Genomic DNA, 53,792 nt, shown 5'->3' with positions numbered 1-53,792 from the left:
AAGCTGCCGATTGCGGCCGACAACACGGCCGCCATCAATGCCACGCACGGCACCTATAATCGCGACGGCAACACGCTCAGCCTGACCAGCGACGTGACCGTGTCGACCACGGATGGTGTGGTCGCAAAATTCAAATCAGTCTATCTCGATATGGGCGAAGGCACTATGAAGACAAGCGAGCCCGTCGATGTCAGCCGCGGCGGGTCGCGGATCAGGGCGGATTCGATGTCGGTCCGGGACAATGGCAAGGTCCTGGTTTTCGAGAACAAGGTGCGCGTCGACATCGATCCCGCCAGTTTGAAGGCGGCAGAGGCAAAGAGCGGAGAGACCAATGCGGTTCAGTAGTTCGGCACGGCGCCTCGCCGCGATTTCGGCGTTGACGTTTGGGTTGCCTTTGGGGTTGCCCTTGGGGCTGACCTTCGGGGCGGCGCCGTCGCTGGCGCAATCCAGTGCCACCAGCCAAATGTCCGGCCTCAGGCTGTCGGGCGACAAGCCGATCCAGATCGAAAGCGACAGGCTCGAGGTGCGCCAGGCGGAAAGCGTCGCCGTCTTCACCGGCAACGTCAATGTCGTCCAGGGTCCAACCGTGCTCAAGGCCGGCAAAATGACGGTCTATTACGTCAGGGATGCAGGCGCCGCCAAAGGCGCCCAGCCCGCGGGTGCCGCGGCAATGACCGGATCCGCCAACATCGACCATCTCGAGGTCGACGATAAGGTCTACATCAAATCGGACAATCAGGTTGCCACCGGCGACCGCGGTACCTTCGACATGAAGACCGAAGTGCTGGTGCTTTCGGGCAGCAAGGTCGTTCTCTCGCAAGGCGACAACGTGCTTGTCGGCTGCAAGCTTACCGTGCAGATGAAGAGCGGCCTTGCCCAGGTCGACGCTTGCGGCGGCCGCGTCATGATGTCGATCACGCCGCCGGCGAAGTCCGGAGCAGCGAAACCCTGATGACCGGCATATCGTCGCTGCTGGCGCGTCTTCCAGGGCGCGCCGCCAGCAAACTTGCGGCACCGGCCAAGGTCACCGTCGAAGCGGCAAAGTTCAAGGGAACTTTGATCGCCAAGGGGCTGACCAAAAGCTACAAGGGCCGCAAAGTCGTCAGCGGCGTGACGCTGGGCGTGCGCGCCGGCGAGGCGGTGGGGCTGCTCGGCCCCAACGGCGCCGGCAAGACGACGTGTTTCTACATGGTAACCGGCCTGGTGCCGGTCGATGAAGGCACCATCGAAATCGACGGTTTCGACGTCACGTCGATGCCGATGTATCGCCGCGCCCGTCTCGGCATCGGCTATCTGCCGCAGGAAGCCTCGATTTTTCGCGGCCTGAATGTGGAGCAAAACATCCGGGCCGTGCTCGAAGTGGTCGAAAAGAGCCGCAAGGAGCGTGAGCGCCTACTCGACGAATTGCTCGAGGAATTCCACATCAGCCATCTGCGCAAGGCTCCGTCGCTGTCGCTCTCCGGCGGTGAGCGGCGACGCCTCGAAATTGCCCGCGCCTTGGCAACCCGCCCCGCCTACATGCTGCTCGACGAACCTTTCGCCGGCATCGATCCGATCGCCGTCGCCGACATCCAGCAGCTCGTGCGGCACTTGACGGCACGTGGCATCGGCGTGCTGATCACCGACCATAATGTGCGCGAGACACTTGGCCTGATCGACCGCGCCTACATCATCCATGCCGGACAGGTGCTCACCCATGGCCGAGCCGACGAAGTGGTCGCAAATGCCGATGTGCGGCGGCTTTATCTCGGCGAGGGATTTACGCTCTAAATGCGAAATTGCGGTTCGAACGGGATTTCCGGCGTAGTCCAGCGGCGTTTTCTTCAATTTTGTGCCTGAAAACGCGCCGGCAGGCGAGTTTTACCGCTCCTCGCCTTGACAAGCAAAAGCCGGGCCAGTTTCTATGCTGACCTGGAAAATTCCTTCCGGCAGTGCGGGTGCGTAGACGGGGCATTTGAAACCGAACCATGGCGTTGGCGGCAAAACTACAGCTACGACAGTCGCAGTCGCTGGTGATGACGCCGCAGCTGATGCAGTCGATCCGCCTGCTGCAGTTCACCCACCTCGAGCTGGAACGCTTCATCGACGACGAGATCGAACGCAATCCCCTGCTGGAACGCGCCGAACCGCAGGAGGACGCCGCCAGCGACCAGGCGCAGAAGGGCGACGCGGCACCGGAACCTGCCGCCGACGGCGACTGGTTCGAAGCGGAGACGGCGTGGAGCGCCGAGGCGATCTCGGAAAAGCTCGATACGTCGCTGGAAAACCTGTTTCCCGATGATCCTGGTGCGAGCGAGCGGCTCGGCCCCGACCTGACGGCGCAATGGAAATCGGCATCCGGCAACGGTTCCACCTCTATCTCCGACGGCTTCGACGTCGCGGATATGGCGGCGGCTGCCATCACGCTGCGCGACCATGTTGGCGAGCAAGTGGCGCTCGCCTTTGCCGACCCGGCGGCGCGCCTGATCGCCGGCGAGCTTGCCGACGGCCTCGATGAGGCCGGCTACATGCGTGCCGACATGGCCGAGATCGCGGCCCGCCTCGGCACGGATGCCACGGCGGTGGCAAGGGTCCTTGCGGTCTGCCAGACATTCGAACCCGCCGGCATCTTCGCCCGCGACCTCGCCGAATGCCTGTTGCTGCAGCTTGCCGTGCGCGACCGACTCGATCCGGCGATGAAGGCGCTGATCGCCAATCTCGAACTCCTGGCACGGCGCGATTTCCAGACGCTGAAGCGGATTTGCGGCGTCGACGAGGAGGATCTGCTCGACATGCTGGCCGAGATCCGGGCGCTCGACCCGCGGCCGGGAATGGTGTTTTCGCGCGGTGCCAGCGATGCGATCGTGGCCGACGTCGAGGTGCGCGCAGCCAATGACGGCAGCTGGACGGTCGAGCTCAATGCCGAGACGCTGCCGCGCGTGCTGGTCGACCACATCTATTTCGCCCAAGTCACGCCGCATGCGAAAAACCAGGCGGAAAAGGATTTTCTGGCCGAATGCCTGCAGAATGCCAACTGGCTCACGCGCAGCCTCGACCAGCGGGCGAAGACCATTCTCAAGGTGGCCTCTGAGATCGTGCGCCAGCAGGACGCTTTTCTCGTCCACGGCGTGCGGCACCTGAAGCCGCTCAACCTGCGCACGGTGGCGGACGCCATCGGCATGCACGAATCAACGGTCAGCCGGGTCACGGCAAACAAATACATGCTGACGCCGCGCGGTGTGTTCGAGCTGCGCTATTTCTTCACCGCCTCGATCGCTTCGTCAGGTGGCGGCGATGCGCATTCGTCGGAAGCGGTGCGTGACCGCATAAAGCAGCTGATCGACGAGGAGAAAGCCGTCGATGTGCTTTCCGACGATGCCATCGTGGACATGCTGCGGGAAAGCGGCGTCGACATCGCCAGGCGCACGGTGGCCAAATACCGGGAAGGTATGAACATACCCTCTTCGGTGCAGCGGCGGCGCGAAAAACGCGCTTTGGCCAGCGCCGGCCGTTGAGCTCCGGCGGAATTTCCACAGCTTTCGCCCTTCATTGACAAGCGGCAACGAAGTGGCTAGAAGCCCGCCCGCATGAGACGGGCTGGCGAGTGGATTTGAGTTCGCTGATGCCCGCACGAGAGATGGTCCGTCACGACGTAGGCCACGGGACGGCCAAGAAGGCGGCTTGTGATCAACCGGAAAGTTCGGATCTAAAATCGGCGCAAGTGACGCCGCAAAAGCTTGTGCGCGCGGACCACGAGTATAAACTCGGGACAGTTTGAAGCCTGAGCAAGGAAGGTCAGTTTTCAGATGACACTGCGCATATCGGGAAAACACATGGATATCGGCGATGCATTCCGTACGCGCATCAACGACCGTGTCGGGGAAGTGATCGGGAAATATTTCGATCGGGGCTTTTCAGGGCAAATCGTCGTCGTCAAATCGGGGTCGCGCTACACAGCCGATTGCACGATCCGGCTGGACTCCGGTGCTTCGCTGCAGGCGACCGGCGATGCCCAGGACCCAACGCTTGCCTTCGATACCGCGGCAGACCGCCTGGAAACGCGCCTCAGGCGCTACAAGCGCCGGCTGAAGTCGCACAATTCAGGCAATAGCAACGGCGAGCTCACCGACGTCGCCTATACGGTGATGGCGCCGCTTACCGACGACGAGGAGGACATACCGGAGAATTTCGCGCCGGCCATCGTCGCCGAATCGACCATGACGCTGCGGACCATGTCGGTGGCGTCAGCGGTGATCGAACTCGACACCAAGGACACCCCGGTCCTGGTCTTCCGCAATGCCGGAAACGACCATCTCAACATCGTCTATCGCCGGCCGGACGGGAATATCGGCTGGATCGACCCGTCCACGGCCAAGGTCGCGCAGGGGTAAAAACCAGCCGCACGCGAGCGTGGGGACTGGCGACGGCAGGCGAACAAGGGATTTCAATCATGGATCTGAGCGATCTCGTCAGCGTTCCGGCAATCATGCCGGCGTTGAAGGCGAACTCCAAAAAGCAGCTGCTGCAACTGCTGTCTGAAAGGGCGGCGGCGATTTCCGGCATTCCGGAGCGAGAGGTGTTCGACACCATCCTGCAACGCGAGCGGCTCGGCTCGACCGGCGTCGGCAACGGCATCGCCATTCCGCATGGCAAGCTGGCCGGGGTGAAGCGGATCGCCGGCGTTTTTGCCCGGCTGGAGACACCGGTCGACTTCGAGGCTCTCGATGATCAGCCGGTAGACCTGGTGTTTCTGCTTTTGGCCCCCGAAGGTGCCGGCGCCGACCACCTCAAGGCGCTGTCGCGCATCGCGCGGGTGCTGCGCGACGCCGACACGGTTGCCAAGATCAGGGGCACGCGGGACGCCGTGGCCATCCACGCGCTGCTGTCGGACACGCAGGCCTCGCACGCCGCCTGAGGTTAATTAAATCCTTTGAAGGGCCGCCGTGAGCGGCCCCGTCCGTTTCCAACCAGATCGCTGCGCCGCATTTGTCACTGGATGGCGCTGTTGTTGTTAGTGGATAGCGACCGGGGTCAAATCGTTTTCCAGCGCGCCAGCCAGTGCCCGGTCGCGAGCGTCCGAAAGCAGGATCGGCTGGCCATTGGCGGCAAACAGGGCCCACAGTTCCAGCCCGGGCGCGATTTCGCCGAGGCCCGGGAAACGGCCGCGCAGATCGTCGCTCGACACTTTCCTGAGATAGGCGACCGAACCTTCGCCGAGGTGGGCGAATTCGCCGCTGGACATGATGATATTTTCGTTAGTTCTGGTCATTTCAAGCCTCCTTGCCGCGAGACGCCGCTCAAGGCCATCCCGCATGAGAGCTACCGGCAAAAATCAGTCTTTCACCGATATGTTTATTTTTCGTACCAGCCGTTCAGACTCCGGCCGATCGAGATCGATCGACAGAAGGCCGTTCTTCAATTCCGCCGCAATCACCCGCATGCCGTCGGCTAGCACGAAACAGCGCTGGAACTGGCGCGCGGCGATGCCGCGGTGGAGAAATTCGCGCTCGGTATCGTCGTTCTGACGGCCACGCACGACCAACTGGTTCTCCTCCGTTGTGACATCGAGATCGCCTTCCGCGAAACCGGCGACGGCGAGCGTGATCCGCAGCCTTTCGGTTCTGCCGTCGGCACCGCTGAGGCGCTCGATGTTGTAGGGAGGATAGCTGTCACCGGACTTTGCCAAGCGCTCCAGCGTCTTTTCCATGGAATCGAAACCGAGGAGAAGCGGGCTGGAAAAAGGCGTCATTCGGCTCATGTTACAGTGTCCTCTCAAGAGCGACATAAAGTGGAAAAACCCGGATGGCATTTTTCCCGATGGTCTTGATATGGTCCGCCGCCCGGCAGACTTCAAGCCGTCACACGCCCCGCCCAAAAAGACTTGCCAAAACAAGGAATTGAAATGCCCCAATCGCGCAGGATCATCATCGACACTGACCCCGGACAGGACGATGCCGTCGCCATATTGCTGGCACTCGGCAGCGCCGAACTGGAGATCGTCGGCATCACTGCGGTGGCCGGCAACGTGCCGTTGAAACTTACCGAAAAAAACGCCCGCAAGATCTGCGAGCTGGCCGGCCGGCCGGACGTCAAGGTCTATGCAGGCGCCATCCGGCCGCTGGCGCGTGAACTGGTCACGGCCGAGGAAGTGCATGGCAAGACCGGCCTCAACGGGCCGCAATTGCCCGAACCAAAGATGAAGCTGCAGGACGAGTATGCGGTCGATTTCATAGTCGAGACGCTGATGAGGGAGGACAGAGGCACAATCACGCTGTGCGCGCTCGGGCCGCTCACCAATGTTGCGCTGGCGCTGATCCGCGAGCCGAAAATCGCGCCGCGCATCAAGGAAATCGTGCTGATGGGCGGCGGCTTCTTCGAGGGCGGCAATGTCACGCCGACCGCCGAGTTCAACATCTATGTTGACCCGCATGCCGCCGATGTTGTGTTCAAATCCGGCATTCCGATCGTGATGATGCCGCTCGACGTCACCCACAAGGCGCTGACCACCGCCAAGCGCACGAAGGCCTTCCGCAAGCTAGGCACCAGGGTCGGCACGGCCACGGCGGACATGCTGGAATTCTTCGAACGTTTCGACGAGGAGAAATACGGCACCGATGGCGGCCCGCTGCACGATCCTTGCGTCATCGCCTATCTGTTGAAACCGAAGCTGTTCAAGGGCCGCAACTGCAATGTCAGCGTGGAAACCGCCTCGGAGCTCACCATGGGGATGACGGTTATCGACTGGTGGGGAGTGACCAAGCGGCCGAAGAACGCCATGGTGATGCGTGACATCGACCATGATGCGTTTTTCGAGCTTTTGCTGGAAAGGCTGGGGCGGCTTTAAGAGGAGCGCCCCTTCCTTCCCCGTTCTCCCGCAGGAGGAGAAGGGGAGGCGCGTTACTTCGCCTTGGAAAACGCCAGCCACAGGCCGCCGCCGACCAGGAAGCTGCCGCTGATCCGCGACAGCAGCTTGACGCGGCCGGCCGACAGCAGGCGTCCGGCGCGGCCGGCGGCCAGCGCGTAGGTCGAATCCGACACTGCGGCGAAGATCATCGCGGTGAGACCCATGACGCCGATCTGTAATGCGTAATTGCCTTCAGGCGCGATGAATTGCGGAAAGAAGGCGCCGAAGAACACCAGCGTCTTTGGATTGCTGATCGCCACCAGCAGCCCCTGCAGGAAGAAGCCGCCACGCGGCTTTTTTGCCGATCCGTCGGCGTTAAGCTTGCCTTTCGAGCGGAACATCTGCACGCCCATCCAGATCAGGTACGCGGCGCCGATCAGCCGGACCAATTCGAACCAGTGGCCCATGCCGGCGATCAGCGAGGTCAGTCCGATGCCGACAATGGCGATCATGATGGCTAGCCCGGCCTGGGTGCCGGCGACATTGGCGAGACCGGCGCGCGAGCCGTGGCGGATGCTGTTGGCAATGATCAGCGTCACCGTCGGTCCCGGCACCAGGACGATGACGATGCAGGCGACGACGTAGGTGGCATAGAGTTCCAGCGACATTTTTCCCTCCGCAGAAGCCGCTCATGCGGCGCGCTGTCGCGATCAATGCATGGCGATGAGTTGCGTGCAAGTCGGCGAGGCGCCGACAATGCGGAGCTGATGTCAGCAGGCGCCGGCCTGCCATGGCAGCGTTGCCTTATAAGCGGCAGCCGCCCTCAGCACGGAGAGGTCACCGCGCGGCCGCCCGATCAATTGCATGCCCATCGGCCTGCCCCTGTCGTCGAAGCCCGCCGGTACGTTAACCGCCGGGCAGCCGCCCAGAGTGGCGAGCGCTGAGACCTGCATCCAGCGGTGATAGCTGTCCATGGCACGCCCGGCCACTTCCCTTGGCCAGTGGGTGACGATATCGAAGGGAAAGACCTGTGCGGCTGGCAGTGCAATCAGGTCGAAACGCTCGAAGAGCGACAGCAGCATTCGATGCCAGGACGAGCGCCTCACCGTTGCAGCATGGATCTGCGGCGCTGTGAGCCGCAGCGCATGTTCCACCTCCCACACGGCCTCCGGCTTCAGCAGACTGCGTTTAAAGGGATCGTCGTAATGCGCCTTGAGCGCACAACCGCTGCTCGCCTGGCGAAGCGTTACAAAGGCCTGCCATAGCGCTTCGAAGTCGAATTCCGGCATCAGCGGCTCGGCCTCGAAGGATACATCCGCGAACCGGCCGAGTGCTGCCTCGCAAAGCTGTAGAATGCCTGCTTCAACCGGCAGATGGCCGTCGAGATCGCCGAGCCAGGCGATACGCCCGCCGGCCGCCGGCGTTTCCAGCCTTTCGAGGAACGAGCCTGGCTTATCATGGGACAGCGGCGCGCGAGGATGATAGCCGGCCTGAACATCGAGCAGCAGCGCCATGTCGCGCACGTTACGCCCCATCGGCCCTTCGACGCCCATTTGTGCATGAAACACATCAAGGTCAGGGCCAGCCGGCACCAATCCCTGCGATGGGCGCAAGCCATAAACATTGTTGTAGGCAGCGGGATTGCGCAGCGAGCCGCCAAAATCGCTGCCATCGGCAACGGGAACCATATCGAGCGCCAGCGCGACCGCCGCGCCGCCGCTCGAGCCGCCGGCGGTCAGCGCCGGGTCGAACGCATTGAGCGTCTGTCCGAACACGGTGTTGTAGGTGTTGGAGCCAAGCCCGAATTCGGGAACGTTGGTCTTGCCGATGATGATGGCGCCGGCTTCGCGGACGCGCTCGACGAAGAAGTCGTCTTCCTCAGGCACGAAATCGGCGAAGATCGGCGAGCCGAAGGTGGTTCTCAGGCCTTTTGTCAGCGCAAGATCCTTAATCGCGATCGGCAGGCCGAACAGCGATCCGGTATCTACTCCTCGCGCCAGACGGGCGTCAGCGCTGTCGGCCTCGCGCAGGATGTCAGCATGCTCACGCAATGAAACGATAGCGCTGACCAGCGGGTTCACCGCCTCGGTCCGGTCGAGGAATGCCGCGATCACTTCGCGCACCGAAAGTTGCCGGCGCCTGATCTTCTCGGCAAGCTCCACGGCAGACAGGCGGCAGATGTCGCCGGCGGGCGGCACCGCATGCTTCGTGGTCGGGCGCGCGGTTGTCATCCGGCTTTAGCCCGCAGATTTCTGCAGGGCGGCATCCACGTCCCTGGCCAGCGGGATGGCCGGCTGTGCACCGGCTTTCAGGCAGGCCAGCGAACCGGCGGCGGCAGCGCGGGCAAGCGCCTGGTCGAGCGGCAGGCCGGCTGCCAGCCCGGCGGCGAAATAGCCGCAGAACGTATCGCCGGCACCGACCGTGTCGAGCGGAGTGATCTGCAGCGCCGGAACCATCAGGAGATCGTCCGGCGTTGCCGCCAGAACGCCGTCCGGGCCAAGCGTGACGACGATGGTGCGGCCGGTTCTCGCGGCATAGTCGCGCATCCGTGCCGGGCGGTCGCGGCCACTCAACGACAGCGCCTCGCCATAGAGGTCGAACTCGGTTTCGTTGGCGACGAGGTAGTCGGCCTTGCCGAGGAGGCCGGCCGCGTCGCTATGGAAAGGGGCGGTGTTGAGCACGGTGACCGCCCCGGCCGTCCTCGCCGCGTCAAGCGCCGTCTCGACCGTTTGCAGCGGGACTTCCAACTGCAACAACACGACATCGCCGTTCTTCAGGAAAGCTTTGGAAAGATCACCCGGCACGACCGAATCATTGGCGCCCGCCACGACGGCGATCACGTTCTCGCCGTCGACGCCGACCATGATCAACGCGGTGCCGGTCGAGGCAAAGGTCTCGCCGACGCCGGACAAGTCGATCTTGCCGTCGCGCAGCAGCGCCAGAGCCTCGTTGGCGAAGCTGTCCTTGCCGACTGCGCCGACCATCCGCACCTTGACGCCGGCGCGGGCGGCGGCCAGCGCCTGGTTAGCGCCCTTGCCGCCGGGGGCAGTAGCGAAACCGGAGCCGCGCACCGTCTCGCCGGGACCGGGCAAGCGGTCGACAGTGGCGATGAGGTCGAGATTGATGGAGCCGATGACAACGATCAAGAAGTGCCTCCCGCTAGCGCATGTCACGCTAATTGCGCGGGAAGCTACTCCGTAAGATCGCTGCTTGTCACCCTAGTGCTCCTTCCATCGCTCCTATCGTTCCATTCGTTGGCTATCAAGATGAGACTTTTCCAGCCTCCCAGCCGAGGATCGCGCGTTTGCGGGTCAGGCCCCAATGGTAGCCGGTGAGCGCGCCGGACTTGCCGAGAGCCCGGTGGCACGGCACGACGAAGGACATCGGATTGGCGCCGACCGCGGCACCCACGGCCCGGCTGGCGCTCGGTGCGCCGATGCGCGCGGCGATCGAGGAATAGGTGCAGGCCTTGCCCATCGGAATACGCAGCAAGGCTTCCCAGACACGGACCTGGAAGTCGGTGCCGATCATGACGACGCGCAGCGGCTGGTCGGCGCGCCACAGCGTCGGATCGAAGATGCGCGCGGCATAGGGCGCTGTCGCCGCCATATCCTCGACATAGGTCGCGTTCGGCCAGCGGCTGGACATGTCGGCAAAGGCAGCGCGCTCGCCGCCGGGGTCGTTGAAGGCAAGGCCGGCGAGGCCGCGCTCAGTCACCATGATCAGCGCGATGCCGAAAGGCGAGATATGATAGCCGTAGCGGATGGTGAGCCCAGCGCCGCGGGTCTTGTAATCGCCCGGCGACATCGCTTCGTGGGTGACGAACAGATCGTGCAGCCGGCCTGGGCCGGACATGCCGAGTTCGAACGAGGTTTCAAGCAGCGGCATGCCGGCATCGAGCAGTTTGCGCGCATGATCGAGGGTAACGGCCTGCAGAAAGGCCTTGGGCGACAGGCCGGCCCAGCGGGTGAACAGCTTCTGCAGCCCGGTCGGCGTCTCGCCGACCTCCTCGGCCAGCACTTCCAACGAAGGCTGGTCGCGATAGTCGAGGCTGATCTTTTCGATGGCACGACGGACGATTTCGTAGTCGCCGCCTTCAGGCGTGATGTCTTTCTGAAGGATTGCTGTCGTTTTGAGAGGCATTTGGGCGTTCATGGCAGTATCTCCTTGAGTGCGAATATCGTCTTTCGCGGCGCCGATCACCACCCGAAACTTGCTTTCCCACGGTATGTACCCAGATAGAGCTGGCTTTGAATGGGGAGGACAATGATGGCCGGCGAGAAGGTGCATCTGACCAAGGAAAAAGAAACGCTGCTGATCACTGTCTACGGCAAGGCGCTGGAAAGCCGGCTTCCCAACTCGCTGCTGAAAGACCGTTTCGCGGACGAGGCGGTTCGCCGCATCGACTACGACTTCTCGCGGCTCAAGGTCGACGACAATCTCGGCGTTGGTCTAGCGATCCGGGCCAAGACGCTGGACGACTGGGTTTCGGCTTTTCTGGTGAACAACCCGAACGCCATTGTCCTGCATCTCGGCTGCGGGCTAGACACGCGAATATTCCGCATCGATCCGCCGCCCGGCGTGGACTGGTTCGACGTCGATTATGCCGAAGTCATCGAGCTCAGGCGCAAGCTCTATCCGATGCGCGAGCATTATCACCTGATCGGATCATCCGTCACCGAGCCTGGCTGGCTGGACGAAGTGCCCGGCGATCGCCCGGCGATGGTCGTGGCGGAGGGCCTGACACCCTACCTTGCCGCTGACGAGGGCCCAAGGCTGGTTTCGCGGCTTGTGTCGCATCTGGCCAGCGGCGAACTTGTCTGCGATGCCTACAGCGACCTTGGTCTAAAGCTCGTGCGCCTCAACCCGTCGTTCCGCGCCACTGGAGCCGAACTCCGCTGGGCGATCAACGATCCGCGCGACTTGGAACGGTCAGTACCCGGCCTGCGGTTGGTCGAGGAAACCATGGCTTACAAACCCGAACATGCCGCCCGTGTGAGCTGGTTCGCCGGACTGGTCTTTCGCCTCTGGAGCCACATTCCGGCTCTTCGGAGGGTCGGCAGGCTATTGAGATTTCGGTTTTGATCGTCAGCGCGCTTTGGCGGTCGCCAGAGCGCGTGAAAATGCGGTGGCAAAACTCTCGCGGTCGTCGGGGTTGAGAAAGCCGCCGATCGAGACGGTTCTTCCTTGCGCCTCGACCGCCATCCTGGTGATGCCGATCTCGGTGTGGCGGGCGATCGAAAAGCGCGCCCAGAACGGATTGAAGCGGTGTGATTCCGATTTGCCTGACGGGGCGGTTTTGCGGATGTCGAGGCTGGTGCGTGACACCGATACCTCCTCGCGAGCCCGGGCGGCACGATAATTGGCGCGGAAGGCGATGTAGACGGCGATCACGTCGAGGCCGAAGAAGCCGAACACCGGCCAGGCGCCGCGCGACAGAAAAAACGCTCCGGTCGCCAGCCACCCGAACAGCAGTGCGCCCATCAGTATGGCAAAGCCGGTCTTGCCCAGCGACCGGTGCGGTGTCAGCAGCGCCTGGAAGAATGGCTCGTCGGCCTGAAACGAGGCGTTTGTGTCGCTCATCAGGCAATATTATAGGAAGGCAATGACAAGCCCCAAGCCCAAAACCTTTTCCGCGCTAAAAAAAGACCTGTTGCCCGGCCGCCGCGACGGCTCGAACGCCAAGCCGCGTCCGCGGCCCGAAAAATCCCGCGCGCTTTACAGCGCGGCCGAGGTGCATGAGATTTTCCGGCGTTTTTCCGTTCAGCGGCCGGAACCGAGGGGCGAACTCGAACATATCAACGCCTTCACGCTACTGGTGGCGGTGGTGCTTTCGGCGCAGGCGACGGACGCCGGCGTCAACAAGGCGACGCGGGCGCTGTTCAAAATTGCCGACGCGCCGCAAAAGATGCTGGCGCTGGGCGAGGCCAAGCTCGGCGACCATATCCGCACCGTCGGACTATGGCGCAACAAGGCCAAGAACGTCATCGCGCTGTCGGAGGCGCTGATCCGCGACCATGGCGGCGAAGTACCTGAGGATCGCGATCAGCTGGTCGAGCTGCCGGGTGTCGGGCGCAAGACCGCCAACGTCGTGCTCAACGTCGCCTTCGGCCAGCATACGATGGCGGTCGACACGCATATCTTCCGCATCGGCAACAGGCTCGGGCTGGCGCCGGGCAAGACGCCGGAACAGGTCGAGCAAGGGTTTTTGAAGATCATTCCGGATGAATACATGCGGCATGCGCATCATTGGCTGATCCTGCACGGCCGCTATGTCTGCAAGGCGCGCAAGCCGGATTGCCCGGCCTGCGTCATCGCCGATATCTGCAAGGCCAAGGAAAAGACGACCAGCGTGCCTGCACCACTGGTCGAAATCGCGCCGCTCGGGCCAATAGAAGCAGCTGCTGAATCAATGCCAGCCACTTGACGGTGAAGTTCCTCCTATGTGGTTCCGTCCAGATTCAGGAACTCTCCTCGACGAACACCTCCTCGCGCTTCTTCTTGACCGCGGGGAGAAACACGATGACGAGCACGGCAAGCGCGATGAGGAGCAGACTGGCGCTGATCGGCCGCGTCACGAAGGTGCTCGGATCTCCGCGCGAGATGATCATGGCGCGGCGCAGGTTTTCCTCGAGCAGCGGGCCGAGCACGAAGCCGAGCAGCAGCGGCGCAGGTTCGCAGCGCAGCTTGGTCAGGAGGTAGCCAAGTAAGCCGAAAAAGGCGACGGCATAGAGGTCGTAGACGTTGGTGTTGACGCTATAAACGCCGATCGAGCAGAACGCCATGATGATCGGGAAGAGCACATAGTAGGGGATGGTAAGAAGTTTCACCCAAAGTCCGATCAGCGGCAGGTTCAAGACAATCAACATCAGATTGCCGATCCACATCGAGGTGATGATACCCCAAAACAGCGCAGGCTGTTCGATGGCGACATTGGGGCCTGGCACGATGCCCTGGATGATCATCGCACCGATCATCAGCGCCATTACCGGGTTGGCCGGAATGCCGAGCGTCAGCATCGGGATGAAGGAGGTCTGAGCGCCGGCATTGTTGGCCGATTCCGGCCCGGCGACGCCTTCGATGGCGCCCTTGCCGAATTCCCCCGGATTGTTCGAGACACGTTTTTCGACGGTGTATGAGGCAAAGGCGGCAAGGATCGCACCGCCTCCCGGTAAAATGCCGAGCGCCGAACCGATGATCGTTCCGCGCACGATGGGAGCCGCCATGCGCCGAAGATCTTCGCGGGTCGGCATAAGGCCGGAGATCTTTCGGATCAGCACGGATCGCTCATGCTCGTTTTCGAGGTTGCGCAGTATCTCGGCGACGCCGAAGACGCCGACCGCCACTGCAACGAAATTCAGCCCGTCGGCATATTCGCGGATGCCGAGCGTGAAGCGGGGCGTGCCGGTGTAGATATCGGTGCCGACAAGGCCGAGCAGCAGGCCGAGCACGACCATGGCCAATGCCTTGACGATTGAGCCGTGGGCGAGCGCGACGGACGAGACCAGGCCGACGATCATTAGCGAAAAATACTCGGGCGCGCCGAATCTCAGCGCTATCGCCGTCAGCGGTGGGGCGAAGATGGCGATGAGGAAGGTCGACACCGTGCCGGCAAAGAACGAGCCTATCGCCGCGGTCGCCAGGGCTGCTCCGGCGCGGCCGTTCCTGGCCATCTGATAGCCGTCGATTGCGGTGACGGCCGACGAGGATTCGCCGGGCATGTTGATGAGAATGGCGGTGGTCGAGCCGCCATACTGCGCGCCGTAATAGATACCGGCGAGCATGATGAGAGAGGAAACCGGGTCGCCGATCTGGAAGGTGATCGGCAACAGCATGGCGATGGTTGCGGTGGCGCCGATGCCGGGCAGGACGCCAATCAGCGTGCCGAGAAGGACGCCGATCAGGCAGAAACCGAGATTTATCAAAGATGTGGCTGTCGAAAAGCCGAGTGCGAGGTTGTTGAGGAGTTCCATTTCATCTCCTCACAACGATAGTGGCAGCCATGGGCCGAAACGCCGGAACGGCAGGCCGAGTGCGTAGCTGAAGACGACGAATGCGAACAGCGTCAGGCCGGCTGACAGCGCGAGTGCGGTCAGCGGCTTCATACGGCCACTACCGAACGATGCGATCAGCGCCGTCAGGAAGATCGACGGGATGAAGCCGAGGCCGCGCACCGTCAGGCCGAAGAAGATTGGGGCAGGCAGGATGAACAGCATGCCGCGCCACGCAATGTAACCGATCGGCTCGCTCTCGAAACGCACTGCTTGGACGAGGATGGCGGCGCCAAGCAGGATCAGCACGATCGCCAGCACCAGCGGGAAATAGCCCGGCCCCATGCGAAAGGCGGTGCCGATTTCGAGCCCCAGCGACTGCAGCGCGAAAAAGGCGCCAACAAAGATCAACAGCGCCGCGCATATGCCGTTGGTTCTGTCGATTGCGAAAGGTTTCATGGCGTCCTCCCGGCCCGCCTCACGGGCGTGCCGATGCCGGTGTAAAAACGGGGCGCTGGCAGCGCCCCGTTAAAAGCTTTAGTCGGCGTACTGGCCGGCCGCTTCGATGATCGGCTTCCAGCGCGCGATCTCACTTTCCAGCTTGGCCTTGAGCGCGGCCGGCGTGGCGTCGGCCGCGGGCGACGGCTTGGTGCCGAGTTCGGCAAATCGGGCGACGACGTTCTGGTCCTTCAGAGCCACCTGCAGAGATTTCGACAGGCGTTCGGTGATCTCGGCCGGCGTGCCCTTTGGTGCATAGATGCCGTGCCAGATACCGACCTGCACCTGGGGTAGGCCGGCTTCTATCGTCGTCGGCACGTCCGGCAGCACGTCGAGGCGTTGTGGCGAGGTTACGGCATAGGCTTTGATCGTGCCGCCCTGAATCTGCTTGGTGGTATTGGTCGTCTGGTCGCACATGATATCGACCTGGCCGCCGAGAAGATCGGTCATGGCCGGGCCGGTGCCCTTATAGGGTACGGTGACCAGCGGCGTGCCGATGGCGCTCATGAACAGCATGCCGCACAGATGCGAGGCGGCACCGATCCCGGCATTGGCAACGGTGATACTGTCCTTGTTGGCCTTGGCATAGTCGACCAGCCCCTTCAGATCGGCCGGCTCGAGGTCCTTGCGGCCGACGATGGTCATCGGCACCTCGGTGACGAGGCCGACATATTCGAACGCGTTCAGCGTGTCGTAGGCGAGCTTTCTGTAGAGCGTAGCACTTGTCGCCATGCCGATGTGGTGGAGGAGCAGCGTATAGCCGTCAGGCTCGGCATTTGCCACGCGGCCAGCGCCCAGTGTGCCGCCGGCGCCGCCGACATTCTCGACGATGACCTGCTGGCCGAGGTCTTTCGACATAGCTTCCGCGACAAGACGCGTGACGGTGTCGGTCGGGCCGCCGGCCGAAAACGGCACGACAATGGTGATGGTGCGTTCAGGGTAGGTCTGCGCGCCAGCGGCTAACGAGTAAAGCATGGCGCCCGCAGCGACAGCCAGCGCGGGGATGAATTTTCGCATCGTATTTTTCCTCCCAGGATATGATTGCCAACCGCTGCGCGGGTTCCTCCAGCACCGACTGTAGATGGAGCAATAACTAGCGCAACCCGGCAAATGACAATCGGCTTTAAACGGCAAATTCTAATAGCCGTAGCCGCGCACCATCGCCGCCGCGAACACCGGGATCAGCAGGAAGGTGAAGGCCTCGGTGCGGACATAGGTGCGAACTGACGCTAGCTCCGCCGCAGGCACCTGGAAGCCGGGACTGACGCTCGCCTGCCTGGCCCAGGACAGGAAACGGATGGTCGGGACAATCGACAACAGGCCGACAATGGCGAACGCGGCCATCTTTGCCCAGAAAACCCAGTGGTATACGTAGAATTCCCAGCCTTTCAGACCATAGACGACGCGGCCGATGCCAACGACGATGATCAGCATGGCAATGATGCCGTAGTGACGGTCGATGCCGACAAGCCGCTTCAGCGTCGCGGCGGACAAGTCGCTGCGGATCAGGACGAATTCGGCGCCGATGATGCCTGCCAGTGAAAACACCAGCAGATGATGGAAGATGGCAAGTACAAGGTCGGTGGTGTCCATGCGGTTTCCCCTCTGTCGGACGGCAGCGCCGAAACCCAACGCGCCTGACCAGATACTGGTGAAAAGCTAACACCGCTTGGCAGGATTCACATCAGCTGGAAGATGATCTACACAGCCTTGGCTCTTGTTTTGCGCAACGGATTTGGAGTTCCCGTCTCGTGCATGTCGCCGTCCCGATTTTTGCACGACCGGCATTAGGCACCAGCAACGCAACCGAGGCATGACCATGGCCAGTCCGCAAACAATTGTCGCTCCAGTGATTGAGACCTCGCGCACGGTCCTGCGGCCGCACCGGCTTGACGATTTCGACGCCTATGTCGCTATGTGGACCGATCCCGTCGTCACCCGCTTTATTGGCGGCAAGCCGCGCACGCGCGAAGAAAGCTGGATGCGTTTCCTGCGCCATGCCGGCCTGTGGTCGCTTCTGGGTTACGGCTTCTGGGCGGTCGAGGAAAGGGCGACCGGCCGCTTCATCGGCGAGGCCGGCTTTCACGATCTGAAACGCGACATGACGCCCTCGATCGAGGGCATTCCGGAGGCCGGATGGGCCTTGGTTTCGGCCGTGCATGGCCAGGGTTTGGCCAGCGAAGTCGTCGCACGGGTGCTTGCCTGGGGCGATGAGGCGCTTGCAGCTGCGAAGACCGTCTGCATCATCGATCCGGAAAACACCGGCTCGCTGAACGTCGCGGCAAAATGCGGTTATGGCGAAGTGCTGCGAACCGTCTATCAAAACAAGCCGACCATTCTGCTCGAGCGGCAGCGCTGACGGCGTCTGGCCTCTGCCTGCGACGTCGTCGTCGGGCATCGAGTTCGCCTGCCTGAACATCGCACAGGCCGATTGTACCGCATGCGGAGAGTTCTGTCTTTGACAGGATGACGCAAACTCTGCATGAATTTCATCGAGCGGGTCTGAATTCAGGCTACGTTTTGGCAGGCACCGGAGGAGGTGTCGCGATTTTGGAGGAATCCCATGCTGAACAGACGCAGATTCTTGATGAGCACCGCGGCAGCAGGTGCTGCCGGGCTCGCGGCATCGCATTTTGCCGCCGCCTTCGCACAGGACGCACCGCAGCTGCAGATTTTCGTGCCGGCGGCGCCGGGCGGCGGCTGGGACCAGACGGCGCGCGCCATGGACCAGGTACTGCGGAGCGAAAAGCTGATTTCCGGCTCGCAGATCACCAATGTCGGCGGCGCCGGCGGCACCGTCGGCCTGCCGCAGTTCGTCAATCAATGGAAGGGCAAGGGCAATGCGCTGATGGTGGCCGGCATGGTCATGGTCGGCGCCATCATCGCCAATAAGGCGGCCAATAACCTGACAGAGGTCACGCCGATCGCTCGCCTCACCGGCGAGTTCGAGGCGCTGGTGGTGCCGGCCGCCTCGCCGTTCAAGACTGCGGCCGACTTCGTCGCCGCTCTCAAGGCTGACCCGACAAAGGTTCCGGTCGCCGGCGGTTCGGCCGGCGGTTCGGACCATATACTGTTCGGTCTCATCGCCAAGACCGTCGGTGTTCCTGCAACCAATCTGTCCTATGTGCCTTTTGCCGGCGGCGGCGAGGCGCTGTCGGCGCTGCTCGGCAACCAGGTCGCGGCCGGCATCTCCGGCTATGGCGAGTTCGCCGAACAGGTCAAGGCGGGCGCGCTGCGGCTGCTTGCCATCTCCGCCGACAAGCGCCAGGAGGGCATCGACGCGCCGACGATGAAGGAAGCCGGCATCGATGTCGAGCTGTTCAACTGGCGCGGCGTCTTCGCACCGCCCGGCGTTTCGGACGACGACAAGGCAGCAATGATCAAGCTGATCGAGACCATGGCCAAGAGCGACGCCTGGGCCACCGAATGCAAGAACCGCAACTGGACGCAGATACTGCTCACCGGCGACGACTATGCGAAATTCGTCGCCGAAGACACGGCCCGCATCGGGACGATCCTCAAGGACCTCGGCCTGGCGTGATGCTCTCGGCAAGGGCGGCCTGCGCCAACCCTTGCCGACTTTCGCCAGCCGCATGGACATAAGCTCCGCCGGAGGTGAAACTACACCGAGATCGACCGCGGGAACCGGCCCGAGGAGGCCGGCCCTAGGGAGACCGACATTGGGAGGACGATGATGAGCACCAGCGACCAGCAGGCGCCGCCGCGCCTTGCAGTGCCCGAACTGCTGATCGGCGTTGGGCTCCTCGCCTGTGCGGGTGCGGTTGCCTGGCAGACGCTGGCAATCCCGGTCTCGCCGCTCTATTCAAAGGTCGGTCCGACCGTCTTCCCCTACATCACCATGGCCGGGATGGTGATCCTGTCGCTGCTGCTCATCATTGCCGCCTTGCGGGGCGGCTGGCAGCCGGAGGACGAAAAGGAGACGCCGACCGACTGGAAGGCGATGGGCATCGTCGCCCTCGGACTGATCGCCAACCTCGTGCTGATCCAGCCGCTCGGCTTTACCGCCGCATCTGTCGTCATGTTCGTCCTCATCTGCCACGGTTTCGGCAGCCGGCGTCCGCTGCGTGACGTGCTGCTCGGTCTGATCCTGGCGCTGGCCGCCTATTTCGGCTTTGCCAGGGCGCTCGGCGTCAATATCGGCGCCGGCTTCATCGAAAACCAGCTGAACGCGACTATCGATTCGGTCATTGCCATGCTGAGGGGCTGACGCCATGGAAACGCTCGGCCATCTCGCGCACGGATTTTCGGTCGCCTTCTCGCCGATCAATCTCATATGGTGCCTGGTTGGCACCACGCTGGGGACTGCGATCGGCGTGCTGCCCGGCCTCGGACCGGCACTGACCATCGCGCTGCTGTTGCCGATAACCTATCAGGTGGCGCCGGAAGCATCATTCATCCTGTTTGCCGGCATCTACTACGGCGCCATGTATGGCGGCTCGACGACATCGATCCTGCTCAACACGCCTGGCGAAAGCGCCACCATCGTCACCGCGCTGGAGGGCAACCGGATGGCCCGCTCCGGCCGAGGCGGTGCGGCCCTGGCGACCTCGGCGATCGGCTCCTTCGTCGCCGGCACGCTGGGCACGATCGGCGTTGCCTTCCTGGCGCCGATCGTCGTCAAATTCGCGCTGGCTTTCGGCCCGGCCGAATATTTCTCGCTGATGGTGCTGGCCTTCATCACGGTCTCGGCGGTGCTCGGCTCGTCGTCCGTGCGCGGCCTGACCAGCCTTTTCGTCGGCTTCGTCGTCGGCATGATAGGCGTCGACCTGCAGACGGGGCAGCCGCGCTTCACCTTCGGCATGAGCGAATTGTTGGACGGCGTCGATGTCATCGTCGTCGCCGTTGGCCTGTTCGCCGTTGGCGAGACGCTCTACATGGCCTCGCGCCGCTACGCCGGCAAGGACGAGATCGTGCCGTTGAAAGGCTCGCTCTACATGACCGCGGCCGAATGGTCGCGATCGTGGAGGCCATGGCTGCGCGGCGCCCTGATCGGCTTCCCGATCGGCGCCATGCCAGCCGGCGGCGCCGAAATCCCGACCTTCCTCTCCTATGCCATCGAGAAGAAACTCTCCAGACACAAGGAGGAGTTCGGCACGGTCGGCGCCATCGAGGGCGTTGCCGGACCGGAAGCGGCCAACAATGCATCCGCGGCCGGCGTGCTGGTGCCGATGCTGACGCTCGGCCTGCCGACCTCGGCGACGGCCGCGATCATGCTGTCGGCTTTCCAGAGCTACGGCATCAATCCGGGGCCGCTGCTGCTGACGACGCAGGCCGACCTGGTGTGGGGGCTGATCGCCAGCCTGTTCATCGCCAACGTCATTCTCGTCGTCCTCAACCTGCCGCTGATCGGGCTCTGGGTGCGATTGCTGAAGATTCCGGCGCCGCAGCTCTATGCCGGCATCCTGGTGTTCGCCACGGTCGGCACCTACGGCATCTCGCAATCGCCGATCGACCTCGTCATCCTCTATCTGCTCGGTGCCGCCGGCTTCCTGATGCGGCGTTTCGATTTCCCGACCGCGCCGGTCATCATCGGCATGATTCTCGGGCCGCTTGCCGAAACGCAGTTCCGCCGCGCGATGACCATCTCGAACGGCGACTGGACGGTGTTCTACAAGCATCCGCTGTCGCTGACGCTGCTGACGCTGGCCTTCATCGGGCTGGTTGGACCGCATATCTGGGCCTACATAGAGCACAGGCGCATGCGTGGACCGGAGCATGTGCCGGGCGATGCCTAAGCTGTTCGTGGCGTCATGACAGACCTGCTTTCCGGCGTCCGGATCCTTGATCTGACCAATGTGCTGGCCGGCCCCTATTGCGCCTACCAGCTGGCGTTGCTCGGGGCCGACGTCATCAAGATCGAGACGCCGCAGGGCGGCGATCTGGCGCGTCAGCTCGGCGCCTCTCCGCAGCTCAACCGGGCGGGTATGGGCGCTTCGTTCCTGGCGCAGAATGCCGGCAAACGCTCTGTGGCGCTCGATCTCAAGCAGCAGGCCGACCGCGAACGCTTCCTCGATCTGGTCGCTTCGGCCGACGCGCTGGTCGAGAATTTCCGCCCCGGCGTAATGGACCGGCTGGAGCTTGGCCATGCCAGGCTGAAAGAGGTCCGGCCAAGCCTTGTCTATTGTGCGATATCGGGCTTTGGCCAGACAGGGCCGATGCGCGATAATCCAGCCTACGATCAGATCATCCAGGGTCTTTCCGGCATTATGAGCATCACCGGTACACCGGAAACGGCGCCGCTGCGTGTCGGCTATCCGGTCGCCGATACGCTTGGCGGGCTGGTCGGGGCGTTCGCCATCACTGCCGCGCTGGTCAAGCAGAAGACGACAGGCGAGGGCGCGTTCCTCGACGTCTCGATGCTCGAATGCACGCTTTCTGCGCTCGGCTGGCCGGTGTCGAACTATCTGACGGCGGACGTCGAGCCGCAGCCGATGGGCAATGAAAACATGACGGCCGCACCGTCCGGCGCGTTTCGCACCGGCGACGGCTTGCTCAACATCGCAGCCAACAAGCAGGAGCAGTTCGTCACACTGTGCCGGTTGATCGGCCGGCCGGAACTTGCGTCGGACGTCCGCTTTGCGGAGCGAGAAACGCGCAAGCAGAACCGAATTGCATTGAAAGCGCTGATCGAGGATGCCTTGGCGAGCGGCTCTGCCGCCGGCTGGGAGGAGACGTTCAATCGCGCCGGCGTGCCGGCGGGCCGGGTGCTGACAATCCCGCAGGTACTGCAAGAGCAACAGGTGATCGAGCGCGGCATGACGGCGCGCTTCCAGGCTGTGCCCGGGATGGAGCGGCCGCTGACCGTGGTGCGCGGCGGCTTCATGGTCGATGGCGAGGCACCTCTGCCGAGCAGGCCGCCGCCGGGGCTCGGCCAGCATATGGACGAGGTTTTTGCCGGCCTGCCGCCACGCGACAAGAAAAGAGTGAAGCCATGAGCGGCACGGAAAGCAAGACTGGCCGCGCGCGCGGCGAGGAATGGTGGCGGACCGGCATCATCGAGATGCGGCCTGGCGTTATCCGGCTGCGCGGCTATGAGATCCAGGATCTGATCGGCCGTGTCAGCTTTCCGGCAATGATCTGGCTGATGCTGCGCGGCGAACTGCCGAGCGAGGAGCAGGCGGCTCTGCTTGGTATTGCGCTGGGGGCCGCCGTCGACCATGGGCCGCAGGCGCCGTCGATCGCCATCGCCCGCATGGCGATCACGTGCGGCGTCGGCATCAACAGCGCCATGGCGTCTGCCATCAACGTGCTTGGCGACGTGCATGGCGGCGCCGGCGAACAGGCGCTTTCCATCTACGGAGACATCGCCGCCCAACTGGACGCCGGTGTGCCCCTCACGGACGCCGTGTCGCTGCGGGTCGATCGTTTCCTTGCTGGGGAAGACGGTTATGTGCCCGGGCTCGGCCATCGCTTCCACCCGGTGGACCCGCGGGCGCCCCGCCTCATCGAGCTGACCCGCGAGTTTGCCGCGCACGGCGTCGTCAGCGGGCGCTTCGCCGATATCGCCGAAATGGTCGAGGCGGAAGTTGCGCGGCGCAAGAACAAAAAAATCCCGCTCAATATAGACGGCGCCACGGCCGTCATCTACGGCGAGCTCGGTTTCCCGCCGCCGCTGACGCGCGGCCTTTTCGTGCTGTCGCGCTCGGTCGGCATCCTGGCCCATGCATGGGAACAGTCGCAGGAAAGCGACCGCAACAAAGGGCCGCTGCCGCGCGAATGGCTGTGGGCCTATACCGGCACGCCGGTGCGGCCTCTGCCCGAGGAAGACGACGGCAGTCAGTGAGGCATCGGTTCAAGCGACGGCGGCGGACGCTGGAGCCAATTCCACCCCGATACAGTCGGGACAGGCCTCCATCCTTTATTGAGCGTGATCTTTTCCGGAAGCCGGATTCAGCTTTTTGGGATTGTGCTCCAGCTCGGCAATCCCGATGTTCCTCACCAGCGTCGAAAGATCGGGCTCGTCGATCAGCAACGCCGCGTCGGCAGGCGTCAGCCATGCCCGCTGCCGCCGCTTGGCTTCCTGCCAATTGGCAAGTTCCTCGGTTACTTCCAGCAAATAGACGACGACATCGACGCGAACGAAGCGGTTCGCCAGCCGCTTCCAGTAGTGATAGGTGCCGGCCGGCTGTTTCAGCGTCTTGCCGAGAACTCCGGCTTCTTCCTGTGCTTCGATGGTGGCCGCCTTGCGGCCGCTCTTGCCCTTCATCGGCCAGCCCTTCGGCACGATGAAGCGCCTCGTCGTTCGCGATGTGACCAGCATCACCTCGAAATCGCCATGCCCGTTCAGCCGAAACGGGATCGCCGCGACCTGGCGAATCCGGTCGCCCTTCCTTGCCTTGCGTACGACCTTCTTTCTGCTGGCTGCCATTCAAAAATCCAGTCGAAGCGGCCCGAAGCAAGAAGGGCAGCAATTGCTAAGTCCAAACCACCCTCGATGTCCTCTCAGGTGCGGCGGCATCCAAGCATAATAAGTCGGCTAAATAACTGAAACGTTAGCGGCAAGTGCTGACAAAGCCGCCGCTCCCCGACGGCAGCAACTGGCAAGTTGGCCTCATCTGCGGCACCTCCTGCCGTTGCGGTATTGGGATTTGGCGATCCTGGGCACGGTACTGCTGTTGCTCCTGCTGGTATTGCTGCCGCCGCAGCCTGTTCTCCAACATCTGCAACTGGTTTTTCTGGATCAACACGTCGCGGTCGGCGGAACTGGCGACCTGTGCCGACGAAGCAGGATTTACGCCCCACAGCATCGCCGCTGTCAGCATTGCCGACCCAAAAAACTGCAATAGGCGAAGCCGTGGCATCCGTTCATTCCCGCACAAAACCGTTCTTCTCTTAATATAGGGCTTTTGTCCGACGACGCCATGGCTGCCGCTGATTTGAAGCGGATTGGAAGAGGCGTTTCGGCTTGGGATGCTCGTTGCTCAATCGACTTCGCGCAGCCGGTATCCGACGCCGGTTTCGGTGGTGATATAGCGGGGTTGGTCGGGCGTTTTTTCGATCTTTTGCCTGAGCTGCCGCACGTAGACTCTGAGATATTGAACGTCGGTGGAATCGCCCCAGACCTGCTTCAGCAGGAATTGGTGGGTGAGAACCTTCCCGGCGTGCTGCACCAAGGTGCGAAGAATGTCGTATTCCTTCGGCGAGAGCTTTATCTCCTTGTCCTCGATCTTGACGATGCGCTTCACCAGATCGACGGAGAGGTCGCCGGTTTGGAACACCGGTCTCTCACCCTGCTGCTGGAACTTGTGGCGAAGCGCCACGCGGATGCGCGCGACAAGCTCGTTCATACCGAATGGCTTGGTGACATAGTCGTCGGCGCCGAGTTCGAGGGCCGAGACGACGCCGACCTCATCGGTGCGGCTGGAAAGAATAACCACGGGAATGTCCAGGCCATCATCCCGCCATTTGCGGAGCAGCTCATGCCCGCTCATGCCGGGCAGGCCGAGATCGAGCAGGACAAGGTCCGGCTTTTCCGTCTCGATGAGTTCCATCGCCGCCCTGGCGTTCGGCGCCTCGCTGATCGCATAGCCCTGGCTTCCAAGCCCCACGCGAAGCAGTTTCCGGATCGGCGGTTCATCGTCGACCACCAATATCCTGACGTCCAGGCTCGTCATGGCAGATGGTCCATGTTTTGATCGTCCGCATCGGGTTCACCGAGGTCGGGCGGTTCTGCCGGCGCCGGCATCGCGATGGTGAAAACCGCGCCCGGACGGTCGGTCCTGTTTGCCGCCGAGATCGTTCCGCCCATCGCTTCGATGAAGCCGCGGCAAATCGACAGGCCGAGCCCTGTGCCGGCACGCACCTGGTCGCCCTTGCGCACCCGATAGAATGTATCGAAAACGCGCTCCAGATCGGCTGGCGGAATGCCTGGTCCCTCATCCATGATCTGCAGGATGACGAAGCCATTGTCTAGCCAGCCCTGCAAGCGGATCGTCGAACCGGGCGGCGCATATTTTGCGGCATTGTCGACGAGGTTGAACAGCACCTGCTCGAACAGAACCGGATCAGCCTTCAGCATCGGCAGGTTCTGTGGGATGTCGATTTCGGTCTTATGCTCGCCGATGATTTTCTTCGCCCGCTGTAATGCCGACCCGACAATGTCTCCGACATAATGGAAAGCGTAATTAGGCTCCATTGCGCCAGACTCGATCTTGGTCATGTCGAGCAGATTGGCGATGAAGCGGTTCAGCCTTTCCGATTGATCAAGCACGGTCGACAGCAGTTCCGCCCGGTCCTGCTCGGGAAGTGCGGCCTCGAAGTCCCTGAGTGTTCCGGCCGCGCCCATGATGGCGGCAAGCGGCGTTTTCAAATCGTGGGAAATGGACGTGAGCAAGGCCGAGCGCAGACGGTCTGCCTCGGCCGCAAGCTTGGCCCGGTCAACATCGGCGACGAGCTGGATGCGCTCGATGGCGACCGCCGCCTGATCGGCGAGCGCATCGAGCAGACGCTGCCGCTCGGGCGTCAGCAGCGGACCTTGCTTGTCGTTGTCGAGGCCAACGACGCCCACCGCCATGCGTCCGGTCCGCAAGGGCAGATATAGGCGTTTTGCTCCGGGCAGCGTGTCGGCGCCGCGTCCGGCGGCGCGGTTATGCTCCCACGCCCAACGGGCTGCTGCGATGTCGGCCTCGGCCAACGTATCGTCGGGTGGGTAGCCGGCCTTGACCGCAATCGTGCCGTTCTCCGGCAGAAGCAGCACCACCCTCAGCTTCAGCATCGAGGCGATCTGGAAGGCAGTCGCCCAGAGGACGTCATCAAGCGTGCCAGCGCCGGCGAGCTTCTTTGAGAAGAGATAAATGTCTTCCGTTGCGCGTGCCCGCGAGCGGGCAGCGACCGCCTGACGCTGCACGCGCGCTGTCAGATTGCTGGCAATGACCGCGACAACCAGGAAGACGGCAAGCGCAACGATGCTCTCCGGATCGTCGATCGTCAGCGTGTAGCGTGGTTCCAGGAAGAAATAGTTGAAGGCAACGGCGCTGATGAGGCAGGCATATAAAGCCGGCCAGAGACCGCCGGTCACCGCCGACGTCAGGACCCCAATGAGAAAGATGATCGCCAGATTGCGGACGTCGAGAAACTGGTCGAGAAGAACGGCGAAGGCGAGCGAGCCAACAATATAGGCCGTGGCCTTGAGATAGGGCCAGATCTCGAACTGCCACTGCTCGTCCGCCGCCTTGACGGTCCTTGATGTCGCCTCGGCGTTGCGTTCGTTTCCCGAAATGATATGGACACTGATGTCGCCGGCATTGCGGATGAGATCGTAAGTGAGGGAGCCTTCGATCAATTCGCGCCAGCGCGATCGGGTCGGCCTGCCGATCACGATATGGGTGAAGTTGTTCGCCGTCGCATGGCGAACGATGTCTTGCGCGACGTTCTGACCCGGAATGGTCGTGACCTCGGCACCGAGCTGCTCGGCAAGGCGCAGCTGCGTCGCCAGTCGATCCTTGTCCTCCTCGGGCATGGCGGCTGAACGAGGGGTATCGACATGAAGCGCCGTCCAGGGGGCGCGGAGTCGGTCGGCCAACCTCCGCGCATAGCGTACACGGGCCGCCCCGCCCGGACGCGCGTCGACGCAGACGAGAACCCTTTCCCCCGCCGCCCACGGCCCGGGTATCGCGTGGGCCTGCATATGGGTCAGCAACTGCTCGTCGACCCGCTGGGCAGTGCGGCGGAGCGCCAATTCCCGGAGCGCCGTCAGGTTGCCCGGCGAGAAGTAGTTCTCGATGGCGCGCTGGGCGGTGCTGGGGATATAGACCTTGCCTTCCCCAAGCCGCCTGATCAGGTCGTCGGGGGTGAGATCGATGATCTCGATGTCGTCGGCCTGGTCGATGATGGAGTCGGGGACAGTTTCCCGCACCCTGACGCGGGTGATCTGAGCCACGACATCGTTCAGGCTCTCGACGTGCTGGATGTTCAGCGTCGTGTAGACATCGATGCCGTGCGTCAGGATTTCCTGGACGTCGAGGTAGCGCTTGGGGTGACGGCTGCCTGGCGCGTTGGTATGGGCAAGTTCGTCGACCAGAACCAGCGCCGGTTGACGGGCGAGGATGGCGTCGAGGTTCATCTCCTCGAGGATCCGCCCCTTGTAGTCGATCTCAAGGCGAGGAATGACCTCGTAGCCCTCGACCAGCGTCTGGGTTTCCTTGCGGCCGTGCGTCTCGACGATGCCGATCACCACGTCGACCCCGTCGGCCAGCCTGGCGCGGCCCGACATCAGCATCTCGTAGGTCTTGCCGACACCGGGGGCGGCGCCGAGAAATATCCTCAGGCGACCGCGCTCCTCCCGCTCGGCATGCTCGAGCAGCGCGTCGGGAGAGGGCCTGGTTTCGGCGGTGCGGCTGTCGTCCGGCATTAGGATCAATCATGAACGGTGCCGGCTTCGGTGTCGATCCCGGCGCCGGTCCTTCACTGTTTCATCGCATCGTCCAACGCAAGGTTGAGGGCCATCACATTGACCACCTGCTCGCCGATGAAGCCCAATTCGCGATCCTCGACATGGCTGTCGACAAGCGATTTGATCCTGGATTCATCGACGCCCCTGGCCTTCGCCACCCTGGCGACCTGGAAATAGGCGCCCTCTGGGCTGATATGCGGATCGAGGCCGCTGCCGGACGTGGTGACCAGATCCATCGGCACCGGCTGGTTCGGGTTTTCTGCTCTCAGCTTTTCGGCGTCACTCTTGATCCTGTCGATGAGCTTCGGGTTGGTTGGGCCGAGATTCGAGCCGCCCGAGGCGGCGCCATTGTAGCCGTCGCCGGCAGCCGACGGACGGCCATGGAAATAGCGGTCGCTGGTGAAGGCCTGGCCGATCAGCTCGGAACCGACGACCTTGCCGTCCCTTTCCATCAGGCTGCCATTGGCCTGGCGCGGAAATAGCGCGTGGGCAATGCCGGTCATGCCGATCGGATAGGCCAAACCTGTCAGAACCGTGAAGAAGACGATCATGACGATTGCGGGCCTGATTTGATTAAGCATCGACGTGGTTCCTTATGCGAGACCGAGGGCAGTGATGGCCATGTCGATCACCTTGATGCCGACGAAGGGGACGACGACCCCGCCGAGGCCATAGACGATGAGATTGCGGCTGAGCAGGGCACCGGCGCCGACCGCGCGGTATTTGACGCCCCTCAGCGACAGCGGGATCAGCGCGATGATGATCAGTGCGTTGAAGATGATGGCCGAGAGGATAGCGCTCTGCGGCGTTGCCAGATGCATGACGTTGAGCGCCTGCAGCGGCCCGGCGGTCTGGCCCGGGGCAATGTAGAAGACGGCGAATATTGCCGGGATGATGGCAAAATACTTGGCCACGTCGTTGGCGATCGAGAAGGTGGTCAGCGAACCACGCGTCATCAGCAGCGCCTTGCCGATTTCGACGATCTCGATCAGCTTGGTCGGATCGCTGTCGAGATCGACCATGTTGCCGGCCTCGCGCGCCGCGACCGTGCCGGTGTTCATGGCGACGCCGACATCGGCCTGCGCAAGGGCCGGCGCATCGTTGGTGCCATCGCCGCACATCGCCACCAGCTTGCCTTTGGCCTGCTCGTCGCGGATCAGTTTCAGCTTGTCCTCGGGCGTCGCCTGCGCAAGGAAGTCGTCGACGCCGGCTTCCGCCGCGATCGCAGCCGCGGTCATCGGATTATCGCCGGTGATCATCACCGTGCGGATACCCATGCGGCGCAACTCGGCAAAACGTTCTGCGATGCCGCCCTTGACGATGTCCTTCAGATGGACGACGCCGAGCAGGCGCTCGTCGCGCTCGACCGCCAGTGGGGTGCCACCCGATTTGGCGATCTCGTCGGCAATAGCCTGGAGGTCGCGGACGGTGTCGCTGCCGGGGCGCGTACTGCCGATGGCAACCGTCGAGAGGTTGACATGGGCAAGCACCGCATCGACTGCGCCCTTGCGGACCGAGGAGCCCTCCAGATCGACGCCGCTCATGCGGGTTTGTGCGGTGAAGGGCACGAACGTCGCATGCAGGCTTGCCATGTCGCGGGCGCGGATGGCGTATTTCTCCTTCGCCAGCACGACGATCGAGCGGCCTTCCGGCGTTTCGTCTGCAAGCGAGGCAAGCTGGGCGGCGTCGGCCAGTTCCTGTTCGGTAACGCCCTTGACCGGACGGAATGCCGTCGCCTGGCGGTTGCCCAGCGTGATGGTCCCGGTTTTGTCGAGCAGCAGCGTGTCGACATCGCCGGCTGCCTCGACGGCGCGGCCCGACATGGCGAGCACGTTGAAGCGCACCAGGCGGTCCATGCCGGCAATGCCGATCGCCGACAGCAGGGCGCCGATCGTTGTCGGGATCAGGGTGACGAACAGGGCGACCAGCACGGTCACCGAGATATAGCCGCCCGAATACCAGGCGAAGCTCGGGATCGTCGCCGTTGCTAGTACGAAGATCAGCGTCATGCCGACGAGCAAGATGTTGAGCGCGATCTCGTTAGGTGTCTTCTGGCGCTCGGCGCCCTCGACCAACGAGATCATGCGGTCGAGGAACGTATGGCCGGCAGCCGCGGTGATGCGCACGCGGATCCAGTCGGACAAGACCTGCGTGCCGCCAGTCACCGCCGAACGATCGCCTCCGGATTCGCGGATGACCGGTGCGGATTCGCCGGTGATGGCCGCCTCGTTGACCGATGCCACGCCTTCGACCACCTCGCCGTCCGAGGGGATGATGTCGCCGGCTTCGACCAGCACGATGTCGCCGACCTTCAGGCTGGTGCCGGGCACCAGTTTGAACTTGCTGCGGTCGCCACCGTTCAACAGCTTGGCCTGCGTCTCGGTGCGCGCCCGGCGCAGCGAGTCTGCCTGCGCCTTGCCGCGGCCTTCGGCCACGGCTTCGGCGAAATTGGCGAAGAGCACGGTGAACCACAGCCAGATGATGATCTGCAGCGTGAAGCCAAGATCGCCGTCGCCGGTAACGAGATCCTTGACGAACAGCACGGTGGTGAGCGCCGAGACGACGGCGACGACGAACATCACCGGGTTCCGCATCAAGGTGCGCGGGTTCAATTTTCTGAAGGAACCGCCGATAGCGGGCCACAGAATGCGGGTATCCATGATGCTCACGGATTTCGACGGGCTCATTTGGTGGCTCCAGTATCGGTGATGTTGGACGGCGCCGGGTGCTCGCTCTTCGGGAACAGGCGCGGAAGGCTGGAGGCCAGCAGCCACAGCACGAACAGCACGGCTGCCATGCCGAGGAAGGTGGAGAGGGTCGGGAAAGGACGAGGCGTCTCGTCCCTCCCGTCATCCGGCCTTCCGTCATCGGGTCGGTGACGGTCGTGCCGACGTATGAGGTTGAACCAGGGCATGACGTTCAGAATGTCTGACCGTGAATCATTGCCAGGTGCTCGACGATCGGTCCGACCGCCAGGGCCGGAAAGAAGGTCAGGCCTCCGACGATCAGGATGACACCGACCAGCAGCCCGACGAAAAGCGGACCGTCGGTCGGGAACGTGCCAGCGGAGGCAGGGACGGTCTTTTTCGCAACCAGCGATCCAGCAATCGCCAACGCCGGGATGATTACCAGGAAGCGGCCCATCAGCATGCCGATGCCGAGCGTTATGTTGAACCAGGGCGTGTTTCCGCTGAGACCGCCAAAGGCGGAGCCATTGTTCGCTGCGGCCGAGGTGTAGGCATAGAGAACCTCGGAGAAGCCGTGCGGGCCGGCGTTGGCGATGGAAGCAACGCCGGTCGGCAGCACCACCGCGATAGCGGTGAAGATCAGCATTGCCAGCGGCAGGCAGAGCACGGCCAGCATAGCCATCTTGACCTCCTTGGCCTCCATCTTCTTGCCGAGATATTCGGGCGTGCGTCCGACCATCAGCCCGGCGACGAAGACGGCGATCACGATGAACATCAGGATACCGTAGAAGCCGGCGCCGACGCCGCCGACAATGACTTCGCCGAGCTGCATGTTGATGATCGGGATCATGCCGCCAAGTGCGGTGAAGCTGTCATGCATGGCATTGACCGCGCCGCAGGACGCGGCGGTGGTGATGACGGCAAACAGTGCCGATAGGGCGATGCCGAAGCGGCTCTCCTTGCCCTCCATGTTGCCGCCATCGATGCCCAGCGCATGGACGAGCGGATTGCCGGCGGCCTCGGCCCAGTAGCAGACGGCAACGCCGGCGATGAACAGCACGCCCATCGCCGACAGAATTGCCCAGCCCTGGCGCTGGTTGCCGACCATGCGGCCGAAGACATTGGTCAGCGCCGCGCCGAGGGCAAAGATCGTCACCATCTGGATCAGGTTCGAGATCGCGTCGGGATTTTCGAACGGGTGCGCGGCATTGGCGTTGAAGAAACCGCCGCCGTTGGTGCCGAGCATCTTGATGGCAACCTGGGAAGCGACCGGCCCGACCGCGATGGTCTGCTGCGCGCCTTCGAGCGTCGTCGCGTTGACATAGGCAGCGAGCGTCTGCGGCGTGCCGAGATAGACATAGACCAGCGTCAGGACGGTGCAGAACGGCAAAAGCAGATAGAGCGTGCAGCGGGTCATATCGACCCAGAAATTGCCGATCGATTTGCTTGAGGCCCTGGCAAAGCCGCGGATCAGTGCGACCGCAATGGCGATGCCGGTCGCCGCCGACAGAAAATTCTGCACGGTCAAGCCGGCCATCTGCACGAGGTAGGACATCGTGCTTTCGCCGCCGTAGTTCTGCCAGTTGGTGTTGGTCATGAAGCTGGCGGCGGTGTTGAAGGCCAGCCCAGGTTCGACGGCCGTCATGCCGGCCGGATTGTAGGGCAGGTCACCTTGCAGCCGTTGCAGCAAATAGAGCACCAGGAAGCCGGCCAGGTTAAAGAGCAGCAGGGCCGCCGCATAGGAGGTCCAGTGCTGCTCCTCGCGCTCGCTGGTCCCTGATATGCGGTAGAGCCCGCGCTCGAGCGGGGCCAGAATTGGCGACAGGAATGTGCGCTCGCCGCTGAAAACGCGATGCATGTAGCCGCCGAGCGGCTTCGCCAGCAAAACGACAATCCCGCAATAGACGAGGATCTGCAGCCATCCGTTGATTGTCATGGGGTTGGCTCCTTGCCAGCGGAGATCAGAACCGTTCCGGGCGAACGAGGGCGTATGTCAGGTAGGCGAGAAGAAACAGGGTCACGGCACCGCCGAGGATATAGTCGAAAAGCATGGTGCGATCCCCCAGACCTACAGCTTGTCGCAGGCTTTGATGTAGCCGAAGCATAGAGCAAAGAACGCGATGCCAATCCCGACAACAACGATGTCCATCGTGCATTTTCCTTATGGTGTGTTTGTTCTTTTCAACTTGGACAAAACTATCCGAGCCTGTCGCCGCATCACATCGGCGGGCGGATACATCGCTTCGGCGAATATGGATCGAAGTGCCATAAAAGTTCGAGACGGGACGCGGAGCAAAGAAATCAAAATCCCATAAGGATTTCGCCGCCTCGGCGCTGGCCACAGCTTCAGGAGAGGACTGCGCACCGGCTCGCGAAGCTGCCGAGATCAGTCCGCGCGGGTATAGATCACTGCGTAATCGTCCGCGTAGGCCCGCTTCCAGCCCAGTTCGTCGAAGAACGGAATGCGGCTGTCGTCGGCGGTCAACAACGTCCAGCCTACCGTATATTTGTCGAGTAGGGCTGTCAGGATCGGCTTGCCCCGACTGTGCCCCGTCTGCTCATCCGTTTCCGTAAAGCCATTCAGGAAGAGCTGATCCGTGCGGCCGTCGATAAATGTCTTGATGCCGTGGAAAATCAGCGTGCCGCCGAAATTGTAAGAGTTCAGCAGATTGCCCGACAGATTATGTGCTTGGGCGAAGGCCAGTGCGTCCCTCGCCGAGGTCTTCTGGCTCGGCGCGACCGGATAGGTCGTGAAGGCGGCAGCCGCCAAGACCAGCAAAACGGCAACTCCAGCGCAAATCCTGGAAAATTGGTGTGCGAAAAATTGTTCAAGTCCGTCGCGCTTTTCAGTCGCCCATTTCTCGGCCGAGAGCGCTGGATATTGTTGCGCGACTTCCACTGCAAGGACTACTGGGACAAGAAGAAAGAACAGGTACATGAACCGTATGTGGGTGAGATAAACGTGCAGCGTGAAGACAAGGAACAGCGCCTTGGCCCAGCCAATGCGCAATCTCGACACGAGCAGCCCGAAAAACGCCACCAGTAGGGCCACCTCCTGGAAGGTATGCCGCGAGGCGTCGAACGGCTGCCACTCCGCAATGTAAGGCACCGCCTCATTGCCATAGGCCACGGTGAATGTGGCGAGTATGGCCTTGACGCCATACGGATTGAGCAGGCTGACCAGCGGGCAAAGCAGCCCGAAAGCGATCCACTTGGCCAGCAGCCGCGGGTTCGACAAGCGCGTGTGCATGACGAGATCGAGGCCTGCGAAGGCGGCGATGACGAAACCGAAGGTGAAGGTGGCGTGGAGATTGGCCCACAGGCAAAGCAGCGCCAGCAGCCACAAAGGCGGCGCTTTCTCGTTGCGTGCGGCCTGGAAAAGACCGGCAGTCCAGACAACGATGATCGGCAAGGTAAAGATGTGGGGCCGGGCGATATAGATCGGCCCGATCAGGAGCGCGAGCACCAGCGTCAGTCCTGTCGCCAGCGTCGGCTTCAACCACGCGCTGAGATAGCACGACGTCAAGAAGATCGTCAGCGCGATTACGGCAGTCGCCAGCAGCACCACTCCATTCCAGCCGCCGGCTTGAAAGGCAATTGCAAGGAGAACCTGGCCAAGCCATTCCTTGGCGATCCATGGCTGTCCGGCAAAGGTGTAGGAATAGATGTCGACGGTAGGGAATGTGCGGCTTGCCAGCATATCCATGCCGACCTTGATGTGCCACCAGCTATCGGGATCCTGCAGGAGGGAGGTGGCAAAGGCGAGAAGCGCCGCCGCTGTCACGATGGCCGCCAGCAGGCAAAACGTCAGCCTCACATGCCGTATGTCGTCTATCGACGGCCTCGCCTCACCAGATATCCCGCGCATATGGCATCCCTGAGCCGCGATAGCGGAAGGGATAGGCCGAATTTGTTAGAAAACCGATAAGCTGCGGGATTGCGGCCCGTGTGCGGCGCGTCCAACCGGCTCGGCGCGGTCAGCCCTCGGCCTTGAAGTTCTTGGCTTCCTTCTCGACTTTCGGGCTGTTCTTGCCGTGCTTGCGCATCAGGTCCTTCGCCTGCTTCGGCGAAACGTCGGTGGTTTCGGCCAGACGCAGAGCCTCCTTTTCGTTCGGATCGCGCTTCTTGCGGTCGGCCATTGCGGTTTTCTTGTCAGCCATTACGACGCTCTTATGCTCTCGGCGATTTCGTTCAGCACCTTGCGGTCGGTGCCGTGGCGTTTGATCAGCGTTCGTGCCTGATCCGGGGTAATGCCCGCCTCCTCGGCGAAATGACGTACCTCATAGTCTTCGCCGCCCGCCACTCGTGAGTGGTCGCGACTGTCGGTCTTGGTTTTGTCGTCGGCCATGGCAGTTCTCCTCATCTCGACGAGAGCATAACGGGCAAGATTTCAGCGAGTTCCTTCGAGCGTGTCGCCCAGCACTGCCAACCGCCCAACACTGCTCCTGGGCGCAGCCTGGTATTCGTTCCCGATCGCTAATGGGAGCGATGGTCGAACACGACACCCATGGTCCTACCAACGGCCGTCATGACGATAAGCTCGACCAGATCGTCGTCACTGTTGCCGCAGGCCGGGGCCGTCCTGCGAACTATGTCCAGCATCGCCCTCGTCGAGATGGTGTCGCCGGCGCCGAACCGTGAAAGCGCAGATGAAACAAGCTCTTGGGCCGTCAAGTCGGCGACCATCACCCTCTGCATCACGTTCATCGGCTTCCTCCGACCATGAACCCTCTCCCGGGAAAATGATACGACGAACGTCGCGTTTCGCCAGCAAAATGGTGGTCCTACCAGCGCGAGGGTCGCGAGCCAAAATCGTCGGTTTGCGGAAGGCAGTCCCGGCCCGAGATGGCAGCGCTTTCGTGCATGGTCGCTTCGCCAGAGACCCATCCCCATGGCCGGGATCGGTGCCACGATGCGCTCCGGCAACGGCGCGATAGCAATATCTCGGCGCACACTTTGCCTGTTTGAGAAGTTGAGAAATTAGCGAGCGGAAGGCGCCCTCGCAGGGCATGGTCAGTTCCTGATGTGAATTGAAAGAAAACCTCGCATTAACCAGAATAATGCGCGCATCAAACGCGATACCCCATGGAGACGCGGAAACCAGCTAGGGTTGGTTTCCGCAATCGCTGGAGAGGAACGAAACCATGATTCCAGTTGTCGCATCCGACAGGCTTGAACGCTCGCCGGTTTGGGCGGAGGACGACCCGTCGGTCAAGTGGGCCGGCGCCTTCGCGGTCTATGGTGGGCACGGCACGACCCAGTCCTCGGTCATTGTCTACGAGATCGAACCCGGCAAGCGGCTCGGCTGGCACACCGACGCCACCGAGGAGACGCAGTACATCATCGCCGGCACCGGCGAGCTGCACATGGAGGACGGCACCACCCACCCGGTCGGGCCCGGCAGCGTCCTGGTACTTCCGACGCCGATCCGGCACGACCTCGTCAACACCGGCACCGAAACCCTGCGCGCCGTCGCTTTCTTTGCGGCGGCGATGTTCACGCAGACCTTCGATGACGTCATGCTGCCGCCGAAATCCCATGTCCTCGGCACGCCCAATCGTGCGGGCTGAATGCAGGCCGGCGAGAATCATCGGGCCTGCGGATGGCGGTCTCGGAGCTGAGATGAGCGCGCGCGCGGCCGGCAAGCGGTTCGGCGTCGTTACGCGCCTGCGTCACGGGCGCACTGGCTGATGGCGCCGGTCAAGGTCGACCCCGCCAAGGTGCGCGAGTTCAAGGATGCCGAAAGCTTCCATGCCTGGCTTGGCGAGCATCACGACAGCGAGGACGAAGTCTGGATCAAGATCCATAAGCTCGATTCGGGGCTGCCGTCGATCACGCCGAAGCAAGCCATCGACGTGGCGTTGTGCTGGGGCTGGATCGACGCGGTGCGCAAAGCCTTGGACGGCAAAAGCTACCTGCAGCGCTACACCCCGCGCGGCAAGAAGAGCACCTGGAGCCGGATCAATGTCGATAATGTCGCCCGGCTGATCGAGGAGGGCCGGATGACAGAGCACGGGCTGAGGCAGGTCGAGGCAGCCAAGGCCGACGGCCGCTGGGCGCGCGCTTACAAGAGCGGCAAGGAGATGAAGATCCCCGACGACCTCCAGGCGGCAATAGACGCCGAGCCCAAAGCGAAAGAGATGCTGGCAAAGCTCAGCGGGCAAAACCGCTTCGCACTAGCCTTCCGCACCCACAACATGAAAACCGAAGCCGGACGCAAGAAGAAGATCGCGGCGTTCGTGGAGATGCTGAAGCGCGGCGAGACCATCCATCCGCAACGAAATCGCGGTTCCGGGTGAACATTTGGCCGCTTGTCTCCTGCGTCTTGTGCTTGCTCCTGTCGGAGAGCCCCGAATCCGGCTGGATCGCTGCTCAGGCCCACCTTCGCTCCTAGCGATGTCGCGGACGATTGTTTTCGACGAGCGTCGCCTGCCATTTCGACACCATCTCTCATTCGTTTAATCGATGCAGGAACAAAGCCCCGTCCTCACAGTCGGCATACGCATATTAGCAGGCGCTGTTATGAGGTTTTTGCCCATTCAGGAGCCGACTGGCACGTGGGCCGTGTTTGATGCGACCGTGGACGTACCTGCGGACTTCGCTGGCAGTTGCCTTATCGGCTTGCCGCGGGAGCGGGCAGAGTGGCTTGCAGCAAGAGCCAATCGAGATGCTGCAAAAGGCACTTCGATTTGCCGGTTGTCTGCCGGACCGGCACAGACCGCGTTCCTTAGACTTAGACCGTTAGGAGAGATTTCGATGATGCACGAACAGGTAATGGAAGCTGCGTTGGCAGCCAGGAATCAGGAAGCGGACATTCGTGGTGTCTTCGACATCACCAACAAAACCGATGCGGCAATCGGCTCCCGCCGGTTGGGTGAGGCCATCCACTTTGTCGCCAATGCACCTATCGTTGGCTATGATGTTCACGCCGCCGTCATCAGGTATGGCCCACTCGGAACCCCCAGCCTCAGAGCAACAGATTGCGAACAGCTGTGGGAGAAGTTTGGCGAGGCCCTGCTGCAACACTGACGGGCAGACCTTTGGCGCGTATGGCACCGCCATGGTGCAGGACACTTCCCGGCGAGAACGAACATGGAAGCTTGGGGGCGATGTTGCAATCAAATTAGCGTGAGCGCATATTTTTTGCCGGCTGGCCTCGCAACCGGCCAGGCCCGACGGCCGGCCGCCAACGGGCCGTCAGGCCGCCAACAAATGGTTCGGCAGGCCCGACGGTCCCCTTGGCAAGGTCGCCGGAACCACAGCATGATGCGGCGGCAAAACGGGTTTGGGAGAATGACATGCCTAAGGTTTCGGAGCTCTTTTTCAAGACAGCCATCGTGTTTCTTATTCTGGGAATTGCAGCCGGGCTGCAGATGGCAATTTCAGGCGATCACGGCGCATTTCCGGCTCACGCGCACATCAACCTGCTGGGGTGGGTCACCAGTGCAATATTCGGCGGCTACTATGCGCTGAACCCGGCGAAGGCTGCCCGCAGGAGCGCGATGATCCACTACGGCGTCTACAATCTCGGCCTGGTCGTGATGCTGCCGGCTCTTTACCTGATGCTGCAGGGAAATAGGGCGCTCGAGCCGATCGTCGCCACCGGCTCAATGATTGTCGCTGTCGCGGTGCTGATCTTTGCCTTCGTGGTTTTCTCCGGCGAAACAGAACGCTCAGTCTCGGGAATACAAGCGGTTCGGCGCTGAACAGCGTCGGACATTGTCGGCCAACCAAAAGCCCGCGCCTCTGGCGGAGGACGCGGGCCGATCGGTTTGCAGTCCGATCTGCAGCAGGAACCGAAAGCCCCACTGCTCAGGATAACAATTAGAAATTGCTAATGTCCGCAGGCGAAGATGCCGGGCGACAGGGTATCGTCAGTTCTGGATGGCCCATAGTCGATCGGCCAAAAGCGCCCTCTGTCCAGACAATTGTCTCGGCGTCATAGCTCAGGCCCGCCGCTATTGCCTTTGGCCGGTCGCAAGTTTTCGCTAGACGAACCTATGAAGATGAACGGCTTGCTCACTTGTTTTCCCGCCTGTCCCGCTCAAGCGCCTCTGTCGCGCGTGACGCCAAAAGACCGATGCCACGGCTTCTGCGGACCGGGAACCCGTATGCCAACCGCAATTCTTCAGCCAGTTTCATGGCAGCGCCAGCGTGACTGACAATAAAGTCATCGGTCCTCACGTCATCCAAGTACCCGGCGCCGATGACATCCCTGCTAATGCTTTGGCGGACTGAAACCTCCCTCCTATAATTCATTGATTGTTCTGCGAGAGATTTATGCAGAGATTGCCAAGCGGCAGGGTCATCGGGATAGACCGGAACATTCGGAGGCATCAGTGCTCCAGGCGATGTCTTGTATATGTCCTGCCTGACCAATACCGCTGCGCACTCGTCCGCAAATTCTTCGAGAATTACCGCAATGCAAAGCGCTAGATGTTCGGCCTTGCGCTTGCGCTCCCTGTATTCTCGATAGCCTCCAAACACCCCCGTTGATGGCGGCGGTGCCCAAGCCCGCACTTAGGAAAATCTGGGCAATAGCAATCCAATTCCAGTGCGTCAGGTCCCAATCCATGCGCTATGCTGCCTTGCGGGTGCGAGTATTCGAACGGCGGATGTAAAATGAATTTTCGGGTCGCTCACATGTACCCGCCCCTGTTCGGAAAGAACATCGCTATGGACCTGATGTTAACCGAAAGCACCATCTTGGTTGCTGTCTTGCTGCGGCTGGCGAGGATGGGCATAGCGGCGCTACCGATGCATGACGGGATCATGGTGGAGTCCCGCTATGGGGAGGCAGCCAAAGACATAATGCTGCGCGTTGCCTTTGAGAAATGCGACACAACTGTTCCGGTTTACGTTAAGCCAGCGAGCAGCCCCTAGCACCGCACTACGCTTGGACAATGGCGGCAGGATTACCGCCCACTGTGAGGTAGCCAAAAGACCATATCTTGGATGTTGTACTCCGCCATCATTTGAAGTCCCGGGTCATCATACGATTAGGCTCGAAGCCGCTTGATCAAATGGAACGGCACACGGTCAATGCCAGAGACGTTCAAGAACACGTTGGATAGAGCGTGCTCGTCGCCGAAATCCATTGCACTTGCTCGGTCGCTGAGGGGCTTATCCTCCGTAGCGTTCAAATTTTTTGGGCACCCATTTGGGGCACTGAACGAATGGATTGAGTGAATAACCTGTTTAAAATCAGTCCATTAAGACGTCTTTGAAAGTCTGGCGGAGAGAGCGGGATTCGAACCCGCGTTACGGTTTCCCGTAAACACACTTTCCAGGCGTGCGCCTTCAACCACTCGGCCACCTCTCCGTCTTTTTAGCATTTTCGACGCGGCCGGTTTCGCCGCGCGGGTTGGGGAGATGCATCTCCTTGTGGGATTCCGGACCGGAATTCCGGCCGTGGGCGCCGTCAACCAGCGGATACCCTTTCCCCGCACCCGAGCCGTCAAAGCAACAGGCGCGGGGCTCATCTAGTCGATCCGGTGCCGAATGCCAAGACATAACGGCAGTCTATTCGCTTTGCCGGATACGGATGCTCAGCCCATTTTACCGGAGCACCCGATGGGGGCCAATTGAAAGGGGCGGCGGAGGTGCGCTTGCCGTGCGGCGCGCCACTGGTTGCGGCGAACCCGGCTACCGCAGGTTCAACTTCATGTGTCGCGATTGCAGGCGAAGCAAGTAGATCCTATCTAACAGTCCGACACCACATTCTGATAAACTCCTGGGGAGGAAGGTCCGGATGTTCCGCTTCGTCTTTCGTCTCGCTGCAATGGTCGCGCTTTCGGTTTCGGTCATCATGGCCGTGCTCGACGCGACCCGCTCGGTGGCGGCTTCGGCGCTGGTGATGACCCCGCTCAATACCAGCTGGCTCGCCGTCTCGCCGGACACGCGCAGCGGCTTCGAAAGCTTCGTCCGCGACAAGGTCAACCCGCTGCTGTGGGATGGCGCCATCGCCTGGGTGCTCAACCAGCCCGGCTTCGCGGTGTTCGCGGTGCTGGCCTTCATTCTTTATGCCATTGGCTACAGGCGGCCGCGCCCCAGCGGGCGGTTCGCCGCGACCTGACATTTCCAGCGTTCCCGGGTCCAGCATTCCCGGATCGGGGATGGCTCAACCAAGAAGAAAAGGAAACCCACATGTTTCTCAGCGACATGCTGAACAAGAAGCTCAACCTGCCGAAGCCCTCCGAGGCGCTGCCCGGCCGCGACCGGCTGATCCCGACGGCATCGAAACACTTTGTCTCGAACAGGCCGCTCAAGGGCCCCTATCCCGAAGGGCTTGAGACGGCGATGTTCGGCCTGGGCTGTTTCTGGGGCGCCGAGCGTCTGTTCTGGCAGGTCAAGGGCGTCTGGGTCACGGCGGCCGGTTATGCCGGCGGCGTCACGCCCAACCCGACCTATCAGGAAACCTGCACCGGGCTCACCGGCCATGCCGAAGTCGTGCTCGTCGTCTACGACCCGAAGATCGTGTCCTATGCCGAGCTCTTGAAGCTGTTCTGGGAAAGCCACGACCCAACGCAAGGCATGCGCCAGGGCAATGATGTCGGCACCACCTACCGCTCGGCGATCTACACGTTCAACGACGCGCAGTACCAGGCGGCGATCGCCTCGCGCGATGCCTACGAGGCTTCGCTGCGCGGCGCCGGACGCGGCAAGATCACCACCGAGATCGCGCCGGCGCCGGAATTCTATTTCGCCGAGGAAGATCACCAGCAGTATCTGGCGAAGAACCCCTACGGCTATTGCGGCCTGCAGGGAACCGGCGTCTCCTGCGCCATTCCGGCCGCCGTCTCCGCCTGATTTTATGCCCCTGACGCAAGGAATATGCTGTGGCTCCGCGATGCGGCGCCACGCTCTTCCAAAGGGTCAAAATTCCACGTGAATTTTGTTTCGGGCCGTGCCAGATTGGCCCGAAGCGGGAGGAAGACACTCCTGCCTGACGCCGCGTGCCTGCCGGAGAACCGGGCCGGCATGCGGTGCATAATGGACAAATAACCGACAGGGGTGTGGATCACATGAAACGTATCGTTCTCGGCCTTATGGCCGCAGCTGCAATGGTTCTTCCGGCCTTCGCCGCGGACATTCAACCCGCGATCCTCTACGATCTCGGCGGCAAGTTCGACAAGTCGTTCAACGAGGCCTCGTTCAACGGCGCCGAAAAGTTCAAGACCGAGACCGGCATCCCCTATGTGGAATTCGAGGTCAGCAACGCCACCCAGCGCGAGCAGGCGCTGCGCCGCTTCGCCGAGGACGGCCGCAACCCGATCGTCATGGCGGGCTTCTCCTGGGCTGACGCGCTTGACAAGATCGCCACCGAGTTCCCCGACACCAAATTCGCCATCATAGACATGGTCGTCGACAAACCCAATGTCCGCTCGTTGGTCTATAAGGAGCAGGAAGGCTCGTACCTCGTCGGCGTGATGGCGGCGATGGCTTCCAAGACCAAGAAGGTCGGCTTCGTCGGCGGCATGGACATTCCGCTGATCCGCAGGTTCGGCTGCGGCTATGTCGGCGGCGCCAAGGCGGCCGGCGCCACCGACGTCATCCAGAACATGACCGGCGATACGCCGGCAGCCTGGAACGATCCGGCCAAGGGCGGCGAGATCGCCAAGACGCAGATCGACCAGGGCGCCGACGTGGTCTATGCAGCGGCAGGCGGCACCGGTGTCGGCGTGCTGCAGGCGGCGGCCGACGCCGGCAAGCTCGGCATCGGCGTCGATTCCAACCAGAACGGCCTGCAGCCCGGCAAGGTGCTGACCTCCATGGTCAAGCGCGTCGACGTTGCCGTCTATAACACCTTCATGGATGCCAAGGACGGCAAGTTCACGGCCGGCGTCAACGATCTCGGCCTCAAGGAAGGCGGCGTCGACTACGCCATGGACGACAACAACAAGGCGCTTGTCGACGATGCGATGAAGGCGGCGGTCGAAAAAGCCAAGGCCGACATCATCGCCGGCACCATCAAGGTGCACGACTACATGTCGGACAATGCCTGCCCGTATTGATCGATTGCCCTTATTGATCGACTGGCACTGCTGACGAGCCGCCGGGTGAAAGCCCGGCGGTTTTGCATTGTCAGGCCGCTCACCAGTGCGGCGGCTTGGTCACCGGCACGTCGGGTGCGGCCTGTTCCTCAAGCGCCAGGAAACGCTCGGCCAGCGCGTCGAGCTTGACCTGCATACGCTCGATCACCTTCCACTGCTCGGCGATCTGGCCGGACAGTTCCTCGATGGTCTTCTCCTGCTCGGCGGCGCGGATTTCCAGGGTCGTCAGCCGGTCGTCGGGCATGGTCATTTGAAATCCTCGATCAGGCGATTGTGCAGGCTGCGGCCACGTTGGAAATTGACAAGCATGGCGGGATTTGTCGAGAGTGAACCCAGCTCCGGCCAATTGGCACAGACCCAATTGGCACAGACTGGGCGTCATGCTAGGCGTTTGACCAAGCGGTAAAAAAATAACAGTGGGAACAGGCTGCATGGCGCAAGCCGCAATCGAGCTGATCGGCATCGACAAGAGCTTTGGCGCCGTGCGCGCCAACCGCGACATCAATCTGGAAATCATGCGCGGTACCATTCACGGCATCGTCGGCGAAAACGGCGCCGGCAAGTCGACGCTGATGTCGATCCTCTATGGGTTCTACCAGGCCGATTCCGGAGAGATCCGTGTCGGCGGCCGGCCGGCATCGATCAAGACACCGAACGATGCGATCGCGCTCGGCATCGGCATGGTGCATCAGCATTTCATGCTGGTCGACAATTTCTCGGTGCTGGAAAACGTCATTCTCGGCGCTGAAAGCGATGCGCTGCTGAAGAAGAGCATCGCCAAGGCGCGTTCCGAGCTGGAGCGGCTAGAGCGCGAATACGGGCTCGAAGTCGATCCCGACGCCATCATCGAGGAGTTGCCGGTCGGCCTGCAGCAACGCGTCGAAATCCTCAAGGCGCTCTATCGCGGCGCCGAGATCCTGATCCTCGACGAGCCGACGGGCGTGCTGACGCCGGCCGAGGCCGACCACCTGTTCCGGATCCTCAGGCAGCTGAAGGAGCAGGGCAAGACGATCGTGCTGATCACCCATAAGCTGCGCGAGATTATGGCGATCACCGACACGGTCTCGGTGATGCGCCAGGGCACGATGGTGGCGACACGCGAAACCAGGAAGACCACGGTCGAGGAGCTGGCCGAGCTGATGGTCGGCCGGCGCGTGCTGCTGCGCGTCGAAAAGGGCGAGGCGAAGGCCGGCGGCGTCAAGCTCGCGGTCAAGAACCTAACGGTCAGGGATTCCCGCGGCGTCACCATGGTCGACGACGTCTCCTTCGACGTCCACGCCGGCGAGATCGTCGGCATTGCCGGCGTCGCCGGCAACGGGCAGTCCGAACTGCTCGAGGCGATTTCCGGCATCAGGCACGCCGTTTCGGGCTCCGTTATGCTCGACGGAAAGCCGATCGATCTGACCGGCGCCGCTGATCCCGGCGAGCTGCGCGAGCGCGGCCTTGCCCATGTGCCGGAGGACCGCCACCATGTCGGGCTGGTGCTGGCCTTCGAGGAGAACGAGAATTCGATCCTCGGCTACCAGGACGACGAGCGCTATCTGAAGGGGCCGTTCCTCGACATCGACGCCATCCGCAACGATGCCAGGGACAAGATCGTCAAATACGACATCCGACCGGCGGACTGCCGCCTCAAGACCGCCAATTTCTCCGGCGGCAACCAGCAGAAGATCGTGCTGGCGCGGGAAATGGAACAAGATCCCGGCGTGTTGATCGTCGGGCAGCCGACGCGCGGCGTCGATGTCGGCGCGATCGAATTCATTCACAAGCGCCTCATCGCCATGCGCGACCAGGGCAAGGCGGTGCTGGTGGTTTCGGTCGAGCTTGACGAGATCCGCTCGCTTTCCGACCGCATCCTGGTGATGTTTGCCGGCCGCATCGTCGGCGAGCGCGGCCCCGACGCAACCGAGGGCGAACTCGGTCTGCTGATGGCCGGCGTCGAGCACCGGGAGGCCGCCGAGTGAGCACTCCCTATGCCAAGCTGCCGGCCTGGGCCGATTACGTGCTGATCCCGTTGATCAATCTGTTCGTCGCCTTCGTCGTCGCCGGCTTCGTCGTCATATTGGTCGGCGAGAACCCGCTGCGTGCAGCGGTCATCCTGGTGGAGGGCGCCTTCGGCCGTGGCCAAGGCATCGCTTTCACGCTTTTCTATGCCACCACCTTCATCTTCAGCGGGCTTTCGGTGGCCGTTGCGGCGCATTGCGGCCTATTCAACATCGGTGGCGAGGGCCAAGGCTATATCGCCGGTCTCGGTATCGGCATCGTTTGCCTGGCCTTTGACAGCGTGCTGCCCTGGTGGCTGACCTTCCTGATTGCCATTATCGCCGCCGCGGCAATGGGCGCGCTGTGGGCGCTGATCCCGGCCTATCTGCAGGCCAAGCGCGGCTCGCATATCGTCATCACCACCATCATGTTCAATTTCATCGCCGCCAGCGTCATGGTCTATGCGCTGGTGGGCATGCTGAAGCCGCCCGGCTCGATGGCGCCGCAGACGCGCACCTTTCTCGAAGGCGCGCAATTGCCGAAGCTCAACTGGGTCATCGAATTGTTCGGCGCCAAAATCCGATCGGCGCCGTTCAACGTCAGCTCGCTGCTGGCATTGGCAATGGCCTTTTTGGTGTGGGCCCTGATCTGGCGCACCAAGCTCGGCTACGAGATGCGCACCTACGGCCACAGTCCGAAAGCGGCGCGTTATGCCGGCATTTCGGAAATCCGCATCATCATCATCGCCATGATGATCTCGGGCGCACTGGCCGGCATGATGGCGCTTAACCCGACGATGGGCGACCAGCACAATGTCGCGCTCGAATTCGTTTCGGGCGCCGGTTTCGTCGGCATTGCCGTGGCGCTGATGGGGCGCCTGCACCCGGTCGGCATCGTGCTGGCGGCGATCCTGTTCGGCATGCTCTACCAGGGCGGCGCCGAGCTCGCCTTCGAGATGCCGGCGATCAGCCGCGACATGATCGTCATCATCCAGGGCCTGGTCATCCTGTTCGCCGGCGCGCTCGAGCATATGTTCCGGCCCTATGTCCAGGCGCTGTTCGCCTCGCTCAGCCCGAGATCGGTCGGCATGGAAGCGGTCAAGGGGAAGGGCGCCTGAGATGGATTTCTTCAACGCCATCGTGCAGGTCCTGGACTCGACCATCCGCCTGTCGGTCCCTTTGCTGCTCGCCTGCCTCGCCGGCCTCTATTCGGAGCGCGCCGGCGTCTTCGACATCGGGCTCGAGGGCAAGATGCTGGTTGGCGCCTTCGCCGGTGCCGCCGCAGCCTCGGTCTTCCACTCGGCCTATCTCGGCCTCGGCATGGCCATCCTCATTTCGGTCGCCTTCGCGCTGATCCACGGCTTTGCCTCGATCACCCATCGCGGCAACCAGATCGTTTCCGGCGTCGCGATCAATTTCATTGCCGCCGGATCGACGATTATGCTCGGCCAGGCCTGGTTCCAGCAGGGCGGGCGCACGCCGGCGCTGGCCGCCGGCGAGCGGTTCGAGGCAATCATCTGGCCGGGCGCGGATGCGCTCAGGGGCGTCCCGGTCCTCGGGCCGATCTATTCGGAACTCATCTCCGGCCACTCCGTGCTGGTCTATCTCGCCTTCCTGGCCGTGCCGTTCACCTGGTGGGTGCTGTTTCGCACGCGCTTCGGCTTGCGCCTGCGTGCCGTCGGCGAGAACCCGGCCGCGGTCGATACCGCCGGCATATCCGTCGCCTGGCTGCGCTATCGGGCGCTGATCTGCACCGGCGTGCTCACCGGCATTGCCGGCGCCTATCTGTCGATGGTGCAGAATGGCGGCTTCGTGAAGGACATGACCGCCGGCAAGGGCTACATCGCGCTGGCCGCGCTGATCTTCGCCAAATGGAAACCGGTCAACGCCATGTTTGCCTGCCTGCTGTTCGGCTTCCTCGACGCGGCGTCGATCCGCCTGCAAGGCACGCCGCTGCCGCTGATCGGCAAGGTCCCGGTGCAATTCATGCAGGCGCTGCCCTATGTGCTGACCGTCATCCTGCTTGCCGGCTTCATAGGCAAGGCAATCCCGCCGCGCGCCGGCGGCGTGCCTTACGTCAAGGAACGCTGATCTATTATGGCTCATGATCTGTTTGAAGCGGCGAAAGCCGCCATGGCCAAGGCCTATGCGCCCTATTCGAAATTTCCGGTCGGCGCGGCGTTGCGCACCGAGGACGGCCGTGTCTTCACCGGCGCCAATGTCGAGATCGCGTCCTATCCGGAGGGCTGGTGCGCCGAAACCACCGCACTTGCCAACTACATCATGGGCGGCGGCGGCAAGATCACCGAAGTCGCCGTGATCGCCGAACGCGTGGCAAAATGCTCGCCCTGCGGCGGTTGCCGGCAGCGGCTGGCCGAATTCTGCCAGCCGGAAACGAAGTTCTACCTCTGCGATGATAGCGGCGTAGTCGAGACCGTGACCATGGGCGAGTTGCTGCCATACGGGTTTGAAGGCGATGTGTTGAAATGAAGGAAGCGCTCGATCACCTCGTCGAAAGGCTGGACGGGCTGGCGCCGACCACCGCCTTGGTGCTGGGATCGGGGCTTGGCGGGCTAGTCGACAAGGTCGAGGACGCGGTGCGCATCTCCTACGCCGACCTGCCGGGCTTTCCCAGAAGCGGCGTCAGCGGTCATGCCGGCGAGGTGGTGGCGGGGCTTTTTGCCGGCACGCCGGTGCTGATGCTGTCCGGCCGGGCGCATTATTACGAGCACGGCAACGCGGCGGCGATGCGGCCGGCACTCGAGGTGCTCGCCGGCCTCGGCATCTCCAGGCTGATTCTCACCAACGCCGCCGGTTCGGTCGATCCAGGGATGGGCCCGGGCTCGGTGATGCTGATCACGGACCACATCAATTTTTCGGGCTCCAACCCGCTGATCGGCGAACCGAGCGATCGCCGTTTCGTCGGCCTGACCGAAGCCTATGACGCCGGTCTCCGCGCGGCAATCGAGCAGGCGGCGAAGGCCACCGGTACCACGCTGCACAAGGGCGTCTATATGTGGTTCTCCGGCCCATGCTTCGAGACGCCGGCCGAGATACGCATGGCGCGCGTCATGGGCGCCAATGCGGTCGGCATGTCGACGGTGCCGGAGGTCATTCTCGCCCGCTTCCTCGGCCTGCGCGTCGCCGCCTGTTCGGTCGTCACCAATCTTGCCGCCGGCATGACCGGAGCCGAGCTGTCGCACCAGGAGACGAAGGACATGGCGCCGGTCGGCGGCGCGCGGCTGGCGACCATCCTGCAGCGTGTTTTTCAGGACCGGCTTCCGGAGCACAGAGTAGACGCCTGATGCTTCCCCAGGAAATCATCCGCCGCAAGCGCGACGGCCAGAAGCTCTCGGCTGAGGAAATCGCGTTCTTCATCGAGGGCCTGACCGCCGGCACCGTTGCCGACGCGCAGGTCGGCGCCTTTGCCATGGCGGTGTTCTTCAACGGCATGAGCCGCGACGAGGCGGTGGTGCTGACTATGGCGATGCGCGATTCCGGCGATGTGCTCGACTGGTCGGATCTGCCCGGCCCGGTCACCGACAAGCATTCGACGGGTGGCGTCGGCGACAATGTCTCCTTGATGCTGGCACCGATCGTCGCTGCCTGCGGCGCCTATGTGCCGATGATTTCCGGCAGGGGTCTGGGCCATACCGGCGGCACGCTGGACAAGATGGACGCCATCCCCGGTTATATCAGCCAGCCGGACGTTGCACGCTTCCGCAAGACGGTGCTCGAAACCGGCTGCGCCATCATCGGCCAGACCGCCGACCTCGCACCCGCCGACGCCAGGCTCTACGCCATCCGCGATGTGACTGGAACGGTGGAATCGGTGCCGCTGATCACTGCCTCGATCCTGTCGAAGAAGCTGGCGGCCGGCCTCAATTCGCTGGTGCTGGACGTCAAGGTCGGCAACGGCGCCTTCATGGAGAAATCGCGCGACGCAACCACCCTGGCCAACAGCCTGGTCGAGGTCGCCAATGGCGCCGGGCTGAAGGCCTCGGCGCTGGTCACCGGAATGAACGAGCCGCTGGCCTCCGCCGCCGGTAACGCGGTCGAGTTGCGCAACGCCGTCGACTTCCTCACTGGCCGCAGCCGCGACCGGCGGCTGGAGGACGTGACGCTGGCGCTGGCCGCCGAGATGCTGCAATCGGCAGGCTTGGTGTCGTCCAACCAGGACGGCCTGCGCCGCGCCGCCGAGACGCTGGCCGGCGGCCGCGCCGCTGCCATCTTCGGGCGCATGGTGGCGGCACTTGGCGGTCCCGCCGATTTCATCGAGAATCCGGAGAAATATCTGCCGAAAGCGGCAACGGAATTCGCCGTCAAGGCGAGCGCGAACGGCTTTGTCGCCGGCATAGCGACCCGGGCGATCGGGCTTGCGGTGGTCGGGCTTGGTGGCGGGCGGACGCGGCCGGACGACAGGATCGATCGCGCCGTCGGCATCACCAGGCTATTGCCTGTCGGCGCTGAAGTGCGGGCCGGCGAAGCACTGGCGCTGGTCCATGCCCGGAATGCCGGCGATGCCGAAGCGGCCGCGGCCGCCGTGCTTTCGGCCTACACGATCGGGACTTCCAAACCGGCCGCGGAGAAAACCGTCATCCGGCGGATCCTGCCGCGCGGGTGATCACTGAACCAGCAGCAGCGTTCCGTCTTCGACCTGGTATTTTTCGAGCCGCTGCAGAAAGCTCATGCCGATCAGGTTGGTGTGCAGCGCCCTGTCGTCGAGCACGACGGCCCCGACGCCCTCTACGGTGATCCTGCCGATCTGCAGGCGGTCAATCGTCACCACGGCGGCCTTGATCGCACCATTGGCAGTGTTGACCTGATGGCTGAAGTCCGTCGAATTGAGCGAGATGCCGATCCGGCGCGCGGTCGAGCTGTTGATGGCGACGAGCGTCGCGCCGGTGTCGATCATGCCGTCGATCTGGCGGCCGTTCAGCTTGAAGACGGACATGAAATGCCCGCGCGCATCCGCGGTGACGAGAACCTTGCGTCCGAGCGGCTGCGGCGCCGCCCGCTTGTCCGGAACGGCGGCGAGGTTCAGGTCGGCTTGGGTGTCGGCCGGCTTGGCTCCGATGGCGGATTTCAAGAGCCGCTCGATCGTCTGTGGATTCGACTGGTAGATGATCGGCAGCGATGCCGACGTTCCGGCAAACACGCCAAGGATGAGAAGCTTGCGCAGCATGGACCGGCCTTTATGGTTGCCGATCCTTAGTCCGACATGGTGTTTGCCGCTTTAACGACTGCCGAAACCAGCCGTTTGCGTAAACAATCGGTAAACGGAGCTATTTGGTGCCGTACATGCGGTCGCCGGCATCGCCGAGGCCGGGCATGATGTAGCCCTTCTCGTTGAGTTGGCGGTCGATGGAAGCGGTGAAGACCGGAACATCGGGATGCGCCTGTGTAAACCGCTCGAGGCCCTCTGGTGCCGCCAGCAGGCAGAGAAAGCGGATGTTGGTGGCACCGCGGCCTTTCAGCTTGTCGATCGCGGCGATCGCCGAATTGGCGGTCGCCAGCATCGGGTCGACGACGATCACCAGCCGGTCGGCGAGGTCGCCCGGCGCCTTGAAGAAATACTCGACCGCTTCCAGCGTCTCATGGTCGCGGTAGAGGCCGATATGGGCGACACGCGCCGCCGGCACCAGATCGAGCAGGCCTTCGAGCAAGCCGTTGCCGGCGCGCAGCACCGAGGCGAAGACCAGTTTCTTGCCCTCCAGCGTCGGCGCCTCCATCGTCTCTATCGGCGTCTCGATCGTCGTCGTCGTCAGTTCCAGATTGCGGGTCACCTCGTAGCCGAGCAGCAGCGAGATCTCGCGCAGCAGCCGCCGGAAGCCGGCCGTCGAGGTTTCCTTCTTGCGCATGATGGTCAGCTTGTGCTGGACAAGCGGATGGTCGACGACGGTGACGCCCTTCATGGTGTTCTCCAACTGCGCAAGTGAATAGTGGATCGTGAATAGTGAATAGTGAACTGGTTTGCGAGTCCTTGGTTGCGCGGAAAAACTCGCGGTTGCCGGACCGAAGCGCCGGGTGGACCATTCACCACTCACCTGCCCTTGGCGCCGAGCCTGCCCAGCAGCGCCGCCTTGGTCTTCCTGTCGACGAAGGCTGCCTCGATGGCCGTCCTGGTGACGGCAGCGAGCGCCTTGTCATCCATGGAAAAATGCTCGCCGGCGATGTCATATTCGTGTTTCAGCGAGGTCCAGAAATAGGGCGGGTCGTCGGAATTGAGCGTCACCTTGCAGCCAGCCGCCCGCAAGGCGGGGAACGGATGGTCGGCGAAGCTGTCGAAGATTTTCAGGGCGATGTTGGAGCCGGGGCAGCATTCGAGCACGACCCCTTCGTCGGCGATGCGCCGCACGAGATCGGGGTTCTCTATGGCGCGCACGCCGTGGCCGATGCGAGACGGGCGGATGTGGTCGAGTGCCGCCTCGACGCTCTCCCAGCCCAACAATTCGCCGGCATGCACGGTGATGCCGAGGCCGGCCTCGCGGGCGATCTCGAAGGCCCTGACATAATCTTCCAGGTCGCCTATCCGCTCGTCGCCGGCGACGCCGAAGCCGGTGACCAGCGGATGTCCGTTGCGGGCGGCGAAACGTGCCGCCCGCTCGATCGATTCGACACCGAAATTACGGACGCCGGTCACGATCATGCGGCCTTCGATGCCGGTCTTCGCCTTGGCGCGGGCGATGCCTTCGCCGAGTGCGTCGGTATAGGCCTTCGGCGACAGCCCGGCCTTGCTGGCATGGTCGGGCGAGGTGAACACCTCGGAATAGATGGCGCCGTCGCGGGCAAGGCTGGTCAGGTAATGATCGGCCAGCCGCGCATAGTCTTCTTCGGTGCGGAACAGGTCCGACGAGAAGTCGTAGGCGGCGAGGAAAGAGGTGAAATCGTGCCAGACGAAGGAGCCGTCCTGGATGTAGGGCGAGGCATCCTTGCCGTATTTCTCAGCCTGGCGGAGGACGAGTTCAGGCGCCGCTGCCCCTTCGATGTGGCAGTGCAGTTCTGCTTTCAAAGGCATTCAATTATCCCGTCAGGCTTTTTCTTATGACGCAAGTTCCTGTCGGAAAACCGTGTGACACTTTTCCGGAACCTGCTTCGAAGCGCGGCCGAACACCGCGCCTTAAACAATAGCGCCCGCACCATCGATCGGCTATGGTCCCGCCGATTTTATGGCGGATCAAAACGATGTCGGTTGAAAGAACCACTGCTGCGGGCGGCATGGAAACCTCCTATGGTTTCAAGCGGGTAGGACCAGGCGACAAGCAGTCCCTGGTCAATGATGTTTTCCACAAGGTGGCGAACCGCTACGACCTGATGAACGACCTGATGTCGGCCGGGTTGCATCGGTTGTGGAAGGACGCCATGGTCGCCTGGCTCAATCCACCGAAGCGGCCGGGCTGGAGCGTCCTCGACGTTGCCGGTGGCACCGGCGACGTCGCCTTCCGTATCGTTGAGGCGAGCGGTAGGCACGCTCATGCAACGGTTCTCGATATCAACGGCTCGATGCTCGCCGTTGGCCGCGAGCGGGCCGAGAAAAAGGGCCTGTCGGCAAGTACCGATTTCGTCGAAGCCAATGCCGAGGAATTGCCTTTTACCGACGCTACTTTCGATGCCTACACCGTCGCTTTCGGCATCCGCAACGTGCCGCGCATCGATGTGGCGCTTGCCGAAGCCTATCGCGTGCTGAAGCCTGGCGGGCGCTTTCTCTGCCTTGAATTTTCCGAGGTCGAGATGCCGCTGCTCGACAAAGTCTATGAAGCATGGTCGTTCAACGCCATCCCGCGGATCGGCAAGGTGGTGACCGGCGATGGCGAGCCCTATTCCTATCTGGTCGAATCGATCCGCAAATTTCCCAATCAGCAGAATTTCGCGGCGATGATTTCGCGCGCGGGCTTCGAGCGCGCCTCATTCCGCAATTATTCCGGCGGCATCGCGGCGCTTCATTCGGGCTGGAAGCTTTGAGGCTGGCCCGCATTTTCATAGCCCGACGTGCCTTTCGCCAGTTCAGGAAACCGGCAAGGCAAAGCCGGCCATGAGCAGCATCGGTGCTGGTTTCAGGCTCGTGCGGGCCGGCTGGGTGTTGGTCCGCGAGGGCGTCATCGCGGCTTTGCCTGGTGACGAGCTCTTCGGCCTGCCGAAATTCGGCTGGCGCATGGCCCGGCTCTTCACCCGCCGGCGCGCGCTTGCCTATGAACGCGGCGACCGCCTGGCCAAGGCGGTCGTGCGGCTCGGCCCATCCTACGTCAAGCTCGGCCAGTTCCTGGCGACACGGCCGGACGTCGTCGGAAACGATATCGCGCTCGATCTCGCCATGCTGCAGGACAAGATGCAGACCTTTCCCAAGGCCGAGGCCATAGCGGCGATAGAAGCATCACTCGGACGCAAGGTCGGTGAGCTCTACGCCAGTTTTGGCGAGGCCGTCGCCGCCGCCTCCATCGCCCAGGTCCATACCGCCGAAACGCTGCAGGACGGCGTCGTTAGGCGGGTGGCGGTGAAGGTCATCCGGCCGGGCGTGCGCCGCCGCTTCTTTCGCGATCTCGAGAGCTATTTCCTCGCCGCCCGGCTGCAGGAAAAGTACATCCCGTCATCGCGCCGGCTGCGGCCGGTCGAGGTGACGGAGACGCTGGCTCAGACCACCAAGATCGAAATGGATTTGAGGCTGGAGGCGGCGGCTTTTTCGGAGCTCGGCGAGAACACCAAGGACGATCCCGGCTTCCGTGTGCCGTCGGTCGACTGGGAGCGCACCGGTCGCGACGTGCTGACCATGGAGTGGGTCGACGGCATTAAGATGAACGATATCGCGGGCCTCGCCGCCGCCGGCCACGACCTGAAGGCGATTGCCGCCAACCTGGTGCAGTCGTTTCTGCGCCATACGCTGCGTGACGGTTTCTTCCATGCCGACATGCATCCGGGCAACCTGTTCGTCGAGACCGATGGCACCATCGTCGCCGTCGATCTCGGCATTGCCGGCCGGCTTGGCAGAAAGGAGCGCCGCTTCCTCGCCGAAATCCTCTACGGCTTCATCACGCGCGATTACCAGCGCGTCGCCGAGGTGCATTTCGAGGCCGGCTACGTGCCGCGCCAGCACAATGTCGCAGCTTTCGCCCAGGCGATCCGGGCGATCGGCGAACCGATCCACGGCCAGCCGGCCGAGACCATCTCGATGGCCAAGCTGCTGACGCTGCTGTTCGAGGTGACCGATCTCTTCGACATGGCGACGCGATCCGAGCTGGTGTTGCTGCAGAAGACCATGGTCGTTGTCGAGGGCGTCGCCCGCACCCTCGACCCGGCCTTCAACATGTGGAAGACGTCGGAACCTGTGGTCAGCGGCTGGATTGCCCGCAAT

At 62.6% G+C, this 53,792-nt stretch carries 59 protein-coding genes and 1 tRNA gene (2 of these 60 cut by a window edge); 31 read left to right on the top strand and 29 right to left on the bottom strand.

Annotation, left to right across the window (positions count from 1 at the left end; genetic code table 11):
- From lptC to ptsN, 6 genes are all read left to right on the top strand, one after another.
- Window positions 1-345, top strand: partial view of an LPS export ABC transporter periplasmic protein LptC gene (gene lptC / locus AC0L2P_RS17330; RefSeq protein WP_473502540.1) — the final stretch only. Its footprint begins 369 nt before the window's first position; only the last 345 of its 714 coding nucleotides appear in the window; the start codon falls outside the window, past its left edge; its stop codon occupies window positions 343-345.
- Complete coding sequence (locus AC0L2P_RS17325; RefSeq protein ID WP_473502539.1) at window positions 332-952, top strand: LptA/OstA family protein; 621 nt, start codon at window positions 332-334, stop codon at window positions 950-952. Before lptC ends, AC0L2P_RS17325 begins: the two co-directional genes overlap by 14 nt.
- Window positions 952-1,770: an LPS export ABC transporter ATP-binding protein gene (gene lptB / locus AC0L2P_RS17320; RefSeq protein ID WP_473502538.1), complete on the top strand. Its 819-nt coding sequence runs from the start codon at window positions 952-954 to the stop codon at window positions 1,768-1,770. The genes AC0L2P_RS17325 and lptB overlap by 1 nt, the downstream gene beginning before the upstream one ends.
- A 197-nt stretch (window positions 1,771-1,967) precedes the next feature.
- Window positions 1,968-3,494, top strand: a complete 1,527-nt coding sequence (gene rpoN / locus AC0L2P_RS17315) for an RNA polymerase factor sigma-54 (protein WP_473502537.1) — start codon at window positions 1,968-1,970, stop codon at window positions 3,492-3,494.
- A gap of 291 nt (window positions 3,495-3,785) precedes the next feature.
- Window positions 3,786-4,370 carry a ribosome hibernation-promoting factor, HPF/YfiA family gene (gene hpf / locus AC0L2P_RS17310; protein WP_473502536.1) on the top strand — a complete coding sequence of 195 codons (585 nt, stop codon included), beginning with the start codon at window positions 3,786-3,788 and terminating at the stop codon, window positions 4,368-4,370.
- Window positions 4,371-4,429: 59 nt separating this feature from the next.
- Window positions 4,430-4,894: a PTS IIA-like nitrogen regulatory protein PtsN gene (gene ptsN / locus AC0L2P_RS17305; RefSeq protein ID WP_023675268.1), complete on the top strand. Its 465-nt coding sequence runs from the start codon at window positions 4,430-4,432 to the stop codon at window positions 4,892-4,894.
- Between the two features lie 96 nt (window positions 4,895-4,990).
- Here ptsN and AC0L2P_RS17300 read toward each other — a convergent pair whose 3' ends face one another.
- A complete protein-coding gene (locus tag AC0L2P_RS17300) occupies window positions 4,991-5,248 on the bottom strand; it encodes a BQ00720 family protein (RefSeq protein ID WP_473502535.1) in 258 nt (85 codons plus the stop codon).
- A gap of 63 nt (window positions 5,249-5,311) precedes the next feature.
- Window positions 5,312-5,737, bottom strand: a complete 426-nt coding sequence (locus AC0L2P_RS17295) for an Hsp20 family protein (RefSeq protein WP_473502534.1) — start codon at window positions 5,735-5,737, stop codon at window positions 5,312-5,314.
- Between the two features lie 144 nt (window positions 5,738-5,881).
- On the opposite strand from AC0L2P_RS17295, the gene AC0L2P_RS17290 reads away from it, so the two are divergent.
- Complete coding sequence (locus tag AC0L2P_RS17290) at window positions 5,882-6,823, top strand: nucleoside hydrolase (RefSeq protein ID WP_473502533.1); 942 nt, start codon at window positions 5,882-5,884, stop codon at window positions 6,821-6,823.
- A gap of 53 nt (window positions 6,824-6,876) precedes the next feature.
- Here AC0L2P_RS17290 and AC0L2P_RS17285 read toward each other — a convergent pair whose 3' ends face one another.
- The 4 genes from AC0L2P_RS17285 to AC0L2P_RS17270 form a co-directional block, all read right to left on the bottom strand.
- A complete protein-coding gene (locus AC0L2P_RS17285) occupies window positions 6,877-7,491 on the bottom strand; it encodes a LysE family translocator (RefSeq protein WP_473502532.1) in 615 nt (204 codons plus the stop codon).
- Between the two features lie 102 nt (window positions 7,492-7,593).
- Window positions 7,594-9,054 (bottom strand): amidase, encoded by a 1,461-nt coding sequence (locus AC0L2P_RS17280; RefSeq protein ID WP_473502531.1) that lies wholly within the window; start codon window positions 9,052-9,054, stop codon window positions 7,594-7,596.
- A gap of 6 nt (window positions 9,055-9,060) precedes the next feature.
- Window positions 9,061-9,969, bottom strand: coding sequence for a ribokinase (locus tag AC0L2P_RS17275; protein ID WP_473502530.1), 909 nt, complete (start codon window positions 9,967-9,969; stop codon window positions 9,061-9,063).
- A 115-nt stretch (window positions 9,970-10,084) separates the two neighbouring features.
- Window positions 10,085-10,978, bottom strand: a complete 894-nt coding sequence (locus tag AC0L2P_RS17270; RefSeq protein WP_473502529.1) for a methylated-DNA--[protein]-cysteine S-methyltransferase — start codon at window positions 10,976-10,978, stop codon at window positions 10,085-10,087.
- A gap of 114 nt (window positions 10,979-11,092) precedes the next feature.
- Between AC0L2P_RS17270 and AC0L2P_RS17265 the strand changes: the two genes are divergently transcribed.
- Window positions 11,093-11,908, top strand: a complete 816-nt coding sequence (locus AC0L2P_RS17265) for a class I SAM-dependent methyltransferase (protein ID WP_473502528.1) — start codon at window positions 11,093-11,095, stop codon at window positions 11,906-11,908.
- 3 nt (window positions 11,909-11,911) lie between these two features.
- Here the strand turns inward: AC0L2P_RS17265 and AC0L2P_RS17260 are convergent, their stop codons facing one another.
- Window positions 11,912-12,406 (bottom strand): DUF2244 domain-containing protein, encoded by a 495-nt coding sequence (locus AC0L2P_RS17260; protein WP_473502527.1) that lies wholly within the window; start codon window positions 12,404-12,406, stop codon window positions 11,912-11,914.
- A 22-nt stretch (window positions 12,407-12,428) separates the two neighbouring features.
- Between AC0L2P_RS17260 and nth the strand changes: the two genes are divergently transcribed.
- A complete protein-coding gene (gene nth / locus AC0L2P_RS17255) occupies window positions 12,429-13,250 on the top strand; it encodes an endonuclease III (protein ID WP_473502526.1) in 822 nt (273 codons plus the stop codon).
- Between the two features lie 34 nt (window positions 13,251-13,284).
- On the opposite strand, the gene AC0L2P_RS17250 is transcribed toward nth, so the two are convergent.
- The 4 genes from AC0L2P_RS17250 to AC0L2P_RS17235 form a co-directional block, all read right to left on the bottom strand.
- Window positions 13,285-14,796, bottom strand: coding sequence for a tripartite tricarboxylate transporter permease (locus AC0L2P_RS17250; protein ID WP_473502525.1), 1,512 nt, complete (start codon window positions 14,794-14,796; stop codon window positions 13,285-13,287).
- Window positions 14,797-14,805: 9 nt separating this feature from the next.
- Entirely contained in the window at window positions 14,806-15,273 is a 468-nt protein-coding gene (locus AC0L2P_RS17245; protein ID WP_473502524.1) for a tripartite tricarboxylate transporter TctB family protein, read from the bottom strand.
- A 78-nt stretch (window positions 15,274-15,351) separates the two neighbouring features.
- On the bottom strand, window positions 15,352-16,329 hold the full coding sequence (locus tag AC0L2P_RS17240; RefSeq protein WP_473502523.1) for a tripartite tricarboxylate transporter substrate-binding protein: 978 nt from the start codon (window positions 16,327-16,329) through the stop codon (window positions 15,352-15,354).
- 120 nt (window positions 16,330-16,449) lie between these two features.
- Window positions 16,450-16,905: a DUF2214 family protein gene (locus AC0L2P_RS17235; protein ID WP_473502522.1), complete on the bottom strand. Its 456-nt coding sequence runs from the start codon at window positions 16,903-16,905 to the stop codon at window positions 16,450-16,452.
- A gap of 226 nt (window positions 16,906-17,131) precedes the next feature.
- Between AC0L2P_RS17235 and AC0L2P_RS17230 the strand changes: the two genes are divergently transcribed.
- The 6 genes from AC0L2P_RS17230 (at window position 17,132) to AC0L2P_RS17205 (ending at window position 23,116) form a co-directional block, all read left to right on the top strand.
- Window positions 17,132-17,671, top strand: coding sequence for a GNAT family N-acetyltransferase (locus AC0L2P_RS17230; RefSeq protein ID WP_473502521.1), 540 nt, complete (start codon window positions 17,132-17,134; stop codon window positions 17,669-17,671).
- Window positions 17,672-17,875: 204 nt separating this feature from the next.
- Window positions 17,876-18,853, top strand: coding sequence for a Bug family tripartite tricarboxylate transporter substrate binding protein (locus tag AC0L2P_RS17225; protein WP_473502520.1), 978 nt, complete (start codon window positions 17,876-17,878; stop codon window positions 18,851-18,853).
- 153 nt (window positions 18,854-19,006) lie between these two features.
- Window positions 19,007-19,540 carry a tripartite tricarboxylate transporter TctB family protein gene (locus AC0L2P_RS17220; RefSeq protein ID WP_473502519.1) on the top strand — a complete coding sequence of 178 codons (534 nt, stop codon included), beginning with the start codon at window positions 19,007-19,009 and terminating at the stop codon, window positions 19,538-19,540.
- 4 nt (window positions 19,541-19,544) lie between these two features.
- On the top strand, window positions 19,545-21,068 hold the full coding sequence (locus AC0L2P_RS17215) for a tripartite tricarboxylate transporter permease (protein WP_473502518.1): 1,524 nt from the start codon (window positions 19,545-19,547) through the stop codon (window positions 21,066-21,068).
- A 15-nt stretch (window positions 21,069-21,083) separates the two neighbouring features.
- Entirely contained in the window at window positions 21,084-22,268 is a 1,185-nt protein-coding gene (locus AC0L2P_RS17210; protein WP_473502517.1) for a CaiB/BaiF CoA transferase family protein, read from the top strand.
- Entirely contained in the window at window positions 22,265-23,116 is an 852-nt protein-coding gene (locus tag AC0L2P_RS17205) for a citryl-CoA lyase (RefSeq protein WP_473502516.1), read from the top strand. The genes AC0L2P_RS17210 and AC0L2P_RS17205 overlap by 4 nt, the downstream gene beginning before the upstream one ends.
- Before the next feature lie 75 nt (window positions 23,117-23,191).
- Here the strand turns inward: AC0L2P_RS17205 and AC0L2P_RS17200 are convergent, their stop codons facing one another.
- The 13 genes from AC0L2P_RS17200 to AC0L2P_RS17140 all read right to left on the bottom strand — a co-directional run bounded on the left by AC0L2P_RS17200 (window position 23,192) and on the right by AC0L2P_RS17140 (window position 35,118).
- Window positions 23,192-23,701 (bottom strand): NUDIX hydrolase, encoded by a 510-nt coding sequence (locus AC0L2P_RS17200; RefSeq protein ID WP_473502515.1) that lies wholly within the window; start codon window positions 23,699-23,701, stop codon window positions 23,192-23,194.
- Window positions 23,702-23,825: 124 nt separating this feature from the next.
- Window positions 23,826-24,134: a hypothetical protein gene (locus tag AC0L2P_RS17195; RefSeq protein ID WP_473502514.1), complete on the bottom strand. Its 309-nt coding sequence runs from the start codon at window positions 24,132-24,134 to the stop codon at window positions 23,826-23,828.
- A 120-nt stretch (window positions 24,135-24,254) separates the two neighbouring features.
- Window positions 24,255-24,947: a response regulator transcription factor gene (locus tag AC0L2P_RS17190; RefSeq protein WP_473502513.1), complete on the bottom strand. Its 693-nt coding sequence runs from the start codon at window positions 24,945-24,947 to the stop codon at window positions 24,255-24,257.
- The gene (locus tag AC0L2P_RS17185; protein ID WP_473502512.1) at window positions 24,944-27,682 is read right to left on the bottom strand and encodes a DUF4118 domain-containing protein; all 2,739 of its coding nucleotides are present in this window, start codon (window positions 27,680-27,682) and stop codon (window positions 24,944-24,946) included. Before AC0L2P_RS17185 ends, AC0L2P_RS17190 begins: the two co-directional genes overlap by 4 nt.
- Before the next feature lie 53 nt (window positions 27,683-27,735).
- Window positions 27,736-28,305, bottom strand: coding sequence for a potassium-transporting ATPase subunit KdpC (kdpC, locus tag AC0L2P_RS17180; RefSeq protein ID WP_473502511.1), 570 nt, complete (start codon window positions 28,303-28,305; stop codon window positions 27,736-27,738).
- 12 nt (window positions 28,306-28,317) lie between these two features.
- The gene (gene kdpB / locus AC0L2P_RS17175) at window positions 28,318-30,411 is read right to left on the bottom strand and encodes a potassium-transporting ATPase subunit KdpB (RefSeq protein WP_473502510.1); all 2,094 of its coding nucleotides are present in this window, start codon (window positions 30,409-30,411) and stop codon (window positions 28,318-28,320) included.
- Window positions 30,408-30,638, bottom strand: coding sequence for a hypothetical protein (locus AC0L2P_RS17170; protein ID WP_473502509.1), 231 nt, complete (start codon window positions 30,636-30,638; stop codon window positions 30,408-30,410). The genes kdpB and AC0L2P_RS17170 overlap by 4 nt, the downstream gene beginning before the upstream one ends.
- 5 nt (window positions 30,639-30,643) lie before the next feature.
- Window positions 30,644-32,347, bottom strand: coding sequence for a potassium-transporting ATPase subunit KdpA (gene kdpA / locus AC0L2P_RS17165; protein ID WP_473502508.1), 1,704 nt, complete (start codon window positions 32,345-32,347; stop codon window positions 30,644-30,646).
- A 25-nt stretch (window positions 32,348-32,372) separates the two neighbouring features.
- A complete protein-coding gene (locus tag AC0L2P_RS17160; RefSeq protein WP_023675300.1) occupies window positions 32,373-32,462 on the bottom strand; it encodes a K(+)-transporting ATPase subunit F in 90 nt (29 codons plus the stop codon).
- 335 nt (window positions 32,463-32,797) lie between these two features.
- The gene (locus tag AC0L2P_RS17155) at window positions 32,798-34,279 is read right to left on the bottom strand and encodes a hypothetical protein (protein WP_473502507.1); all 1,482 of its coding nucleotides are present in this window, start codon (window positions 34,277-34,279) and stop codon (window positions 32,798-32,800) included.
- A gap of 109 nt (window positions 34,280-34,388) precedes the next feature.
- On the bottom strand, window positions 34,389-34,571 hold the full coding sequence (locus tag AC0L2P_RS17150; protein WP_473502506.1) for a hypothetical protein: 183 nt from the start codon (window positions 34,569-34,571) through the stop codon (window positions 34,389-34,391).
- Window positions 34,571-34,759: a DUF3606 domain-containing protein gene (locus tag AC0L2P_RS17145; RefSeq protein WP_473502505.1), complete on the bottom strand. Its 189-nt coding sequence runs from the start codon at window positions 34,757-34,759 to the stop codon at window positions 34,571-34,573. Before AC0L2P_RS17145 ends, AC0L2P_RS17150 begins: the two co-directional genes overlap by 1 nt.
- A 128-nt stretch (window positions 34,760-34,887) precedes the next feature.
- Window positions 34,888-35,118, bottom strand: coding sequence for a hypothetical protein (locus AC0L2P_RS17140; RefSeq protein WP_473502504.1), 231 nt, complete (start codon window positions 35,116-35,118; stop codon window positions 34,888-34,890).
- 437 nt (window positions 35,119-35,555) lie between these two features.
- Between AC0L2P_RS17140 and AC0L2P_RS17135 the strand changes: the two genes are divergently transcribed.
- The 5 genes from AC0L2P_RS17135 (at window position 35,556) to AC0L2P_RS17115 (ending at window position 39,294) form a co-directional block, all read left to right on the top strand.
- A complete protein-coding gene (locus tag AC0L2P_RS17135; protein ID WP_473502503.1) occupies window positions 35,556-35,981 on the top strand; it encodes a cupin domain-containing protein in 426 nt (141 codons plus the stop codon).
- Between the two features lie 120 nt (window positions 35,982-36,101).
- Window positions 36,102-36,710, top strand: coding sequence for a YdeI/OmpD-associated family protein (locus AC0L2P_RS17130; protein WP_473502502.1), 609 nt, complete (start codon window positions 36,102-36,104; stop codon window positions 36,708-36,710).
- A 457-nt stretch (window positions 36,711-37,167) separates the two neighbouring features.
- On the top strand, window positions 37,168-37,440 hold the full coding sequence (locus tag AC0L2P_RS17125; RefSeq protein WP_473502501.1) for a hypothetical protein: 273 nt from the start codon (window positions 37,168-37,170) through the stop codon (window positions 37,438-37,440).
- Window positions 37,441-37,709: 269 nt separating this feature from the next.
- Complete coding sequence (locus tag AC0L2P_RS17120; RefSeq protein WP_473502500.1) at window positions 37,710-38,117, top strand: hypothetical protein; 408 nt, start codon at window positions 37,710-37,712, stop codon at window positions 38,115-38,117.
- A 916-nt stretch (window positions 38,118-39,033) separates the two neighbouring features.
- Window positions 39,034-39,294: a hypothetical protein gene (locus tag AC0L2P_RS17115; RefSeq protein WP_473502499.1), complete on the top strand. Its 261-nt coding sequence runs from the start codon at window positions 39,034-39,036 to the stop codon at window positions 39,292-39,294.
- A 349-nt stretch (window positions 39,295-39,643) separates the two neighbouring features.
- Here the strand turns inward: AC0L2P_RS17115 and AC0L2P_RS17110 are convergent.
- Window positions 39,644-39,733, bottom strand: a tRNA-Ser gene (locus AC0L2P_RS17110).
- Window positions 39,734-40,162: 429 nt separating this feature from the next.
- On the opposite strand from AC0L2P_RS17110, the gene AC0L2P_RS17105 reads away from it, so the two are divergent.
- The 3 genes from AC0L2P_RS17105 to AC0L2P_RS17095 all read left to right on the top strand — a co-directional run bounded on the left by AC0L2P_RS17105 (window position 40,163) and on the right by AC0L2P_RS17095 (window position 42,425).
- Window positions 40,163-40,486 (top strand): hypothetical protein, encoded by a 324-nt coding sequence (locus tag AC0L2P_RS17105; protein ID WP_473502498.1) that lies wholly within the window; start codon window positions 40,163-40,165, stop codon window positions 40,484-40,486.
- A 71-nt stretch (window positions 40,487-40,557) separates the two neighbouring features.
- Window positions 40,558-41,220 carry a peptide-methionine (S)-S-oxide reductase MsrA gene (msrA, locus tag AC0L2P_RS17100; RefSeq protein WP_473502497.1) on the top strand — a complete coding sequence of 221 codons (663 nt, stop codon included), beginning with the start codon at window positions 40,558-40,560 and terminating at the stop codon, window positions 41,218-41,220.
- Between the two features lie 215 nt (window positions 41,221-41,435).
- Window positions 41,436-42,425, top strand: coding sequence for a BMP family lipoprotein (locus AC0L2P_RS17095; protein ID WP_023675310.1), 990 nt, complete (start codon window positions 41,436-41,438; stop codon window positions 42,423-42,425).
- Between the two features lie 79 nt (window positions 42,426-42,504).
- Here AC0L2P_RS17095 and AC0L2P_RS17090 read toward each other — a convergent pair whose 3' ends face one another.
- Window positions 42,505-42,714, bottom strand: coding sequence for a SlyX family protein (locus tag AC0L2P_RS17090; protein ID WP_473502496.1), 210 nt, complete (start codon window positions 42,712-42,714; stop codon window positions 42,505-42,507).
- Between the two features lie 181 nt (window positions 42,715-42,895).
- Between AC0L2P_RS17090 and AC0L2P_RS17085 the strand changes: the two genes are divergently transcribed.
- Genes AC0L2P_RS17085 through deoA form a run of 6 tightly spaced genes read left to right on the top strand, consistent with a single transcriptional unit; the run spans window position 42,896 to window position 49,070 of the window.
- The gene (locus AC0L2P_RS17085) at window positions 42,896-44,428 is read left to right on the top strand and encodes an ABC transporter ATP-binding protein (protein ID WP_473502495.1); all 1,533 of its coding nucleotides are present in this window, start codon (window positions 42,896-42,898) and stop codon (window positions 44,426-44,428) included.
- Window positions 44,425-45,564, top strand: a complete 1,140-nt coding sequence (locus tag AC0L2P_RS17080) for an ABC transporter permease (RefSeq protein WP_473502494.1) — start codon at window positions 44,425-44,427, stop codon at window positions 45,562-45,564. The genes AC0L2P_RS17085 and AC0L2P_RS17080 overlap by 4 nt, the downstream gene beginning before the upstream one ends.
- Before the next feature lies 1 nt (window position 45,565).
- A complete protein-coding gene (locus AC0L2P_RS17075; protein WP_473502493.1) occupies window positions 45,566-46,537 on the top strand; it encodes an ABC transporter permease in 972 nt (323 codons plus the stop codon).
- 6 nt (window positions 46,538-46,543) lie between these two features.
- A complete protein-coding gene (gene cdd, locus AC0L2P_RS17070; protein WP_473502492.1) occupies window positions 46,544-46,936 on the top strand; it encodes a cytidine deaminase in 393 nt (130 codons plus the stop codon).
- Window positions 46,933-47,751, top strand: coding sequence for a purine-nucleoside phosphorylase (locus AC0L2P_RS17065; RefSeq protein ID WP_473502491.1), 819 nt, complete (start codon window positions 46,933-46,935; stop codon window positions 47,749-47,751). The genes cdd and AC0L2P_RS17065 overlap by 4 nt, the downstream gene beginning before the upstream one ends.
- Window positions 47,751-49,070, top strand: a complete 1,320-nt coding sequence (gene deoA / locus AC0L2P_RS17060; RefSeq protein ID WP_473502490.1) for a thymidine phosphorylase — start codon at window positions 47,751-47,753, stop codon at window positions 49,068-49,070. Before AC0L2P_RS17065 ends, deoA begins: the two co-directional genes overlap by 1 nt.
- On the opposite strand, the gene AC0L2P_RS17055 is transcribed toward deoA, so the two are convergent.
- The 3 genes from AC0L2P_RS17055 to AC0L2P_RS17045 form a co-directional block, all read right to left on the bottom strand.
- Complete coding sequence (locus AC0L2P_RS17055) at window positions 49,071-49,631, bottom strand: TIGR02281 family clan AA aspartic protease (protein ID WP_473502489.1); 561 nt, start codon at window positions 49,629-49,631, stop codon at window positions 49,071-49,073. It lies immediately after the preceding gene.
- Window positions 49,632-49,731: 100 nt separating this feature from the next.
- Window positions 49,732-50,361 (bottom strand): uracil phosphoribosyltransferase, encoded by a 630-nt coding sequence (gene upp, locus AC0L2P_RS17050; RefSeq protein WP_023675320.1) that lies wholly within the window; start codon window positions 50,359-50,361, stop codon window positions 49,732-49,734.
- A 128-nt stretch (window positions 50,362-50,489) separates the two neighbouring features.
- A complete protein-coding gene (locus tag AC0L2P_RS17045; protein WP_473502488.1) occupies window positions 50,490-51,464 on the bottom strand; it encodes an adenosine deaminase in 975 nt (324 codons plus the stop codon).
- A gap of 167 nt (window positions 51,465-51,631) precedes the next feature.
- Between AC0L2P_RS17045 and ubiE the strand changes: the two genes are divergently transcribed.
- Together ubiE and ubiB are read left to right on the top strand one after the other, a co-directional pair.
- On the top strand, window positions 51,632-52,408 hold the full coding sequence (gene ubiE, locus AC0L2P_RS17040; protein ID WP_473502487.1) for a bifunctional demethylmenaquinone methyltransferase/2-methoxy-6-polyprenyl-1,4-benzoquinol methylase UbiE: 777 nt from the start codon (window positions 51,632-51,634) through the stop codon (window positions 52,406-52,408).
- A 70-nt stretch (window positions 52,409-52,478) separates the two neighbouring features.
- On the top strand, window positions 52,479-53,792 hold the 5' portion of the coding sequence (gene ubiB / locus AC0L2P_RS17035) for a 2-polyprenylphenol 6-hydroxylase (protein ID WP_473502486.1). The gene runs 261 nt beyond the window's last position; only the first 1,314 of its 1,575 coding nucleotides appear in the window; it begins with the start codon at window positions 52,479-52,481; its stop codon lies beyond the right edge, outside the window.

The sequence above is a fragment of the Mesorhizobium sp. WSM4836 genome, assembly GCF_055811815.1.
Note: the sequence above shows the minus strand (reverse complement) of the source record. Positions and strands in the feature narration are given on the sequence as shown.

Excerpts from the sequence above, each read along its gene's own strand:
- AC0L2P_RS17295 (WP_473502534.1), bottom strand. The coding sequence starts at position 5,737 with ATGAGCCGAATGACGCCTTTTTCCAGCCCGCTTCTCCTCGGTTTCGAT.
- AC0L2P_RS17115 (WP_473502499.1), top strand. The coding sequence starts at position 39,034 with ATGAATTTTCGGGTCGCTCACATGTACCCGCCCCTGTTCGGAAAGAAC.
- AC0L2P_RS17145 (WP_473502505.1), bottom strand. The coding sequence starts at position 34,759 with ATGGCCGACGACAAAACCAAGACCGACAGTCGCGACCACTCACGAGTG.
- ubiE (WP_473502487.1), top strand. The coding sequence starts at position 51,632 with ATGTCGGTTGAAAGAACCACTGCTGCGGGCGGCATGGAAACCTCCTAT.
- AC0L2P_RS17185 (WP_473502512.1), bottom strand. The coding sequence starts at position 27,682 with ATGCCGGACGACAGCCGCACCGCCGAAACCAGGCCCTCTCCCGACGCG.
- deoA (WP_473502490.1), top strand. The coding sequence starts at position 47,751 with ATGCTTCCCCAGGAAATCATCCGCCGCAAGCGCGACGGCCAGAAGCTC.
- nth (WP_473502526.1), top strand. The coding sequence starts at position 12,429 with ATGACAAGCCCCAAGCCCAAAACCTTTTCCGCGCTAAAAAAAGACCTG.
- AC0L2P_RS17325 (WP_473502539.1), top strand. The coding sequence starts at position 332 with ATGCGGTTCAGTAGTTCGGCACGGCGCCTCGCCGCGATTTCGGCGTTG.
- AC0L2P_RS17045 (WP_473502488.1), bottom strand. The coding sequence starts at position 51,464 with ATGCCTTTGAAAGCAGAACTGCACTGCCACATCGAAGGGGCAGCGGCG.
- AC0L2P_RS17250 (WP_473502525.1), bottom strand. The coding sequence starts at position 14,796 with ATGGAACTCCTCAACAACCTCGCACTCGGCTTTTCGACAGCCACATCT.
- AC0L2P_RS17170 (WP_473502509.1), bottom strand. The coding sequence starts at position 30,638 with ATGCCCTGGTTCAACCTCATACGTCGGCACGACCGTCACCGACCCGAT.
- AC0L2P_RS17090 (WP_473502496.1), bottom strand. The coding sequence starts at position 42,714 with ATGACCATGCCCGACGACCGGCTGACGACCCTGGAAATCCGCGCCGCC.
- AC0L2P_RS17095 (WP_023675310.1), top strand. The coding sequence starts at position 41,436 with ATGAAACGTATCGTTCTCGGCCTTATGGCCGCAGCTGCAATGGTTCTT.
- AC0L2P_RS17105 (WP_473502498.1), top strand. The coding sequence starts at position 40,163 with ATGTTCCGCTTCGTCTTTCGTCTCGCTGCAATGGTCGCGCTTTCGGTT.
- AC0L2P_RS17120 (WP_473502500.1), top strand. The coding sequence starts at position 37,710 with ATGCCTAAGGTTTCGGAGCTCTTTTTCAAGACAGCCATCGTGTTTCTT.
- AC0L2P_RS17260 (WP_473502527.1), bottom strand. The coding sequence starts at position 12,406 with ATGAGCGACACAAACGCCTCGTTTCAGGCCGACGAGCCATTCTTCCAG.
- AC0L2P_RS17285 (WP_473502532.1), bottom strand. The coding sequence starts at position 7,491 with ATGTCGCTGGAACTCTATGCCACCTACGTCGTCGCCTGCATCGTCATC.
- AC0L2P_RS17155 (WP_473502507.1), bottom strand. The coding sequence starts at position 34,279 with ATGCGCGGGATATCTGGTGAGGCGAGGCCGTCGATAGACGACATACGG.
- AC0L2P_RS17190 (WP_473502513.1), bottom strand. The coding sequence starts at position 24,947 with ATGACGAGCCTGGACGTCAGGATATTGGTGGTCGACGATGAACCGCCG.
- AC0L2P_RS17210 (WP_473502517.1), top strand. The coding sequence starts at position 21,084 with ATGACAGACCTGCTTTCCGGCGTCCGGATCCTTGATCTGACCAATGTG.
- ptsN (WP_023675268.1), top strand. The coding sequence starts at position 4,430 with ATGGATCTGAGCGATCTCGTCAGCGTTCCGGCAATCATGCCGGCGTTG.
- kdpA (WP_473502508.1), bottom strand. The coding sequence starts at position 32,347 with ATGACAATCAACGGATGGCTGCAGATCCTCGTCTATTGCGGGATTGTC.
- msrA (WP_473502497.1), top strand. The coding sequence starts at position 40,558 with ATGTTTCTCAGCGACATGCTGAACAAGAAGCTCAACCTGCCGAAGCCC.
- AC0L2P_RS17280 (WP_473502531.1), bottom strand. The coding sequence starts at position 9,054 with ATGACAACCGCGCGCCCGACCACGAAGCATGCGGTGCCGCCCGCCGGC.
- lptB (WP_473502538.1), top strand. The coding sequence starts at position 952 with ATGACCGGCATATCGTCGCTGCTGGCGCGTCTTCCAGGGCGCGCCGCC.
- AC0L2P_RS17215 (WP_473502518.1), top strand. The coding sequence starts at position 19,545 with ATGGAAACGCTCGGCCATCTCGCGCACGGATTTTCGGTCGCCTTCTCG.
- AC0L2P_RS17195 (WP_473502514.1), bottom strand. The coding sequence starts at position 24,134 with ATGCCACGGCTTCGCCTATTGCAGTTTTTTGGGTCGGCAATGCTGACA.
- hpf (WP_473502536.1), top strand. The coding sequence starts at position 3,786 with ATGACACTGCGCATATCGGGAAAACACATGGATATCGGCGATGCATTC.
- AC0L2P_RS17290 (WP_473502533.1), top strand. The coding sequence starts at position 5,882 with ATGCCCCAATCGCGCAGGATCATCATCGACACTGACCCCGGACAGGAC.
- AC0L2P_RS17085 (WP_473502495.1), top strand. The coding sequence starts at position 42,896 with ATGGCGCAAGCCGCAATCGAGCTGATCGGCATCGACAAGAGCTTTGGC.
- AC0L2P_RS17125 (WP_473502501.1), top strand. The coding sequence starts at position 37,168 with ATGATGCACGAACAGGTAATGGAAGCTGCGTTGGCAGCCAGGAATCAG.
- AC0L2P_RS17230 (WP_473502521.1), top strand. The coding sequence starts at position 17,132 with ATGGCCAGTCCGCAAACAATTGTCGCTCCAGTGATTGAGACCTCGCGC.
- kdpB (WP_473502510.1), bottom strand. The coding sequence starts at position 30,411 with ATGAGCCCGTCGAAATCCGTGAGCATCATGGATACCCGCATTCTGTGG.
- AC0L2P_RS17225 (WP_473502520.1), top strand. The coding sequence starts at position 17,876 with ATGCTGAACAGACGCAGATTCTTGATGAGCACCGCGGCAGCAGGTGCT.
- AC0L2P_RS17265 (WP_473502528.1), top strand. The coding sequence starts at position 11,093 with ATGGCCGGCGAGAAGGTGCATCTGACCAAGGAAAAAGAAACGCTGCTG.
- AC0L2P_RS17270 (WP_473502529.1), bottom strand. The coding sequence starts at position 10,978 with ATGAACGCCCAAATGCCTCTCAAAACGACAGCAATCCTTCAGAAAGAC.
- AC0L2P_RS17245 (WP_473502524.1), bottom strand. The coding sequence starts at position 15,273 with ATGAAACCTTTCGCAATCGACAGAACCAACGGCATATGCGCGGCGCTG.
- AC0L2P_RS17150 (WP_473502506.1), bottom strand. The coding sequence starts at position 34,571 with ATGGCTGACAAGAAAACCGCAATGGCCGACCGCAAGAAGCGCGATCCG.
- AC0L2P_RS17235 (WP_473502522.1), bottom strand. The coding sequence starts at position 16,905 with ATGGACACCACCGACCTTGTACTTGCCATCTTCCATCATCTGCTGGTG.
- AC0L2P_RS17065 (WP_473502491.1), top strand. The coding sequence starts at position 46,933 with ATGAAGGAAGCGCTCGATCACCTCGTCGAAAGGCTGGACGGGCTGGCG.
- cdd (WP_473502492.1), top strand. The coding sequence starts at position 46,544 with ATGGCTCATGATCTGTTTGAAGCGGCGAAAGCCGCCATGGCCAAGGCC.
- AC0L2P_RS17205 (WP_473502516.1), top strand. The coding sequence starts at position 22,265 with ATGAGCGGCACGGAAAGCAAGACTGGCCGCGCGCGCGGCGAGGAATGG.
- AC0L2P_RS17140 (WP_473502504.1), bottom strand. The coding sequence starts at position 35,118 with ATGAACGTGATGCAGAGGGTGATGGTCGCCGACTTGACGGCCCAAGAG.
- AC0L2P_RS17300 (WP_473502535.1), bottom strand. The coding sequence starts at position 5,248 with ATGACCAGAACTAACGAAAATATCATCATGTCCAGCGGCGAATTCGCC.
- AC0L2P_RS17200 (WP_473502515.1), bottom strand. The coding sequence starts at position 23,701 with ATGGCAGCCAGCAGAAAGAAGGTCGTACGCAAGGCAAGGAAGGGCGAC.
- kdpC (WP_473502511.1), bottom strand. The coding sequence starts at position 28,305 with ATGCTTAATCAAATCAGGCCCGCAATCGTCATGATCGTCTTCTTCACG.
- AC0L2P_RS17160 (WP_023675300.1), bottom strand. The coding sequence starts at position 32,462 with ATGCTTTTCGACTATATCCTCGGCGGTGCCGTGACCCTGTTTCTTCTC.
- AC0L2P_RS17135 (WP_473502503.1), top strand. The coding sequence starts at position 35,556 with ATGATTCCAGTTGTCGCATCCGACAGGCTTGAACGCTCGCCGGTTTGG.
- AC0L2P_RS17240 (WP_473502523.1), bottom strand. The coding sequence starts at position 16,329 with ATGCGAAAATTCATCCCCGCGCTGGCTGTCGCTGCGGGCGCCATGCTT.
- rpoN (WP_473502537.1), top strand. The coding sequence starts at position 1,968 with ATGGCGTTGGCGGCAAAACTACAGCTACGACAGTCGCAGTCGCTGGTG.
- upp (WP_023675320.1), bottom strand. The coding sequence starts at position 50,361 with ATGAAGGGCGTCACCGTCGTCGACCATCCGCTTGTCCAGCACAAGCTG.
- AC0L2P_RS17220 (WP_473502519.1), top strand. The coding sequence starts at position 19,007 with ATGAGCACCAGCGACCAGCAGGCGCCGCCGCGCCTTGCAGTGCCCGAA.
- AC0L2P_RS17055 (WP_473502489.1), bottom strand. The coding sequence starts at position 49,631 with ATGCTGCGCAAGCTTCTCATCCTTGGCGTGTTTGCCGGAACGTCGGCA.
- AC0L2P_RS17075 (WP_473502493.1), top strand. The coding sequence starts at position 45,566 with ATGGATTTCTTCAACGCCATCGTGCAGGTCCTGGACTCGACCATCCGC.
- AC0L2P_RS17130 (WP_473502502.1), top strand. The coding sequence starts at position 36,102 with ATGGCGCCGGTCAAGGTCGACCCCGCCAAGGTGCGCGAGTTCAAGGAT.